Source organism: Sediminibacterium sp. C3 (assembly GCF_000508085.1).
Lineage (GTDB): Bacteria > Bacteroidota > Bacteroidia > Chitinophagales > Chitinophagaceae > Sediminibacterium.
Map to the genome: position 1 here is coordinate 2337473 of NZ_KI669560.1, position 46017 is coordinate 2383489.

The following is a 46017-nucleotide window of genomic DNA, read 5'->3' on the forward strand; positions in this document are numbered from 1 at the left end:
CTTTCATCAAACGATAATCCAACTCAATAATTCGGAAAATATGTCGCAAAAAAATGGAATATACTGCGCTATAGTCAGTCTGGGAGTGATTTTTCTGTTATTATTACAGCCAGTACAAGCACAATACAATTTTCAGGAACTGGAAAAAACCATTGAGCAATCTAAAAAAGAACTGGGCAAGGAATACAGCATACTTGTTTATAAAGACGGGAAAATTGTCTTTAGTAAATCGGCCGGAGAATTCAATCCCAAAACACAGGCTCCTATTGCCAGTGCCAGCAAATGGTTAACTGCCGCTTTAATCATGGCCCTGGTTGACGATGGTAAAATTTCGTTAGAAGATAAACTCAGTAAGCATATTCCCGACATGAATAAATACAGCAAGGGCTTTATCACCATCAGGCATTGCCTTAGCCATTTAACGGGCATAGAATCTGATCCTATCAAGCTAAGTGATATTATCAGAAGAAACCGGTACAATAGCCTTGAAGAGGAAATAACAGAATTTGTTACCAAAAGAGAAATCGTAGCCAATCCGGGACTGGAATTCCGATACAGCAATGTGGGATTGAACCTGGCGGGCCGCTATATTGAAATTGCCTTAAGAAGGGGCTTTGAACAATTGATGCAGGAAAAAATTTTACGTCCACTACAAATGCGTGGAACCAATTTTTCCAGCTTAAACGCCATCAACCCATCGGGGGGTGCTCAATCAACGGCCAATGATTATATCAACTTCTGTTCCATGTTGCTCAACAAAGGCATGTTCAATGGCAAAAGAATTTTATCAGAAGCATCCGTGCAATTTTTATTGCAGGCGCATACCACTTCTTCTATGATTAAATATGCCCCCAAAGTTGCGGAGGGTTATAATTATGCAGCGGGTTCCTGGGTCTTGCAAACCGATAGCAATGGCAACCCTTCTGTACTGGCTTCTCCCGGATTATTCGGCACCTGGCCTATGATTGACCTTTGCAGAAATTATGCAGTAGTATTTTTTGCCAAAGAATTCATGAACGAAGACCGAAGGGATGTTTACCTGAATCTGAAGAAAAAGATTGATGAACAAATCGCATCGAATTGCCAGTAAATATGTTGCCCTTAGAAGCATATACCCGGTTCATCAAATCTACAGCTGCCAGGCTGGGATTTAGTTATTGCGGTATTGCCAAAGCAGAGAAATTAAATGAAGATGCAAAAAGGCTGGAACAATGGTTGAACAAAAACCATCAGGGCAGCATGCAGTACATGGAGAATCATTTTGATAAAAGAATTGATCCAACCCTACTGGTGCCAGGTGCCCGATCGGTCATCACACTAATGAAGAATTATTTTCCCGAAGCAAAGCAGAAAAGCAATAGTCCAAAAATTGCCAGATATGCCTGGGGCAAAGATTACCATGAAGTAATCAGGGAACAGCTAAAAGAATTGCTGGTAGAAATGAATCAGGAAATAGGAGCTGTAAACGGAAGAGGCTTTGTAGATTCTGCACCCGTTTTAGAGAGAGCCTGGGCAGTAAAATCCGGATTGGGATGGGTAGGGAAAAACGGGAATTTGATTAGCAAGCAGAACGGATCGTACTTTTTTATAGCCACTTTAATTGTGGACGTACCGTTGCAATACGATGATCCCTATGTAAAAGATTTTTGCGGAACCTGTACCCAATGCATTGAAGCCTGCCCTACTGATGCCATATTACCCAATAAGGAAATCAACGGAAGCCAGTGTATCAGCTACTATACCATTGAATTAAAAGAAGCGTTGAGTCAGCATACAGCGGTGAACACCAATAACTGGTTATTTGGCTGTGATATCTGTCAGGAAGTTTGTCCCTGGAATCGTTTCAGTAAACCGAATTCGGAGCCTGCATTTGAGCCCATCCCTGCTATTCTGAATTTAACCACACAGGAGTGGGAAGAAATGTCCGAAGAAGTATTTAAGCAACTGTTTAAAGAGTCTCCGCTAAAAAGAGCCAAGTACAGCGGCATCCGAAAAAATCTTCGTTGGCTACAATCGTAAACCCGAAGAAAATTTGCGGATTTCTGCACGTTTTAAAAAAACTTTGACCAAATTGTCCCCATTTAAGGGAAAAATTATCAACAAAACCAAGAAATTCCCGCACATATTATATATTTATCTTGTTTTTGAAAACTCCAAAACGATATGCATATGAATGTCAACAATGGCAAGATCGGTGTTCTATCGAAGATGTGCTTCCTTCTCTTCGGTTTGGCACTGACAATCAGCTTGCAAGCTCAAACAACCATTAAAGGAAAAGTTACCGACAGCAAAGGGCTGCCTGTTCCAGGCGCTTCTGTCACCATCAAAAATTCAGGAGCAGGTACTGCTACTGGAACAGATGGTATGTATCAGTTAATTGCCAACCTAAAAGCAGGGAAATACGATGTTGTCATTTCTTCTGTAGGATTTAAGTCGGCAGAAAAATCTATCACCATAACCAGTACTACAGGCAGCTTTAGTTTCGACGCAAGCTTGAAAGAAGATGCAACCGGTTTGGATGAAGTAGTGGTAACCGGTACTTCACAGGGTACTACTAAAAAGCAATTGGGTAATTTCATTGGTACTGTAAAAGGAAGCCAGGTAAGCAATGCGGGTTCTCCCAATGCCATCGCTTCTTTACAAGGTAAAGTACCCGGTGCGCAGATTACGCAGAACTCAGGTGACCCTGCAGGTGGTATGAGTGTGAAACTACGTGGTGTAAGCTCTATCTCTGGTTCTTCAGATCCTTTATACATTATTGACGGAGTTATTCTGAACAATTCAAATGCAAGAGTAACCAACGCGCAAAGTGATTATGATGCTTATGGAAGCGTAGGACAGAACCGTATGGTAGATATCAATCCAAACGATATCGAAAGAATTGAAGTATTGAATGGTGCTGCAGCTGCTGCAATATATGGTAGCCGTGCAAATGCTGGGGTTATTCAAATCTTCACTAAGCGTGGATCTACAGGCGCTCCTAAAATCACTTTCAGTTCTAAAGTAAATACTAACTCATTAAGAAAACGTTTAGTATTCAACAATGCACCAACCAAATTTGGTGGACCAACAGATGGACCAGGTGCTGTTACACAAGACATTTTATTGACTGCATTAACGAATACTACACCAGTTACCCGTTACGATTACCAGGATGATATTTTCAGAACTGGATATGGTACAGATAACAACGTATCCATTACTGGTGGTCAAGACAAAATGCGTTATTTCGCTTCTTTAAACTATAACACCAATCAGGGTATTATCAGAGGAACCGATAATACTCGTTTTGGTTTTAGATTAAATTTAGATAACAAGGTAAACAACTGGTTCAGCTGGAATGCAGGCATCAACTATACCAACAATGCTACCAATGAAAAACCAGATGGAAACAGCTTCTTCTCTCCTATTAACTCTATGACCATTTTGGGTAACTTTCACAATATTGGCGCAAGAGATGCGAATGGAAATTTGCAAGCTGTGGGCGAAAGAGGACGTGTGAATCCATTAACCATCATCAACGATATCAAACAAAGAAACGTAACGAATAGAACCGTTTCCAATGTTGGTTTTAAGTTATTCCCAGTTAAAGGCTTGGTGATTGATTACACAGCAGGTTTGGATAATATTGCACAAAACGGTACAACCTATATTCCACCGTTCCCTTACAATGCAAGCCCAGCATTCTATGGTGGTGGTGCTGCTTTAGATCCAACACAAAATGGGTATGCCAGTGCGGCCAGCTTTAATTCTACTTTCTTCAATCACGATCTAAACTTTACATACACAACTCAAATCACCAGCAAACTGGCTTCTGTAACTCAGTTTGGTTATTCTGAGCAGTATGAAAAAGCGCAATATATTTTAGCACAGAGCCGTGGTTTATTGCCAGGTATTTCTACTGCAACAGGTGGTAGCACTTTATTACCCAACTCTGATGGCAGAAGCGAAAGAACCATCCGCGGTTTCTTCCTACAACAAAACTTTAAGTTCAACAATCAGTTGTTCGTAACGGTTGCAGGACGTGTAGACGGTTCTTCTGTATTTGATAAGAGCAACCGTAACTTCTTCTATCCTAAAGTAAGTGGTAACTACCTTATTTCTGAAACCGATTTCTTTAAGAAATCTTCTTTAGCCAATTCAGTAGATGTATTTAAAATCCGTGCTGCTTATGGTGAGAGTGGAAACCTTACTGGTATTGGCGCATACGATCGTTTCAATATATATAATATCTCTCCTTTCTTAGGAAGAACCAGCTTAACTTCTCCTTCAGCAACCATCAGCTCTAACTTAAAACCTGAGCGTCAGAAAGAATTAGAAATTGGTACAGATATCGCTTTATTCGGCAATAGATTACAGTTCACATTCAACTATTACAACAAGAAAGTAACGGATTTATTAGTGCCGAATATTACCAATGCACCAAGTTCTGGATTCCCTACTGCCACTAAAAATGTTGGTTCTTTAAGCAACAAAGGATTTGAAATCATGGTAACTGCAGTTCCTATAAAAAACAAAGACTTCAGCTGGGAGATCACCGGTAACTTTAACAAAAACAAAAACAGAATTGAAAACTTAGGCGTTCCTTTCATTTCATTTGCAGCCCCAACTGGAGCCGTATTTGCTTTGATTCCCGGATACGATGCGCCTGTATTCTATTCAACCTTTTTTGCTAGAAATGCAAATGGTACAGAAGTAAAGAATGCAGCAGGTATTCCTGTAACAGCAAGAGGTCCTATTGCAAATGGACAGCCATTTGGTACCCCCACATTAGATCCTGCAACTGGATTACCTTTTACTACCGGACCTAACTCTACCATCCTACGTTCTGTATTAGGATCCCCTAACCCAACTTATACCGCTACTTTAATCAACAGCTTCACATATAAAAAGTGGACCTTCGGTTTCCAATTAGACCGAGTTGCTGGTGCGGAAGTATTTAACGCAGACTTCAGAACAAGACAAGGGGTAGGTAATGGTAGCGAATTTGCACAAAGAGAACACAAGGGTGAAATACCAAGAGGATATATCAGCGGTATTTACGGTATTGAAGAGTGGAGAGTAGATGATGGATCTTTCACCAAATTACGTGAAATCTCTGTAGGGTACTCTTTTGGAAAAGTAAACAATCTCTTCAACAATTTAACCGTAACATTCACTGGTAGAAACCTAATCTCTTGGGACAACTACAGAGGATACGATCCCGAAACCAACGCTACCGGTCAGAACAGTTTGTTCAGAGGTGTAGACTTTGGAAACGTACCTATTCCAAAAACCTTCCAATTTGGCGTAGTAGCTAATTTCTAACCCAACAAAAAAGTTATTATGAAAAAAATATTATTCATCATTTTATCTGGGGTAAGTCTGGTTGCATGTAAGCAGGATTTTACCAACCCAGGAGCCATATCTGATATAGATGCATTTTCTACTCCCAGAGGTTTAGCTGGTGTAGCCGTAGGATTACAAAACGTTTACAGCAATGGTCGTTTAAGCCCATTATACAATGGCGTTACTGCTGCAGGTGCTTTAACCAATGAATTCAGATTAATGAATGCCGGGAATACCGACGAACTCCAGTTATTTACAGGCGGTGCTGTTGTAGATAACCTAAATGGTATTGTAGGCAATATGTGGACTTGGAACAACAAGATCATTTATGATGCAGATAAAGTACTGGAAGGTGCCAATAAGCTTGGAGATAAGAACTACGCTTCCGGATTAATTGCTTATGCAAGTATTTACAAAGCAATGGCCATTGGCAACCTGGCTATGTTCTTTGAACAAATCCCTGCAGCACCGGGTACACAAACCACTCCTGCTGCTTTCCAAAGCAGAGTAGATGGTTTCAGAAGAGCAGTAACTACCTTACGTGCAGCACAAACTGCTCTTGGAGCCAATGCACCGAATGCTGCTTTCTTTGCGAATGTGCCAACCAATATCACTACTGCGTATTTCAACAATACCATCAGTGCATTGATTGCCCGTTACAGTTTATTTGCCGGAGATTTCGCTGGCGCTATCACTGCAGCCAATGCGGTAGATTTAAGTTACAATGGAGCTGTGCTAGGTTTTGATGCGATTGTTACCAATCCTATCTTCACCACTGCCACTGCAACCAATAACGTATTCCAGATCCTGGATTCTACCCTTGGATTGCCTACAGCATTGGCACCAGATTTAAATGATCAGCGTATTGCATTCTATACCGCTATCAATCCAACCATTCAGCCACGTTACAGAATCAAAGGATTCTTCAGTGCTGCTACTCAGTCTGTGCCTTTGTACTTGCCTGATGAAATGCGTTTAATTAAAGCTGAATGTTATGTAAGACAGGCTGCACCGGATTTAACTGCCGCTGTTGCAGAAATCAATGCAGTAAGAACACAATTACCTGCAGCTGATGCATTTGGTGTAGGTGGTGGATTGGCAGCTTACTCCGGTACTGTTTCTGCACCTGCCTTGTTAGACGAAATTTATCGTCAGCGTTGCATTGAATTGTGCATGAGCGGTATGCGTTTAGAAGACAACAGAAGACTGGGTCGTCCTGCAGCAGAACGTAAGAGAACATTCTTCCCTTACCCAAGCAGAGAGCGCGACAACAACCCTAATACACCAACCGATCCGGCTGGATAATAAAGAGTCTCTCCCCCAAGCAGTTGGTAAAAAGCCCCGTATCGAGCAATCGAACGGGGCTTTCCATTTTATAGTTATTGCTGCTCCGCAACTTGCTTCAGCTGCTGCAAATGTTTTTCCATCTGTGTGCCCATGATTTTATCGTTCATCATCGAACCAAAACGTTCCCAGGGATACCAGCCAATCTGCTGCACAAACTGCCACTGAACAATCGCTGTATTGGCTTCCGGCTTTCCAATCATGCGCATCGTACTTACCTGTTCTACACCATCCCCTCCTTTCCATTTGGCTTCCATGGTAGAATCGGTTACGGCAGTGATGGTTACAGAAGTGTTACCAAATTGCGCACTGGTAGCAGATACTATTTTTACAGAACTATCTTTCATTCCCTCTATCCACAAAGGCCATTGATGCATATCTGCCACGATTGGCTTTACTTTTACAACACTGGCATTTACATCCACTGCTCTTGACACCAGAACGGTAGAGGGAAACAATAATCCAATAGAAGTAACAATGGTACCCAGCACTAAAAAACTAATCAAGCCCAGTTTTATCAATTTCATTTTACTCCCATTTAAAGGTTTTAAAAGCAAGGCCATACACCACTACCATCCAGATACCCAGCACTCCCAGTTCAAACAAACAGTCCGATAAGCCAGCCCCCTCAAATGCAATATTGCGCATGGCATTGTTAAAATGCGTCAGCGGCAATACCCGTGAAATGGGTTGCAACCAGGAAGGGAAATTATCGATGGAAAAAAAGTACCTGCCAGTAAAAACTGTGGCAATGTAATCAGGTTGGCAAAAGGAGGAATGGTACTTTCTGTTTTAGCCACACTACTCACAATAAATCCAAATCCCATAAATAAAAGCAGGGCAATAAAACTCAATACCATGATTTGAGCAAATGTTACCCAACCATTAACCAGTGTAAAATTAAAAACAAAATGGCCAATCAAAATAATAATGACTGCAGTAATCAATTGAAAGATAACACGACTTAATGCTTCTCCTAAAACTATATAAGGACGCTGAATGGGCGTTGCAAAAAACCGTTTCAACACCAGCTGTTGTCTTAAATTAAAAAACAAAAAAGCAACCCCGAAAACACCTGCACTCAACAAAGAGAAACCCAGCTGACCTGGTAAAATAAAATCGATGGTTCTGTATACCCTGCCCGGAATCTTTTTTACTTCCTTACTAATAGATGCAATAGTGGGAGCCGCAGGAAACTGACGTTGATTAATACCACTGATCACTGCATTGAGTATGGATTGCAGCACCTGCACATTTTGTGGATTGGCTGCTTCTGAACTGGTTAATTGAATGGTATAAGGGGGCTGTGTGGAATCAGCAGCAGCTTTTATATTCAGCAGGGCTGTTATCCTTCCCTTTTCTAAATCTTCCTGTAATGCAAGGCCCGTTTTAGGAGACACTTTAATTCCGGGAATATTTCTAAGCCCATGATACACCGGATTAAGCGAATCAGATTTTGCATCAAAAGCAATATTTACATTGATTTTGCCGCCGCTGCCAATAAAACCAAACACCAGAATAAAAATCAATGGAAAGGCAATGCTGAAAACCACGGAAGAAGGGCTTCTGAAAATCGCTCTCAAACTTCCTTTGGTAATGGCCATCATGGCCCTGAGTTGACTATACTCCTGCTTCATCCCGATTATTTAGCAGCAAAGCTATTGTATATTCACAAGAAAGGGCAATCTGGTCTGTGGCACACCTACCATCTGCTTCACTTGTTTTAATTCGCGAGTTACCTGCATTAAAGATGGATCAATCTGGTCGCTGATCAGGGATTGGGAAACAGATTTTTTATAGCCCCCCATAATTTGCTCAATCAGCGATTTCTTTTCGGGATACTCTTTCAGTTTCACATCGTTCTTTTTAATGTCTGCCATACGGGCAGCACAATCAATGGCATCCTGTAACCCGCCTATTCGATCGGTCAACCCGATTTTCAGCGCTGTGGTACCCGTCCATACCCTACCTTGCGCAATACTGTCAATCGTTGGAACCGGGCGCTTTCTTCCATTGGCAACCCTGTTTAGGAAGGTAGCATAAATGCTATCTACAGAAGCCTGCAAAAATCTTTTTTCATTTTCATTCAGGGGCTTACTGATATCTCCCATATCAGCATAAGGAGCTGTCTTTACACCGTCAAACGTAATACCCAGCTTATTCTTAAAGAAAGCCTGCATGTTCGGCACCACACTGAATACGCCAATAGAACCCGTGATGGTATTGGCATTGGCGAAAACACTATCTGCATTGCAGGCAATATAATATCCTCCGGATGCAGCCACATCACCCATACTCACAACCACCGGCTTTTCTTTTCTTATTAAGGATATTTCTCTCCAGATAACTTCACTGGCCAAAGCACTGCCCCCACCGGAATTAATTCGGAATACCAGGGCCTTGATGGATTTGTCAAAACGAATTTTTCTTAGAATATTTTTATAATTATCACTCCCGATAGATTCATTGTCGCCCTGACCGGAAACAATATCTCCATTGGCATACACCAGGGCAACTTTACCCGAACCGGAAGGTTCAAAATCGGTAGCCTGTGCATAATCAGAAAGGCTTACAAAATTGATTTTGCTCTTTAACTCCTGTTTTAATTTTTTGCTGATGGTGGCTTTAATTTCATCGTCGTATTTAAGGTCGTCTATCAATCCATATTTCTTGGCATCGGCAGGGGTCTGAATCATGCCCTTTACCGCCAGTTCTCTAAGAAAAGCGGTATCCTTTCCACGAGACATAGAAGTGGCCTGCAGCATTTGGTTGTACAATTCGCCCAACCATACACTGGTCTGTAACTTATTCGCTTCTGTCATCTGGGTTTCGCGAAGCGGTTCGGTGGCACTCTTGAATTTACCGGCATAAAAAATCTGAGGTTGAATATCCAGCTTGTCCAGCATACCTTTTAAAAAGAACAGATTAGACGAAAGACCGTTCCATTCCAAACCACCTTGCGGATTACAATAAATTTCATTGGCCGCACTGGCAACATAATATCCTTTCTGAGAAATGACTTCGCCATGTGCAATTACAAATTTGCCGCTGTTTTTAAATTCAACAACTGCCTTTCGCAATTCTTCGCTGGCGGCAAAACCATTGGCATTATTGGCACAAAGAATATACATTCCCTTAACAGCAGAATCTTTCTGGGCATGCTTCAGCATTTGTATAACCTGAAATAAAGATGGCGGTTCTTCTTCTCCTTCATTTATAATAGCCGAGAAGGGATCTTCTACAAATTGTTCCTTGTATAAAACCGATAAATCTAGCAATAAAACAGCTTTGGATCCAATCACGGGTTTATCGGAAGAAGCCGCAGCAGTGGCAATCCCAATTAAAATGAAGACGCCAATAATGGTAAATAAAATCAACGATACAAATGTGGCAAGAACAATTTTTAGAAATCCTCTCATAGAAGTTGGTTAACCTTTTAGCAAATAAAGATATTATTAAAGATATTTGATGCCCACTATACTACCAACTATGCAGAATGCCTATTTATTAATCGGCAGTAATTTAGGAAACAAAACAGAACAGCTGTCTACAGCCGTTCATTATATACAACAAGAATGCGGCCAGATTGTTAAACAGTCTGCTTTCTATGAAACCGCTCCCTGGGGCTATACCAATCAGCCTTCCTTTATTAATCAGGCTTTATGGATACAAACGGAACTGAATCCGGAAGAACTCATGCAAACCCTGCTGAAGATCGAAGCCAAAATGGGCAGAATCAGAACCGTAAAACTTGGCCCCCGCATTATAGACCTGGATATCTTGCAGATAGACCAGCTTGTAATGGAAACAGCCCTACTGCAAATTCCGCATCCGGCCATGACCGAAAGGCGCTTTGTCCTGGCTCCATTGGCTGAAATTGCTCCCGAACTATTGCATCCGGTATTGCAGAAAACAGCCACCGAATTGCTGCAAGTCTGTACCGACGACAGCGATGTGCAAAAAAAAATAGACTAAGCATACCCGCGAAAACTAAATTTGCCCTTCAGGAGCAAATTCATGAAGCATCAATTTATAACGATAGAGGGGAATATAGGAGCAGGAAAAACCACATTGACCAATATACTGGCGCAAAAACTCAATGCGCGGATTATACTAGAAGAATTTGCAGACAATCCATTTCTGTCTAAGTTTTATGACAATCCGGCTCAGTATGCATTTCCGCTGGAATTGTTCTTTATGGCCGAACGATACAAACAATTGAAGGACCTGGTGCATACCAAGGAATTGTTTCAAACAGTAACCATTTCGGACTATCTGTTTACCAAATGTCTTTTGTTTGCAAAAGTAAATTTACCCGAAGAGGAATTCCGGCTCTATCAAAAACTATTCGACATTATTCATCAGCAATTAATGTTTCCGGATGTGCTCATATATCTACATGCGCCTGTAAATAAATTGCAGCAGAATATAAAGAAGAGAAATCGTCCTTACGAACAGAGCATCCCCGACGAATACCTATTTAATATTCAGGAAACTTATACGCATTATATAAAGCAGCACAATATCAAAACCATATTTGTAGACGCCAGCAATGCAGACTTCATCAACAACGAGGCACACGTGAATATTATATTGGATGCACTGGAAAAAGATTTAGACCAGGGACAACATTATTTTACACTACCCTAGACCAACCACCAGGAGAAACCCACACTCAACCATCTCAATAAAAAATGGCCAGCACCAACACACTCAAAAATCATCCTTCTTTTGAAGTGTTGCGCATTCGCGAATTCAGGCATTTATTAGCAGGTCGCTTTTTATTCATCATGGGGCTCAGGATGCTGGGAACCGTAACAGGTTGGTGGATCTATGAATTAACCAATGATCCTTTTGCCATTGGGTTGATTGGACTTGCCGAAGTCATTCCGGCTGTATCACTGGCACTGTATGCGGGTTATGTGATTGATATCAGTGAAAAAAGAAAACTGCTGTTAAGAGGCATTGGATTTTATTTTCTTTCTGCGTTAACCCTGCTTCTGTTAAGCACCCAAATCTCCTTAACCAAACTAGGCGAAAACTGGATTGCCTTCTGCATCTATGGAGTTATTTTTTGTACCGGCATCATCCGGGCTTTTACCGGCCCCCTCTTTGGCACCATGCTGGCAGCCATTGTACCCAAACAACAGTTGCAAAGTGCCACAACCTGGAACCAGGGCATCTGGTTATCTGCTTCTGTAAGTGGACATGCTACTGCAGGATTTTTAATTGCCGGCATCGGTAATACAGGCGCACTCAGCATCATCATTGCATTTGTTGCAACCGGATTTTTATTTCTTTACCAACTAAAAGCCAAACCAGCGCTGAATAAAAAAGGAGAAAAAACAGGCTGGGAAAGTGTAAAGGAAGGACTACGATTTGTATTTAAAACCAAGGAAGTACTGGGCGCCCTATCCTTAGATTTATTTGCCGTATTCTTTGGAGGCGCAGTGGCCATGGTTCCGGTATTTGCAAGGGATATTCTGGCAGTAGGACCCATTGGATTTGGCTGGTTGAACGCAGCCACCGATATAGGCGCCATCTGTATAATCGTATGGTCTACCCTTTTTCCACTGAAAACCAATCAGGGTAAAATTTTATTGTGGGCCGTGGGTGGATTTGGGGCCTGCATCATTGTATTTGGTTTATCCAAACTATTCTGGCTGTCTTTCTTTGCCCTTTTAATGAGCGGAATTCTGGATGGAATTAGTGTAATTATTCGCGGCACCATTGTACAAATGAAAACCCCGGATCATATGCGGGGCAGAGTAATGAGTGTGAACTCGATGTTCATTAACAGCAGCAACGAACTGGGACAATTCGAAAGCGGACTGGCAGCTAAAATTATGGGGGTTATTCCGTCCGTTATTTTCGGAGGATCCATGACCATACTGGTAGTAATCGCTACCTGGTTCAAAGCCCCTGCCCTTCGCAAAATGAAATATTAATCCCTTTATTTAGCTACCACCATCAGGTTTTCCAGCACATAGTAAACAGCCGGACAAAAGCTGGAATTCTTTAAAGTAATCTGAGGTCTTTTCAACAATACATCTTCGTCTGTATAGGGAAAGCGCGCACAATCCGATGGCCGATGGTCGTAGATACTACAGAAATTATCTGACCCCAGAAAAGGACAGGGTGTAGACTTCACTACATAATCTCCTTCATTGTCCATTTGCAGGTATTGATCTATGAAAGCGGTTTCCTTCATGCCCAACACTTTGCTGATTCTTTTAATATCAGGCATTTTAAACCGAGGTGAATAATTCTTGCAGCAATTGGCGCATTCCAAACAATTTACTTTTTCAAATGCCGCTTCATGCAAATCGGGTAATACCTTCAAGACCTTGTTTTTATTGGCTTTCTTAAGGTATTGCTGGTAGTTTTTCTGGTGCTCGGCCGACTTTTTCTCCCAATTAATCAAGATATCTTCCACGGGTATGGGTTAAACATATTAAGAAATTAATCACAACGCTGTAAAAATACTCCAATCCCTCAACAAAGCAGTTAATTTCCTCTCTGAACTTTGTACCTTTGCGGCTCAAAAAAGACCCGTTTCTGTATGAATTTATTCCAGCAACAATCCACCGAATTTCAACGCAGACATATAGGACCTAATCCTGGTGATCTGAAAGCTATGTTGGCCACCATTAACGAACCGAGTATTGAGTCGTTAATCAGCAAAACCGTACCCGATAGTATCCGCATCAAGGGCGACCTGAATGTACCGCCTGCCATTGGCGAATTTGAGTACCTGAGCGAGTTGAAGAAAGTGGCTGCTAAAAATAAATTGTACAAAAACTTTATTGGACAAGGCTATTATGGCACCATTACCCCAAGTGTGATCCTGCGTAATATTTTTGAAAATCCGGGATGGTACACACAGTACACCCCGTACCAGGCAGAGATTTCTCAGGGCCGTTTGGAAAGCTTATTGAATTACCAGACCATGGTATCCGATTTAACCGGACTACCCATGGCCAACGCCTCTCTGTTAGACGAAGCCACAGCGGCTGCAGAAGCCATGGCGATGTTGTTCCACCTGGCCAATAAAACAGACAATATCACCAAACCGAAATTGTTTGTAGACAACAATGTATTCCCACAAACCAAGCAGGTATTAATTACCCGCGCAGAACCCATCAATGTTGAATTGGTATTTGGCGACTACAAAGCCACAACCATCGATGAAAGCTATTTCGGTGCGCTTTTACAATACCCTGCAGACAATGGTTCTGTAGAAGACTACAAAGGATTCATTGACGGCGTTCACGCAGCCAATGCCTATGTAATCATGGCCACGGATTTGCTTGCATTAACGGTATTAACTTCTCCCGGTGAATTAGGCGCCGATGTTGCCGTAGGTTCAGCACAACGTTTTGGTGTACCCATGGGATACGGCGGACCGCACGCTGCCTTTTTTGCTACCAGCGACGATTTTAAAAGAGGCATGCCAGGCAGATTGATTGGAGTAAGTATAGATGCACAGGGTAACCGTGCATTAAGGATGGCATTGCAAACCAGAGAGCAGCATATCAAACGCGAAAAAGCAACATCTAATATTTGTACCGCTCAGGCATTGCTGGCCAATATGGCTGCCATGTATGCAGTGTACCATGGTCCTCAGGGATTAAAGAACATTGCAGGCAGAGTACATGCATTGGCACAAACAGTGTCCAAAGCCTTGACTGAATTGGGTCTGCAACAAAACAACGCTAACTTTTTTGACACTTTACATATCAGTGGCGCTGATGCAACTGCAGTAAAAGCAGCAGCAGAAAAAGCAGCAATCAACCTGCGTTATTTTGCCAACGGTACCATTGGTATCAGTGTTGATGAAACCACAACCCTTGCAGATGTACAGGCATTGGTAAAAGTATTTGAAGGAGTAACAGGGAAATCTGCAGGTACTATTGCACCAGTAGAAAGCGGAACAGCAATACCTGCTTCATTACAAAGAACCAGCGCTTACTTAACGCACCCTGTATTCAATACCCATCACAGCGAAAGCCAGATGATGCGTTACATCAAGTCTTTGGAAAACAAAGATCTTTCTTTGAATACCAGCATGATCAGCTTAGGATCCTGCACCATGAAACTGAATGCAGCAACGGAAATGATTCCGGTAAGCTGGCCTGAATTCGGTGGATTGCATCCTTTTGTACCGGTAAACCAAACCGAAGGATACCAGCAGATTCTAAAAGAGCTAAATGATTACTTGTGTGCAGTTACCGGCTTCACCGCTTGTAGCTTACAACCCAACAGTGGTGCACAGGGCGAGTATGCAGGTTTGTTAACCATCAGAGAATACCATAAGAGCAGAAACGAAGCACATAGAAATATTGTATTAATTCCAATTAGTGCACACGGTACCAACCCTGCCAGTGCTGTAATGGCGGGCTTTAAAGTGGTGGTAGTAAAATGTGACGAAGCCGGAAACATTGATGTAGCCGACTTAAAAGCAAAAGCAGAACAGCACAAGGATAATTTAGGTGGCTTGATGGTAACTTATCCATCTACCCACGGTGTGTTCGAAGAAACCATCAAGGAAATTTGTGCCATCATTCACGAGAACGGTGGATTGGTTTATATGGACGGAGCCAATATGAATGCACAGGTTGGCTTAACCAGTCCGGGCATGATAGGCGCGGATGTATGTCACCTGAACTTACACAAGACCTTTGCTATCCCACACGGTGGTGGCGGCCCTGGCATGGGACCTATCTGTGTAAACGATAAACTGGCTCCCTTCTTACCAGGTCATTTAACCGGTTATGCAAAATCAGGTTTGGAAGTAAGTGCCGCCCCATTTGGTTCAGCCAGCATATTACTAATCAGCTATGCATACATTAAAATGCTGGGAGCAGATGGTATCAGAATGAGTACAGAGTACGCCATCCTGAATGCCAACTACATGAAGGCTAGATTAGAGAAGCATTACCCCATTCTATACACCGGTAAAAACGGAACCTGTGCACACGAATTCATTGTAGACCTGAGACCCTTTAAACAGTCTGCAGGAGTAGAAGCAGAAGACGTAGCCAAGCGTTTGATTGACTATGGTTTCCACGCACCAACTATGAGTTTCCCTGTAGCAGGAACCATCATGATTGAACCAACAGAAAGTGAAGACAAGGCAGAACTGGATCGCTTCTGTGATGCATTGATTGCCATTCACGGTGAAATCAAAGACATCGAATCTGGTAAAGCAGATAAGGCCAACAATCCATTGAAGAATGCACCGCATACACAAGCTGTGGTATGTGCAGACGAATGGACCCGTCCTTACACCAGACAGGAAGCAGCTTTCCCATTGTATTATGTAACCCTGAACAAATTCTGGCCAAGTGTAGCAAGGGTAAACAATACACACGGAGACAGAAACTTAATCTGTACCTGTGAACCGGTTTCAAGTTATGCAGAGGAAAACGCTTAATACAAACGCAACCCCTTATTAAAACTAAGGTGGCAACAAATTAAATAGACAGAGCGCTCCGGTTTTTATCGGGGCGCTTTTTTTTGAGCAGATGGATCAACTCATTTTTATCCTTCAGCGATTTTTCCAACAATGAAATTCGCTCCTGCAAAAGCTGCACCACTTCCATCTCCGGATCGCCTTCGGCAAGATAAGGCAGGGATTGCCGCAGCATTCTTCCTTTACCTGTTAGCAACCAGTGAATGTTCAACTCGGGAAAACAGGCCTGAATTTTCAACAATACTTCTGAACCCATCGTACCCTTCCCTTTCTTCTGCTTGCCGAGATACCCATTGCTGAGGTCGCAGGCATGTTCAAAAGCATAGGCACTGATGTTCTGGTGTTCCAGGTATTGATAGAGCCGATCCAATAAACGCATAAGCTATTTTTAGTAGCAAAATAGCCGACAAAAAAAATTCAAAAGTGTAGGTATTTACGCAGGAAATGAAGTGAAATAACGGAATGAAGCAGGAATGGGCATACCAACTACTTGTGATTTTTTAATAAGAAGGATTTGGTAAAAATGTGAAATTGCCGATCAACCTTAATTTTAAGTAAACAAACACAACCAAATGATTGACAGGCAATTAAATTGGATTATTGGATATTAAAAACGAAGCCAAGCAAAGGATGCCTTCTGAAAAGGGTATAGATTAGAATGCTGAAAATTCAGAAAATAGATAGAACTTAGAAGTTGAATTGTTTTAAGATTACGTTCCACCCCCCTACTATCCGTACTTAAAACGAAGCGAATTGCATTTTATTTTCTGAACTTAAAAAAAAAGATATGTCTCGTTTATTAACAGGCATTGTTTTGGTGGGATTAGGGCTGTTCACCAGCTGTGCCGGCGGAAAAAGCAGCAGCAGCTCTAAAGGCTATTTAAAGAGCAGCACTCCACAGAACAACCCTGCCACAAACAATTCATATGCTCCGCCCAGCAATGCAGCGTCTATTGACAAAAGTCAATATGTGCCTTTCTCACGCGAATTGCAAATGAAGCTCATGGCCTACAATGTAGACGTGAAGCGAGTTCAATTTTACATTGACCAGAAATTGATTCTTACCCGCGCACTGGACAGTGCCAAGGCAGAAGTAGCTTCCGGAAGTGTACGATTCATCAATGGCAAGCTCATCAACGAAATCATCATCCCTGCTTATACCCCCGGCATCATTGAATCAGCCGATTTAAACGGACTACGCGTAAGCTTTGAGAACGGTAACAGCTTTTTATTTGTTCCGGCAGAAGGCGAAGACAAGTTTGTGGTAGCAGGTAACAACTGGGACAACGGAACCGTAGAAATTCCCTATGATAAAAATATTTACAGAGCCGCTGCCGGTGTAACCAATGGCAGTGTAGCCGATGTGAAGCTGGTGGTTAAACTCACCGATGTTACCAAGAGTGACAAGAAAACCCGTACCCTTCAAGGCAGAAAGTTGGGTTTATAAGACTTTCAACAAATTTAATCCTTGCCTTACATCAAGCACCCTTCGGGGTGCTTGTTTGTTTATAGTAATCCCCAAAGGTTGGGGATCAGGATTGATTAAGGCTTTTTAAAATCGAACAAGGTAGCGGTAAAAATAGCCCGCTCTCTTTTCTTGAAGATTACGTCCCAGTTGCCTTTGTAGCGAAGGGTTTTGGGTACAATGATATTATTGCCCAGGTTCACCATTTCCACTTCCATGCTCACATCAAAATCGTAAACACCGGCTTTGTAACTAAGCGAATAATTACGGCCCATTACATTCATGGTTTTCATATTGAACCAGGTAACCATCTGGTCAACCACAATTCGATCGTTCTTGAAAAAACCCAAATCGTCTTTGGGCATGATGGAGAAAACATAGCAAAGTTCTCCCTTGTATTCTTCAATGTCTAAGCGGTATTGATAATACTTGTGTGCAGATTCATCATAGAGATCCAGCTTGTCTCCAATAAAAGGGATTCCGGAAATTTTCTTACCCGGATTAAAGAACAACATTTTTAATTGCTCTTTGTGCTTTTCAATGCCTCTCTTTCCGCCTTTGCCTTTACGCTGCCCGCCTACCACATTGGTTTCACCGCAAATGGTTCCCTTGGTAAAAAACAAACTGGCATAGAGTTCAGGGGTGGTATAATTGTAGTCTCCGGAACCATCGTAAAAATCACCGGTAACGGTTTCCTCCAACACATCCATGGTGCGACACTTGCCATCGTGGTTCTGACGGGTTTTGCTTTGCATGGAAGCCACCACTTTTCCTTTTTTATCCGTCATCTGGATATTGTTGTAACTGCTAAAACCCAGGATGCGTAAGGTTTTGAAAGCTTTGTAGAAACTGGTATCGGCCTTAATGCGTTCGAGCAACATTTTATAGTCAAGGTTATTGCGCACTACTACTTCCGAAAGCGTAAACCGCTTCTCGTCGATGATCATGGTGCTGTCCTGCGCCTGTATCCGCTTAAAAGACAATAGACAAAACAGAAGCGTCACAACAGCGCAACGACGACGCACAAGCCCCCAATTCATTAAGGATGCATGCCTCATTTGGCAAAACTCATTTTGTAATCCACTTTAATTTTTCCCTTACTGATATCGTTCAGCTTACTCTGCAACATTTTCTTACGCAAAGGCTTCAGGTAATCAATGAAGAGTTTTCCTTCAATATGATCGTATTCGTGCAGAATAACACGGGCTGTAATGCCGGAGAAAGTAGAACGAAACTGCTTGAAGTTTTCGTCGTAATAAGTCATGGTAACCGATTCACCGCGCATGATGTCTTCGCGGATTTTAGGAATGCTTAAGCAACCTTCGTTGTAGGCCCACTCTTCGCCATGAATCGCTTCCACCTGTGCATTAATAAATACTTTCTTGATACCGGGCGCATCATTGTATCTTCCTTTTTCGTCTTCTTCCAGGTTTTCGAAAATCTGTTCAGAGTCAACCACAAACAAACGAATATCGCGGTTGATCTGAGGCGCGGCCAGTCCCACCCCTTTACTGGAATACATGGTTTCCCACATGTCTTCAATTAATTTAGACAATTCAGGATAATCAGCAGAAATGGGTTGAGCTATTTTTCGCAACACCGGCGCACCATACGCTACAATAGGAAGAATCATAGAAAAAATTAAATTAGATAGCTGCAAAAGTACCCCTAAAGCCCGAACCCACAAAGCATCAGCAGGTCATTAACGGTTTTGCAGGTATTCCTGCAACAAAATAGTAGCGGCAATCTGATCAATATTGCCTTTTTCGCGACGGTCTTTTTTCTTCATACCCATGTCTATCATGGCTCTCACGGCCATTTTGGAGCTGTAGCGCTCATCTACAGTCTGCACCGGAATGGATGGAAAAGTTTTTGTAAAAGTTTGATCGCCTGCTGCACCAGCGGAGTGGCATGCGTAGGACTATCGTCTAAATTCAGGGGCTCTCCTATCAGGATCAATTCAACCGGTTCGGTGGCGATATAGTTTTTTAAAAAAGGAATCAGTTCCTTGGTAGGAATCGTGGTTAAAGCCGTGGCAATAATCTGCAAAGGATCGGTCACCGCAAGTCCGGTTCGCTTTCCGCCATAATCAATACAAAGAATTCTTGCCATCAACAATTTATTATAAATGGATTACAATCGCCGACAATACTGGACCATCAACATAGGGTCAACTCCTACCAGCCATATTGCAGGAACAGCGCTGAGATTACGAAGATAGCAAATACCACAGAAGCAATTCCGTTGGCCGTCATGAAAGCCAGGTTCACTTTGCTCAGGTCATTGGGTTTTACCAGGCTTTGCTGATAAATCAGCATGCCCACAAAAACCCCGTAACCCACAAAATACAACCAGTGAAACCCACCATACACTCCCGCAATACTAACGCACAAAGCACTGGCCACATGGAATAAACGAGACACCCTCAACGCATTGGCTTTCCCCAATGCAGCAGGAATGGAATTCAGTTGATTCGCTTTATCAAAGTCTGCATCCTGTAATGCATAAATAATATCGAATCCACTCACCCAGAAAATCACGGCAAAAGAAAAAAGCAGCGGCAACAAAGCAAAGCTGCCCGTAACCGCGAGGTAGGCCCCAATGGGAGCCAGTGATAATCCCACCCCTAACACCAGATGACACAAAGCCGTGAAACGTTTGGTATAACTATAAAACAACACCACAAACAAAGCCACAAAAGAGAGATAAAAACAAAGCGGATTAATGAACCAGGTAGCGAGTACAAAGACAATGCTATTCCCGATGACAAAACGCAAAGCCGATTCCGCTGACAATATACCTGCAGGAATTTCACGAATGGCCGTACGCGGATTCAATGCATCAAAATGACGATCGAGATAGCGGTTAAATGCCATGGCCGCATTGCGGGCCGTAACCATACAAACCAATACCAATGCAAATTTCTGCAACAAAATAGGCGACAACAAACCAGACATGGTGCCAGGCATAATAACACATCCACCTGAAGCAGAAGCCTGCGGTATGGCCAGAAAAAAACCAATGAATGCAAAAGGCATGGCAAAAATGGTATGCGAAAATTTAACGAGGCTGAGGTAATTCTTTATCGGCTTCAATACACAGTATTTAATACATCATCAAAATAGGGCACCACAAAATTAGGGTTGATGGAAAATGGTTTTCTCTGTCAAGGCCCATAATATAATGCCCGCAGCCACTGAAATGTTCAGCGAATGCTTGGAACCCAGTTGCGGAATTTCAATACAACCATCACAGATGTCGAGCACTTCATCGGAAACCCCTTCTACTTCATTGCCCATTACAATGGCTATCTTTTCGTTACCCGGATTAAACTCGTGCAGGAACACTGCCCCTTCGGCCTGTTCAATGGCATATACTTTATAGCCATTGTTCTGAAGGGATTGAACCGCTTCCACCGTGGTTTCGGCGTATTCCCAGGTAACGGTTTCTGTAGCCCCCAGGGCCGTTTTATGAATATCCCTGTGCGGCGGACGAGGCGTATAGCCGCAAAGCACCATTTTCTCAATTAAGAAAGCATCGGCCGAACGAAAGACCGAGCCCACATTGTGCATGCTGCGAATATTATCGAGCACCACTACCAACGGCGTTTTATCGGCTTGCTTAAAATCTTCTACCGATTTACGCCCTAATTCCTGCATAGACCATTTGCGCATCCGGCAAAGGTACTACTCATCCACTCATAAAATCCTTGCCCGTTTGTTGCAGAAAAAAACTACATTAACAGACTCGAATTAAACAAAATCATATGAGAAAATTTGTAAAGCATTCCCTGCTTGTGGCAATGGCCGCCCCTATTATGGCCATGGCCCAGACCGAGCCTGTGGATCAGGCGGTCATCAATCGCATTCGCAAAGAAGGATTAGAGAATTCTAAAGTAATGGACATTGTCTTTAACCTGACCGATATGAGTGGCCCGCGACTGGCCAATTCCCCCGGTTATAATCGCGCAGCCAACTATGCCATCAATGCCCTAAAGGGATGGGGCGTAGAAAAAGCAGAACTGGATGCCTGGGGAGAATTTGGTAAGGGCTGGGAATTAGAGAAATCCTATATGGCCATGACTGCTCCCTATTATAAACCCATCATGATTTATCCGAAGACCTGGACAGCAGGAAATAAAAAATTGCAGTCTGCAGAAGTATTGGTGATCAGCGCCAAAGACAGTACAGAATTACAGAAATATGCAGGCCAGCTAAAAGGTAAAGTAATCATGCTGGATCAGCTAACCCATTACAAGCACAGTTTTAAAGCCGATGCAGTAAGATATACCGATGAAGAATTAGCGAAGATGGAAGCTGCAACCCTTGCACCTGCAAGACCCGTTGACACAGCGGCACAAAGAAGACAAATGCAGGCCATGGCCGCACAACGCGGTGGTGGTGCAGCCCGTATGATGGCTATTTTAAAAGAGATGGCAAAGGCTGAAGGTGCAGTAGCATTACTTAGCAGTGGAGGCACCAGAAGCCATGACGGCACCGTGTTTGCACAAGGTGGTGGCGCATACCAGGGCACGGCTCCTGAAAACTTCTTAGACATTGCGCTTGGCCTGGAAGACTTCAACAGTTTATTGCGTATTGCCAAAACAGGCACACCGGTAAAACTGGATGTAGAAGTAAAAACAAAATTCCATACCAAGGATTTACAGGGATACAATGTAATTGGAGAAATTCCCGGAACCGACCCTGTGTTGAAAAATGAAATCGTAATGATTGGTGCACACCTGGATTCCTGGCAGGCAGGAACTGGAGCAACCGATAACGCATCCGGTTCAGCGGTAATGATGGAAGTAATGCGCATTTTAAAAGCCCTGAATATTTCTACCAAGCGTACCATTCGCATTGGCTTATGGAGTGCAGAAGAGCAGGGTCTTTGGGGTTCCAGAGGCTATGTAAAAAAGACTTTTGCCGATCCGGCCGATATGAAGCTTTTACCAGAGCACGAGAAGTTTTCAGCCTATTACAATATTGACAATGGAACTGGAAAAATCAGAGGCATTTATTTACAGGGCAACGAAGCTTGCCGCGATATTTTCAAAGCCTGGTTAACGCCTTTTAAAGATTTGGGCGCAGGAACCGTAACCATCAACAATACAGGCGGAACTGATCACCAGTCATTTGATGGCGTAGGCTTACCCGGATTCCAGTTTATTCAGGATCCGATTGAATACGACACCCGCACCCACCATAGCAATATGGATGTGTACGACCATTTGATTGAAGACGACTTGAAGCAAATGGCCACCATCGTTGCCAGCTTTGTGTACCACACCGCACAGCGTGATGCCAAACTGCCCAGAAAACCATTGCCAGCAGCCAGACCTGCTGTTAGAAGATAGGGCAAAAAATATACTACGGGTATCATTATATTTGTTGCCATGGCAAAAGCAGGCAACGATACCCCATTGATGCAGCAGCATCGGGCTATTAAGCAAAAATATCCCGATGCTGTTTTGTTATTCAGGGTAGGTGATTTTTATGAAACTTTTGGAGAAGACGCCATTGTAGCGTCGAAAGTGCTGGGCATTACCTTGACCCGCAGAAACAATGGGGCTGCGGCATCCAGCGAACTGGCCGGATTTCCGCACCACTCACTGGAAACCTATTTACACAAACTGGTAAAAGCCGGTCACCGCGTTGCCGTATGCGATCAGCTGGAAGATCCCAAGACCGTAAAGGGAATTGTAAAAAGAGGCGTTACCGAAATGGTAACACCAGGCGTAGCCACCAGTGATAAATTACTGGAGAACAACAGCAATAATTTCTTAGCCGCTGTGCACTATGCTGACAAAAAAACGGGCATTGCTTTATTGGATATTTCGACCGGAGAATTTTTCGGCGCAGCAGGTAACGAAGAATACATTGACAAGCTTTTACAGAGTCTGCAACCCGCAGAAGTAATATTCGACAGGGCTTATTTAAAGAAATTCAAGGAACAATACGGCACCCGTTTTTATACCTACACATTAGAGCGATGGATATTTGAGCAGGGCTTTGCAGAAGCCTCTTTGCTCAAACATTTCAATACCCATTCCCTGAAGGGATTTGGGATGGAAGACATGCCGGAAGCGATCATTGCAGCCAGTGCCATCCTCCATTATTTAAAAGACACCGAACATCCGAACCTGCAACATATTACCCGATTGCAGCGCATAGAAAGAGAAGACTTTTTATGGATGGATCGCTTCACCATACGCAACTTAGAACTCTTACCTACCCACGCGGAAGGGCATCATTCTTTGTTACAGGTTTTGGATCATACGGTAAGCCCCATGGGCGCACGCTTGCTCAAACGATGGATGGTCTTCCCTTTAAAACAGGAAGCCGCTATACAGGAGAGACTGAACGGTGTGGAATGGTTGATCTTAAACCCTGAAACCAGGCAGCCACTGTTAGGGGCCATGAAAGCCTGCGGCGATATTGAGAGACTGGTGAGTAAAATCGCCCTGCAAAAAATAGGCCCAAGAGAAGTCGTACAGTTATCGAGGGGATTGGCACAGACTGAAATGATACAGTCGCTATTGGCCAGTTGCAACAACCCTTATTTGCAAAGACTCGCGCAGCAGATTGATCCCTGCAAAAAAATGCAGGAAAGAATAGAAAGAGAAATTCAGGAGAACCCTGCTGTGTTGATTACCAAGGGTGGCGTAATTGCAGCAGGTGTAAATGCCGAACTGGATGAGCTGAGAAATATCGCCAATGGCGGAAAAGAATTCCTCGTAAATATTCAAGAAAGAGAAGCAGAGAGAACAGGCATCAGTTCTTTAAAAATCAGCTTCAACAATGTGTTTGGGTATTATTTAGAAGTAACCAATGCACACAAGAACAAAGTGCCTGCAGACTGGATTCGCAAACAGACACTGACCAATGCAGAGCGTTACATCACTCCGGAACTGAAAACCTATGAAGAAAAAATCATGGGAGCTGAAGACCGGATACTGGCGATAGAACAGGCATTGTACAACCAGTTGATACAAGACTTACAGGCATATATTGCACCGATACAAACCAATGGCAATATTGTAGCTATATTGGATTGCCTGGCCTGCTTTGCAGAAAACGCCTTGCTTTTCAATTACCGCAAACCCCATGTACATGCAGGTTTGGAGCTGAACATCAAGGAAGGCAGACATCCGGTGATTGAACAAAAACTACCGGCCGATCAACCCTATATTGCCAATGATATTGTACTGGACAACCAGGGACAACAGATCATTATTTTAACAGGCCCCAACATGAGTGGTAAGAGTGCTTTGTTAAGACAGACGGCCATTATTACCCTCATGGCGCACATGGGATCCTTTGTGCCGGCAACAGAAGCCTTAATCCCATTAACAGATAAAATCTTTACCCGTGTAGGTGCATCCGATAATTTAAGCGGAGGCGAATCCACTTTCATGGTAGAAATGAATGAGACCGCGAGCATCATCAATAATATGAGTGAGCGCAGTTTGATATTGTTGGATGAAATTGGAAGAGGCACAGCTACTTACGATGGTATTTCCATTGCCTGGAGTATGGTGGAATTCATACACAACAGCGATACCGCACCCAAGACCTTGTTCGCGACCCACTACCATGAACTAAACGAACTGGAAGAACATTTACCCCGTGTAAAGAACTACCATATCACCCACAAGGAGCTAAACAATAAAATCATCTTCCTGCGCAAAATGGCAGCAGGCGGCAGCACGCATAGCTTTGGTATACAGGTAGCCAAAATGGCGGGCATGCCGGCACCATTGATTAAGCGGGCCAATGCCATTATGGAGCAACTGGAGAAAGCCCATGTGCGCGAAGAAGCAGGTAACAACGTTGTGAAAGAAGCAGTGCAAAACGCATCGGTGCCCAAAGTGCAGCTCAGCATCTTTGATGCACACACAGAAACTTTTGAAAGCATCCGCGAGAAACTCAATGCCATCGATATTAACCAGCTAACACCGGTGGAAGCACTAATGAAACTCAATGAGATCAAGGCTTTGCTGAAATAGATTGGTTTAATCCAGCGCAGCGTAGTCTTTCAAATATTCGAAGGGTGGGGTTAATTTACCATCCTGCAGAATGGTCGCATTTTCAATGGTAGCAGAACCGCCATTGCGCACGTCTTCCAGAATGTATTTGATTAGCTGCTCTCCGAAATAACGGCTGGCATCGCGGGGCAATTCATTGGGCAGATTCCCAACGGCCATGATATCGATAGAACCAGGAATATACGGCGCCGTTTGTTCGCCCGTCTGCAGGTTCACCCCATACACCGGATCATCAATAGTTGCATCGCCTAAATTACAAGGCACAGAACCGTGTTTGTCATCGGTAATATCGGCAATGGTAGTGATGCGGAAACTGGGATCTTTTAAGTGCTCCATCTCAAACAAACGAGGCACATTATTACCCCAGTAAATACCGTTCATGAGCAGATCTGTATGCGCGCAATAAGGCAGGAATAAGCATTCGTATTGTTCCGGATGGTCATGGAACTCATCGCGGTTATAGGTCTTGGTTTCCTTGTGACGATATAAATTATTTCCCTTTAAATGCACATACACCGGATAATCGAATTCCTTGCTCAGGTACTCTTCCGGCTCTACTTCCTGCACATCCATCAGGTTCATGATTTCGAGAATACCATGGGCTACTCTCCCGCTACCCGTAACGGCAATTTTAATGGGCGGCAGTTTCAAACCAAAATAGGTATGAATTAAGGCACGATAGTCTTTGATCTTGTGCACGCGCTCCAGTTGAAAAGCCCCGGTACGATTGCCATAGGCCATTATGCCATTGTGCGCCCCAACAATCCCGGCAAAAAAGCCAAAGCCGATAATGCGCTGGCCGTCCTTGTGTTCCAGGCACTCATAATCGATCAGGGTAATATTTTTCTGCACCATGGCCTGCATTAAGCCACGGTTATAAGGCTGCATTTTTTTGGTATGCGAAAAGAACATATACCGCTTGTTGGGAATCAGCTGGCTCACGGGCACTTCCTTAATCCCCAGGAGCAGATTGCACTCCGACAAATCATGGGTTAACTCCACCCCCGCACGGGCATATTCCTCATCAGTATAACAACGATTGGGAGAATGCTCCACTTTAATTTTTACATTCTCTACGTTCTTCACCAACCATTTACACTGAGAAGGCGTAAGGGCAACGCGGGTATCAGAAGGTTGCTTCCCTTCTTTGATAAGACCAATGACCAACATTCGTTAAAAATTTCAACGAATGTACAACAGCCCGCCGAGCCTGCACATGATATTTATCATTTTAGAAAGCAGTAAATTTGCGCATGAATTATTTTGAATTATTCGGGATTGAGCCCGGATTTACCATAGACGCAGCGGCACTAAAGAAAAAATTCTACGAACTCAGCAGGGCCTACCACCCCGACTTTTACGGGGGCGGCACAGCTATGGAACAGGAAGAAGCCCTGGAAAAATCCGCCACGGTAAACGAAGCCTATAAAACCTTACAGAACCCCGATCTGATCATCAAATACATATTGGGATTAAAGGGATTGATACAGGAAGAAGAAAAATACAATCTCCCCCCCGACTTTCTGATGGAAGTAATGGATTTGAACGAACAGGTAATGGAACTGGACAAAACCGACACCGCCGCAGTCGCCACCCTATTAACCGCGGCCAAAAACCTACAAAATGAAATACATGAAGCTGTTGCACCCACTCTGGCGCATTATTCGCACGATACTGCTACCGAAAAAGAGCTGCTGCAAATAAAAGACTACTACTATAAGAAAAAATACCTCGACCGAATCATTTCCGGTTTGCAATAGATAATTTTTGGAAATTAAACCATCATAGTCTAATATTGCACTCCGATTTGAGGCCCAGATGGCGGAACTGGTAGACGCGCTAGACTCAAAATCTGGTTATCGCAAGGTAGTGCAGGTTCGATTCCTGTTCTGGGCACAAAGACCCTGGTACGTAGTACCGGGGTTTTCTATTTGAGGGCGTCAAAAGCTTGCTTTTGTAAGACCGAAAATGGGAAACCCCGAGCAACGCCGCAGGCGGTGCGGGTCTTTGGGTACGCCCCCCTCTTGGGAAGTCGGCGCAACGAAGTGGAGCCGACAATCCTGTTCCCATCCGTCCAATTTTACTGCACTTTTTCGTCAGTATTAAATTTATTATCTATATTTAATAGACCCAATTGTTACTCCCCTCCCAAAGAATTAATTGCTGTTAGTAATACTGACCTTGGATAGGTATATCTGGGAGTCAGGAAGCTTTGCTTTGAAAAAATTGAAACAAGAAGAAATATAAAATGTATATGTGTATTTGCGTTACAACAATTTTAGAAGTATTATACTAACCAACGCATTGATAGCAAAATGAGATTATTCTAAAAAATAAGAGTAACATAAATTAACGAGTTGAGGCGAAATTCGTCAGCTGATTAAAATTGTAACGAATAATAGTTGCTTTTTTATTGGTTAATTTTTAAAGAATGATTTTAGAAGACCTATACTAGCAAGCCTTTAGGCGAAGGCGCCTCAAGCTTGCTTGTGAAAAGCCGAAGGCAAAGGGCTTGCATGAAGCTACAGAATATATTTTTTCAAATCGCTGATGTTGACTGTCGGAAAATACGTAACGTAAATGTTTTATCACCCAATGCTATTCAATGTAACCTATCTACTAAAGCAACAACATAAATTTCTTTTATGTCATTGCTTTAGTAGTACTAGCAGATATAGAATAGTAATTCAGCTGACGAACTCCGGTCGTCAGTTTAGATGGATTAAATTTAAAGACCTGTACGACCTTCGCCCAACATTGCATTGATACTATCGGCGAAGCCTAAAGTAAACAATTAACTAACTTTAGCCGACAGGATCAATGCTCCATCGTTGTGCGTCAGTGTAAAAAGCCCGACCCACAAATGGCACATTTGGTTTTTTCCAACGCACGAGCCAACGCTCAAAAACCAAAAGAGCCATTTTTTGCTAACGCACGGACAGACAAGAGAACATAAAAAATTAAATTTGACAACAGAAAATATAATAGATGCCGACAGACTTTTCAGAAATATTAGTAGTGGGAGTTTCTTCAAGAGCCTTGTTTGACTTGGAGAAAGAAAATGAAGTATTCGACAAAGAAGGAATAGAAGGATTTAGAAAATTCCAACTTGAACACGAAAACGAACTTCTAATCCCTGGGACAGCTTTTCCCTTAATTCAAAGTTTGTTGCAACTTAACAACCAAGCAAGTAAGCAAATTATTGAAGTGGTAGTAATGTCAAGGAATAGCCCAGAGACAGGGGTGAGAGTATTGAAATCGATTAGACAATACAAACTTCCAATTACAAGGACAGCATTTTCAGGTGGTGAAGATTTAGCCCCTTTTATTGATGCTTATGATGTAGACTTGTTCCTATCACGTGATGAAAAAGACGTTCAATGGGTAATTGACAATACAAATTGCGCAGCAGCATTAATATACAACCCACCAAAAGACTTTAATCCCGATAAGAACAGAGTGAAGTTTGCTTTTGACGCTGATGCAGTTGTTTTCTCAGGAGAATCAGAACAAATCTATAAAGAGCAAGGCATTGAAGCATTTCACAAACACGAAGAAGAAAACGAAGATGTACCATTGAAAGATGGTCCATTCGCAGAACTTTTGAGAAAACTCTCAAAAATTCAAGAGCATTTACCAATGACTATTGAATTAACTCCTTTGCGTATTGCCATTGTAACAGCCAGAAATGCTCCAAGTCATATGCGAGTGATTAAAACGCTCAGACAATGGGGCGTTTATGTAGATGAAGCTTACTTTATGGGTGGTCTTTCAAAGGACAAAGTTTTGAAAGCCTTTGGTGCTCATATATTCTTTGACGACCAAGAAACCCATTTAGACAGTTCAAGCCTATTCGTTCCTTCTGGAAAGGTACTTTACAAAACGGATTCTCCATTGAAGAAATACGAAAAAAGGAAAGAAGCCAATGGATGAAATAGTAAAGCAAACAGACAAGCAAGTAAAATCCAAAAAACGGGTTACTGACCACGGAGAAGTGTTTACCAACGAACGTGAAGTAAACGCTATGCTCGATTTAGTAAAGCACGAAACGGAACGCATTGACTCACGTTTCTTAGAACCCGCTTGCGGTAATGGGAACTTTTTGGCGGAAGTGCTTCGCAGAAAATTGAATATCGTTGACCAACGATACAGCAAAAGCCAAATTGAATGGGAAAGATATGCAGTGATTGCTGTCTCAAGCATTTACGGAGTGGACATTTTGGAAGACAATGCACAAGAATGCAGAGAACGCCTATTCAAAATCTTTGAAGAGCGTTACACTAACCTATTCAAAGACAAATGCAAAGTCGAGTGTAGACAAAGCATAAAGTTTCTCTTTGGCAGGAACATACTTTGGGGTGATGCTTTGGACTTTACCAACCCCGAAACCAAACAACCCATTATTTTTTCAGAATGGAGTGCCGTAAACGGCTCAATGTTGAAACGAAGGGATTATATGTTTAAATTTTTAGTGGAAAAAACACACCAGTTCTCAATGTTCAATGACGAAGGCAATGCAGCCGCCATTGACGAGCCTGTAAAAGATTATACACTGATTCATTTCTTAAAATTGGGCGAAGATGATACAAACGAACTATAACCCCGATGTACTCTCTTGCCTTGCCAATTTGAGCAATGACGAAGTATTTACACCACCAAGTTTGGTAAATGATATTTTGGACTTGCTTCCGACTGAATTATGGAGCAACCCAAACGCCAAGTTTTTAGACCCTGTTTCTAAAAGTGGCGTGTTTTTACGGGAAATGGCAAAGCGACTGATGAAGGGTTTGGAAACTCAAATACCCGATAAGCAAGAACGCATTAACCACATTTTTAGCAAACAACTCTATGGCATAGCCATTACTGAATTGACCAGTTTACTGAGCCGCAGAAGCGTATATTGTTCCAAAACAGCTAATGGAAAATACTCCATTTGCGAAACCTTTAATGATGAGCAAGGCAACATCTATTATGAACGTATGCAACATACCTGGCAAAACGGCAAGTGCACCTATTGCGGCGCAAGCCAAGAAGTGTACGACCGAGAAGATGCTTTGGAAACCTACGCTTACAATTTTATTCACACAGACAATCCTGAAAAAATATTCAATATGAAATTTGACGTTATCGTTGGGAACCCCCCTTATCAGTTAAATGATGGTGGTGGCACAGGTTCAAGTGCAAAACCGATCTACAACTTGTTTATTGAGCAGGCAAAGAAACTGAATCCTAAATACCTGTCGATGATTATTCCAGCAAGATGGTATTCAGGTGGTAAGGGATTAGATGACTTTAGAAGTGAAATGCTTATAGATAAGCGAATAAGAAAGTTGGTCGATTATGCTGATTCACGTGATTGTTTCCCTGGGGTTGATATTGCGGGCGGTATTTGTTATTTCCTTTGGGATAGGGACAACAAAGGAATTTGTGAAGTTAAGACAATCAGAAAAAATGAAATAATAAAGTCTGAACGTTACTTAGATGAATTTGAAACTTTTGTAAGAGATAATCTAGCAATTAATATTATTCATAAGGTTAAAGAGAAAAGTCAAAATTTCTTAGATAATGTTGTATCAAGCAGAATGCCATTTGGTTTAGTTTCTAGTGTTAGGCCTGAAAAAATTGGAGATCTTGATTTGATAACAAGTGCTGGAAATGGCAAAATTTCCTCAAGTAAAGTAACTAGTGGAAAAGATTTAATCGGCAAATGGAAAGTAATGCTATCTAAAGCTTCAAATGACCACGGTGGACAACCAGATAAAGAAGGTAAAAGACGAATTTTTTCAAGAGTTGAAATAATGCCTCCCCAAACAGTTTGCACGGAATCCTATTTAGTTGTTGGTAAGTACGAAAGTCGATCAGAAGCAGAAAATATGGCAAACTTCTTAAAAACTAAGTTTTGTAGGTTTTTAGTTTCGACAATACTTTTAACCCAAAACATCACAAAAGGCAAATTCATTTTCGTGCCAGATTTGCCAATGTCGGAAAGTTGGGACGATGAAAAACTTTACAGAAAATTCAATTTAAATCGTGAAGAAACTGAATTCATTGAACAGCTTATTCGACCGATGGAAGTTGAAGCATAATCCGTAAATCACTTTAAATTTAAAAATATGTACAAAGCAACATTTGGAACAAAACAACAAGTAGCTTTTAATTCTGAAGGAGAGTATTATGAATTTCTTGGTTACTTATCAAAAAATGATGGTTCAACAAGAATCGTATGGGAAGAAAATAATGAGCAAGGTGCTTGGGCGGAAGAAGGTCGAATTCTTTTCTATACCCCGCAGCCAAACCAATTGAGAGTTCAATTATTACATACAGCTGGAAATCCATCAATAGAATCACGTGTAAATTGTAATGAATTTGTTGAAAACATTAGAGCACATCATAATTTCGTTTTAGGTGGCAATCAAAATCTAGCTTCGATAAGGGCAACAGTCCCACAACAGTTTCTAACAGACTTCGACAATGGTCGTTTGCTATAATGTTATGTCTCAAAAAAAAGATTTTTTTCCTCCTCGACCATCCACCAATCCAACCATTTATGCTTATGAGTTGGTAGATGTAGCTACGCATAAAGGTTTGCTCAAAGTCGGCTATACCGACCGTGATGCACAAACACGTATCAAAGAGCAGTTAGGCACGGCAGCCATTCAATATAAAATCGTATTTGAAGAATCGGCAATGAAGCGTGATGGCAGTTCATTTACAGACCACGAAGTACACCGATTGTTGAGAGAATGGAAAGTAGTAAACGAAAGCGGAGAATGGTTTAAATGCACATTAAATGATTTACGCAGAGCCATTCACCAAATCAAAACAGGCGAAAAAACAGAAGAAAACCGAGTGCTTACTTTCGGTATGCGACCCGAACAGGAAGAAGCAGTAAATAAATCCATTACCTATTTTAAAAGTTTCAAAAAAGAAAACCCTGATAAAACGCCTCACTTTCTTTGGAACGCCAAAATGCGTTTCGGAAAAACCTTTGCCAGTTACCAATTGGCTAAAAAAATGGGTTGGACAAAAATTCTGGTGCTGACGTTCAAGCCAGCCGTACAAAGTGCTTGGGATGAAGATTTAATGACCCACGTAGATTTTGAAGGTTGGCAGTTCATTTCCAGAAATGGTTTATCCTTTGAAGAAGCAAACCCCAAAAAACCAATTGTTTGTTTTGGTTCGTTTCAGGACTACTTAGGTAAGAACACCAGCACAGGCGGTATCAAAACCAAGAACGAATGGGTACACGCCACCAATTGGGATTGTGTAATTTTTGACGAGTACCACTACGGAGCTTGGCGAGAAAACGCCAAAGAACTTTTTGAAGCGGAAGGCAAAAAAGAATTGGAATTTGGCGAAGGTGAAGGCATCGAATACTTTGATGAAGAAGCAATGCCTATCACCACAAATCACTATTTGTATTTGTCAGGCACACCTTTCCGTGCCATTGCATCAGGTGAATTTATTGAAGAACAGATTTTCAACTGGACGTATTCAGACGAGCAAAGAGCCAAAGCAGATTGGGACGAAAGCAAAGGAAAGAATCCTTATGCTTCCTTGCCCCGAATGGTAATGATGACCTACCAATTGCCCGATTCAATTAGCCAAATTGCTATGCAAGGCGAGTTTGACGGTTTTGATTTAAACATATTCTTTTCAGCCGAAGGCGAAGGGCGAGAAGCCCGTTTTAAATACGAAGATGAAGTACAAAAATGGTTGGATTTAATTCGGGGTTCGTTTAGCGAAACCACCGTTGACAACCTGAAAATGGGTGCAAAAAAACCACCACTTCCATTTTCACACGCTCCATTGCTGAATGTCTTGAATCATACTTTTTGGTTTTTGCCTACGGTTGCCGCTTGTCACGCAATGGCAAATCTCTTAAAGCAGAGGCAAAACAAATTTTACCACGATTACACCGTAGTAGTTGCCGCAGGCACACAAGCAGGTATTGGGGTTCACGCTTTACCACCTGTTTTAGATGCTATGACCGATAATCCTTTGGAATCTAAAACCATTACTTTGTCTTGTGGTAAGCTCACAACAGGGGTATCGGTAAAGCCTTGGACAGGAATTTTTATGTTGCGTAATTCTTCCAGTCCTGAAACCTATTTTCAAGCAGCATTCCGAGTACAAACCCCTTGGGTGATTAAAAATCCTGATAGCAAATCGCCCAATAAAGAAGAAATTCTGAAAGAAGAATGCTATGTGTTTGACTTTGCCCCAAATAGAGCCTTACGCCAAATTGCTGATTACGCTTGCCGACTAAACGTAAACGAGTCAAACCCCGAAAAGAACGTTGAAGATTTCATCAATTTCCTTCCCGTTTTGGCTTATGACGGAAGTTCGATGAAACAAGTAGATGCAGCAGGAATATTAGACATTGCAATGAGTGGCACAACTGCAACTTTATTGGCTAGACGATGGGAAAGTGCTTTGCTCGTAAATGTGGACAATAACACGCTTGCGAGACTAATGGCAAACGAAGAAGCGATGAAAGCCTTGATGAACATTGAAGGATTCAGAAACCTAAATCAAGACATTGAAACCATCATCAATAAGTCAGAGAGCGTAAAGAAAGCGAAGAAAGAAGCCAACGACCGTGAACTGTCCAAGAAAGAAAAAAAGGAACTTTCAGACGAAGAAAAAGAATACAAGAGCCTGAGAAAGCAAATACAAGAAAAGCTCATCAAGTTTGCGACACGTGTTCCCGTGTTTATGTACCTAACAGACTACCGAGAAAGAAGTTTGAAAGACGTAATCACGCAATTGGAACCAGGTCTTTTCAAAAAGGTAACTGGTCTATCCGTCAAAGACTTTGAATTATTGGTAAGTCTTGGAGTATTCAACTCTGCCTTGATGAATGATGCAGTTTATAAATTCAAACGATATGAAGACGCAAGTTTGGAATATATCGGCATCAACAAACACGAAGGACAAGACATTGGGCTTTACGACACTGTTTTAAGCAGAAAAGACTATGAAGAATCATTTGTAAACGAACCTGAATAGACAATATGCCACCGCTCAACAGCCACACACATTGCCAAGTCGCACTAGCCGACTCCCAAGTCAAAACTTGGCAAAAAGTGAGTCTGTTCCAACCCACAACCGACAGTCAATCAGGACGAAAGAAAAACACCGTACGCACAACAGGCGTATGGCGGCAATGGCGGGTGATGTGGTTAATTGAACATTCTGCCTCGCATCAAATTTTGTGCTGGGTTGACAGTTTAGAGCTCCGAAATCCGCCACTGCGCCAAGCGCCAAACCGTTAGGCGTGATTTAAACTTCCCATATCGTGTATACATATAAAATTCAAAAACTTACTCTCAAAGACGGATTTGAAATAACACCTGGACAATTGACAGTATTTGTAGGACCTAACAATTCTGGAAAAAGTCGATTATTAAAGGACATTCTCCAACTAAGCACATCAAACCAACATCATACAACGATTTTGGGGAGTTTAGAATTTACTTTGCCAGATGATTTAGATGCACTTCTAAAATCATACCATATCAACGTAGTTCTAGAGGGTGGAGATTTCTATTTAAGAACATTAGATTCATCTTTGCTTAAAAGCTATAATCTTCATGTAGGAGGTGTTAATTGGTCAGAAAATATTAAATCTTGGCTCAAAAGAGAGAGCTACTCTGACCCAGAATATCGCAAGATGGTTCAAGTCAACTTTGCCAATTACTTTGGTAACTTTCTAAATACACTTCTTCTAACCGAAGATAGGCTGAAACTTATAAAGGAGTCAAGCAGTGGAAAAGTAAACCTATACGTGGAAAACTTGTTACAAGCATTTTATAGAGAAGGAATAGAAGCAGAAAATAAACTAAGAAAACTTATTAAATCTGCATTTGGAATTGATGTTAGACTTGATATTTCTTCGTTGACTACAATGAGTATTCGGGTGGGAAAAGAACTTGATAATATTTCTCGTGACCCTATGCAGTCTAGAGAAGAGTTCGAGAAGCTAGAGAGGCTAGACGAACAAGGCGATGGCATAAAGAGTTTTATCTCAACTTATTTATCAATTTTACTTGGCAGCAAACCAGTTCTATTACTTGATGAACCAGAAGCATTTTTGCATCCGCCGCAAACCTTACGATTGGGTGAAATAATTGCCGAACAAGCCTCAGAGGGTAGGCAAATCTTCATTGCTACTCACAGCACTGATTTATTACGGGGAATATTAAACATAAGACAAGATGTCACACTTTTAAGGTTGAATCGAGAGAACGATAATAGTACATACAACCTATTAGACCCTAATGAACTTAAATCAATTTCTAGCGATCCCCTTTTAAGCTCCTCCAGAATATTGGATGGAATATTTTACAAGGGTGTTGTTGTAGTTGAAGCAGATAGTGATGCAACCTTTTACCAAAGAATTGCGCGGCAGATACGTAATTACGATGATATTCATTATGCTCATGCGCACAATAAACAGACAGTCTCAAAAGTTGCTTTGCCATATAAGAACTTAGGTGTGAAATTCTGTGTCATAGTTGATTTTGATATTTTACGAGAGAAAGATGAGTTTGATAAAATAATAAAAAGCCTTTCCTTCCCTCATGAAGAAATTCAGCATCTACATGAACTACGTAAATTGATAGTAGAAGAGATTGATGCCGTTAATCCAAATGAACTACTCGAAAACCTAAATAATGAATTAGAGGAGTTGTTATTGGAAAACAAGAAAAATGATGAAGAGGTATCTTTAAAATTACTAAAAGCTAGAAGAAAGCTAAAAAAGATTAGAGAGGAAAATTCTGATTGGTACAAATTCAAGCAAGCCGGATATCTTGCATTAACCGAGCCAAATCAAAAAGTGTTTGTTGAGCTGTCTACTATTTGCTCAAAGAGGGGAATGTTTATAATGCCGTATGGAGAACTCGAATCTTGGCTTGTTGAACATGGTGTTGAAAGAACTTCAAATAAATCAAGATGGATAGTTACAGCGTTGGAGAAGATACCAAGTTTGCAGCCCGATGAAACGAAAGAGCCATGGTTATTCATGAAAAAATACATGAATACCTCTATGAAACAAACCATGCCTAACATGGTATTTCTGCAATAGCGGTCTAGGATCAAGTGTTGAATACATGAACACCATTCAACTTCATCAAAAAATTAAGCTGACGTAACACAGACTTCCGCTACTGCAGAAATACCCGTTCCGTTATCGGTCAGCTTAAAAGACGATACTAAAATAAATAAACTCAGACAATGGAATTTGGAATTTTAAAAACAGTACCAGCTAGACAAAAATGGACGAACGAAGCCAGAGACTTTACTCCTTGGCTTGCAAACAATATTTCAGAGCTTAATAAAGCACTTGGACTTGAATTAGAAGTTGAAAACACAGAAGTTGCAGTTGGGCCATATTCTGCTGACATATTAGCTAAGGACACAGGTACAGGACAATATGTGGTTATTGAAAACCAATTAGAAAAAACGAACCACGATCATTTAGGCAAAGCGATAACTTATGCCTCGGTTCTTGACGCTTCAACAATTATTTGGATAGCGACAGACTTTACTGAAGAACATAAAAAAGCACTTGATTGGTTAAATGACCATACCTCAGACCAAATTTCAATCTTTGGTGTTCAAGTTGAACTTTGGCAAATTGACAACAGTAATGCTGCATTACGTTTTAATATTGTTAGCAAACCCAACCAAGCCGTTAGACAAGCAGCAAGGTCAAAAGCAAATGACGAACTATCCGACAACAGAAAATTTCAATTTGAATTTTGGAATAAGTTCAAGGACAAACTTGCTAAGACAAAGAAAATACCTTCTTTACAGACACCTCGACCACAGTATTGGTTTGATGTTAGTTTAGGAAAAAGCAACATTCATATTTCCAATACTTGTAACACTGACGTAAACACTGTGGGAGTTAGAGTTTACATAGGAAATAAAATTGCCGACACTATGCTTCCATTTTTAGAAAGTAAAAAGACAGAAATTGAAACGGCAATCGGACAACCTTTGCAATGGAATCCCAACCCGGAAAATAGAGACAAAGTGATTGTATTGCTAAACTCGACTGACTTTAACAACCCTAAAAAAGTTGATGAATCCTTAGATTGGCTTGTTGAAAATACAATTAAGTTTCGTGAGACATTTTCAAAACTAGTAACACAAATAAAATTATGACAACCGAACAGAAAAAAAAAGCCGAACCGATAACAGGCGTTTGGCTTAATAGCGTGTGAAGTGGTTAATTTAACATTCTACCCCGCATCAACTTTTGTGGCACATTGACAGTTTTGTGCTCCGAAAACCCGCCCGAACGCAAAGCATAAAAACGTTAATACCACTAGTAGATTTCAAAATAAGCAGAACAATTGATAAAGTTTAAAAAAATAAAACCAGGACTCTCAAAAAATTAAAAGCGAACAGTATTACATCCGAAAAATAAAACAAACACTCCTTCCCCACCCAATGACCTACCACCAACTAAAATCCTTCCTTGAGCAAAAAATGCGTATGTCGCATATTTACCAACCGGTGATGATCAAGAAGCTATTAGAGTCAGGTGGCCAAGCTACTGATATAGATATTGCCAATTCACTATTAAAATACGACCCAAGTCAAATAGAATACTACCAAAGCATTACCAACAATATGGTTGGTAAAGTTTTACGTAATCACAACATAGTAGAAAAGCAAAAAAAACTATATAAGCTAGTAGATTTCAATAGCATTACTGAACCACAAATAAAGGAACTCATCAAGCTCTGTGAAAGTAAAGTAGATGCATATATCCAAAAGCGAGGAGATGCCATTTGGAGCCATCGAACTTCCAACAGAGCACCAGTATCAGGAAGTATCCGTTACCAAGTACTAAAAAGAGCAAGCTTCCGTTGTGAGCTCTGCGGAATCTCAGCTGAAGAAAAAGCATTAGAAGTTGATCATATTACCCCAAAAAATCTGGGTGGGGAAGATTCAATAAACAATTACCAGGCGCTTTGCTATTCATGCAATGCTTCCAAAAAGGATAAGAACAATACAGACTTCAGAGGGCAGCACGACAAATTTAAATGTAGAAATATTGGCATAAATTCGGGGAGTGATGCGGGACAAACCATTTTCCATACTCATATTCATTTAATCCCAAGAAGGAAAAACGATGTCTCCCAACCTATTGGCGGAGTCAGAAATATTATACCAGGAAAAGGCGCATATTAGAGTACCCAATATCCAATCTCATGATCCAAGGCATTTACGAAGAATTAGTCACACAATTAGTCACTCAGAAATTAGAAAATATTGATAAAGACAAATTCTATATTAATAAATCTCCTATAGATAAAGAAGAAGCATCATCAATCTTATCCAAGCATTTAGCTCAGACAATTAAAAATGCCCTGAACTATGTAAAGTCAGACAACCAAATAGAAACCCAGATACAAATTGCCAATAAAATTATCCTTTTACTAAAAGAAGAACTACATAAAGAAGAATTTAATAATGATTTGATTGAAGTAGAAGGGAAAATACTAAAAGCCGTATTCTCAACCACCGATGAGCACTTTTCAGATCTAGATCTTCGTTTGAAGGAAATTACGCCTTACACTCGATTAACACATAGCGAACTATTTACCGGCGGCAATACAGGTTTATCCCTAGAAAGTGAACTAAAAAAAGAAATATTATCATCAAATCAAATTGACCTTCTAGTATCTTTTATAAAGTTTAAAGGAATCATCATTTTAGAAAAAGAATTAGTTGAGTTCACAAAACGGGGAGGCAAGTTAAGAGTAATTACCACGACTTATATGGGGGCATCTGATTATAAGGCTATTCAATTAATCTCCAAACTACCGAATACACAAATAAAAATATCCTACAATTCAGGCAATGAAAGACTTCATGCAAAAGCCTACTTATTCAAAAGGGATACAGGATACCACACAGGCTACATAGGGTCCTCTAATTTTTCAAGATCAGCTTTAACCGATGGCTTAGAATGGAATTTAAAAATTACTACTAAAGAGGTTCATCACATTATTGAAAAATTCCAGAAAACCTTTGATTCCTATTGGGCAAGTGACGACTTTGAATTGTTCAATGACGAAGTTCACAAAGAGAAGCTAATACAATCGTTAAATCAAGGGCAAACAGGGAATAATACAAACAAAAACATCACCTATTTTGAAGTTAAACCCTACCCTTTCCAACTAGAGATATTAGAAAAGCTAGAAGTGGAACGAAAAGTACATAATAGAAACAGAAATCTTGTAGTCGCCGCCACCGGAACTGGAAAAACTGTGATTTCTGCATTTGATTATAAAAAGTTCAAAAATGAAACGCCATCTGCTAAACTCTTATTTTTAGCACATCGGAAAGAAATTCTAGAGCAATCTTTATATGTTTTTAGGGGAATCTTAAGAGATAATAATTTTGGCGAACTTTGGGTAGATGGACTCATACCTAACAATTATGAATTTGTTTTCGCCTCTGTACAAACCATAAAAAACAGATTAAACGACATCACACTTTCCCCGGAATATTATGATTATATAGTTATAGATGAGTGCCACCACCTAACAGCCAATAGCTATAGAGGGATATTGAACTATTTCAAGCCTAAAGTCTTATTAGGACTGACTGCTACACCTGAAAGAATGGATGGTGGTGATATCCAGGAAGACTTTCACAATAGAATTGCTGCTGAAATTCGACTACCTGAAGCACTAAATAGAAAGCTATTATGCCCATTTCAATATTTCGGGATCACAGATAGTATAGACTTATCTACAGTTGGCTGGGAAAAAGGTCGATACGTAGCAAGCGAATTAACCTCTGTTTATACTGCCAATAATAGACGAACAAGAGAAATAATTGACGCATTAGAAAAATACACCAAAGACAAAACAGAGGTAAGAGCAATAGGCTTTTGCGCTACGATTGAGCACGCTAAGTTTATGACAGAGAAATTTACTTTGGCCGAACTCAAGGCAGATTATTTAACAAGTGCAAATGACCAAAACAGAGATCTGATAAGAACCCGATTATTAAAAAAAGAAATTAACTATTTATTTGTAGTAGACATATTTAATGAAGGAGTGGATATTCCAGAAATAGATACAGTATTATTTTTGAGACCCACAGAGAGCTTAACAATTTTCTTGCAGCAACTTGGAAGAGGTTTGAGACTTGCAGAGAATAAAGAATGCTTAACTGTTTTAGACTTTGTAGGGAACTCAAGACCAGAATACAATTTTGAAAATAAATTCAGGGCATTAATAGGCAAAACCTCAACTACGGTTAAAAAAGAAATAGAAGACAATTTCCCTCATCTTCCTCTTGGATGTTCAATCATATTAGAAAAAAAGGCCAAAGAGTACATTTTAGATAATATTAGAGCATCTACATCACATAACCGAAATCAACTCATCCAAAAGATTCAAAACTTTCAACACCAGACTACCCTTCAGCTAAGCTTAAAGAACTTTACCGAATTCTATAATATCCCTTTACAATTTATTTATAAAAGAGCGGGATGGAAACGACTGTGTCACGATGCAGGCAAATTGGATCAATTTGATGAAACCAATGAAACAAAAATCCATAAGGCAATTGCCAATAAATGGCTATCATGTAGTTCAACCAGCTATTTTCAGTTTATTTTAAAACTGGCAAAACAAGGTTTTAATATATCCATAGCAGATTTTAATGAAATAGAGCAACAAATGTTGTTAATGCTTCATTACGATATCTGGCAAAACGCAGGTGGGTTTGATTCGTTAGAATTGAGCATACAAGAAATAGGCAAGAATAAAGTATTAACAGAAGAGATAATAGAAGTACTTGAAATATTAATAGATAATATCAATTTCAAAGAAATAGATTTCAATTTACCATACAAGCAACCTTTAAAAATACATGCACGATATACCAGGGATCAGATATTAGCAGCATTTGGACTGAGTACATTTGAATCAAAATCCTCCAGCAGAGAAGGAGTTGCAGTAAATACTAAATTAAAAACCGAATTACTATTTATTAATCTAATTAAATCTGAAGAAAATTTCTCCCCCACCACTATGTATGATGATTATGCTATTAATGAAACGCTATTTCATTGGCAAAGTCAAAATACTGCAGGTCCAGAAACACCCAAAGGGATTTCCTATATAAATCATCAAAAAGATGAAAAAATAATATTGCTCTTTATTCGTGAGAAAAACGAAGATGAATATGGAAATACCATGGGATATGTCTTTGTAGGCGAAGGACAAATTAGAGAACACTATGGAGCAAAGCCAATGAATATAAAATGGGAACTAAATGAACCACTACCTCACTATTTATGGAAAGAAGCCGCGAAACTTCGGGTTGGTTAAATATATTAGTTCTTCGACAAACCCATAAGTCCCAATCCCCCCAACCCTACCCCTCAAACCAAACCACCCAATATAAATAGGTTATAAACAGATAAGCTTACTTGCACATAAAACAATAAACAACCGTAATGAAAGACATAAAAATCGATGAATTACACAAAATGTCATCTAAAATTGACTCCACCCAAGAAGACACCTATTTAAAAACCTATCCAATATTCATTCAATACTTTAAAGATCAAAATGAATTAACCGAGAACAATATAATAATTGGCATCAGCCTGGTATACTCCTGGATGCCCACCATATTAAAAAATCTAAACCTAGACAGCATCAAAGAAGCAACTGAGATTTTAAACAAAGCAAGATCTCACAAACGTATCAACCAGAATGAACTAGAAACACTCATTAATACCTTCAATAACTCCTTAGTAGGTACATCCAAATTGCTACACTTCATCAATCCTAACATGTATGCAATCTGGGATAGTAAAGTATACAGCGTTTTATATCCGAATGACTCTAACTATAGCACAGCAAAGAACACGTACTTATACCTAAAATACCTTGAATGGATTGATGGCATCAAACAAGAATCCACTTTTGATGAGTTTTATCAAAAAATGAAAACCCTACTCGGAAACGACATAACCGAATTTCGCGCCGTAGAATACGCTCTATTCAAAAAAGCAAATTAAACATAACAAACCCACCACCCATGCTCAACCTAAAAATCGTCATCAAAAAGAATGGTTCGACAAAATTCTAGCCGGAACCAAACCGATAGAATACAGAGACGTCTCTCCTTTCTGGACATCTCGCCTATTCGATGCCGAAGGCAATAGAAGAAAATATGACCGAATAGAATTCATCAACGGCTACAATAAAGACGCAAGAAGACTAATAACCGGATTTGAAGGTTTCACTACAAGAAACAACACCTACTGCATAAAAATTGGCAAAATCTATAATCGACAAATTCGTCCTTGAGCCAGCTTTAATCCCCCCCAAACCAGACACCACTAACCATTACACTACTTAGCCAAAATACCCCGCATTCTAACGCCTATGCACCCCAACCACTACCATGAAACCATCAAAGAAGCACTGAATACTTTAATAGGAGTAAATGACTCCATTTACAACTCAATCGTCAATATATCCATGCAGTGGGAATTAAAAGAATTCAATGACGCTGTGCCAATTGGAGAAACCCACCAGCTGGATTTCGAAATATTCAAACACAGCAGCGATACAAATATTCAGCTACTAATCCAGCTCATTGGAAAAGAGGAAGAGACTTTTGACAACCTGGCCAATATCAACGGGATTGAGATAGAAGAGGGTGAGTAGTATGGGAGCAGTTGTAATCCCCCACAAAACATCTTTAAAAATTTAGAAAATCCTCTAATAACGATTCCAAAAGAATCAAATACTTTTCAAAAAAAATATAAATGGATCAAAAAAAAGCACCTGCAACAGGAACGATTACAATTTCATTTAGTTTCTTGAGAATTGCCTTTTTGTTACTCACTGTACTTATTGTCAGTTTGTTTTTAATTGACTATTACTCAAAAATCGAAATAAAATTATCTGAATATCTTTCAATAGCATCATTTGGCTGTGTAACTATTGGACTTCTGTATAATGCAATTTCCTTACAGTATAATTTCCAGATCAATAAACTTAAATTTGAAAAGGAAACAGAAGCGCAACGAAATGACAAAATTAAATTTACATATGAAGTCACATCAACTTGGTGGAAGTCTGACATGTCTTCAAATTCTGAAACAGCAAAAAGGTTTATAACACCCTATAAAGGAACTTTGAATCAATCCTCTAAATTAATTGAATTCAAAATGAACAATCAGGGAATAGTGGCGGTAATTCTAAGATTTACATAAACTTTGTAAGATTATGCAAAAAATGGGAACAGGATTAAATAATATTTTAAATTTGTTGTACCTTAAATAAAACTTTAAAGAATGAAAACCATAGCACCAAGAGATTTTGAAGGTCTTTAATAATTTATCAAAAGCCACTTTTTAAGTGGCTTTTTTCATACAATATACTTTCCCATATTTTTAAGCGACAAATTCGTCCTTAAGCCAGCCCCAATCCCCCCAAACCAGACAACACTAACCATTACACTACTTGGCCAAAGAAATCCCCCGCATTCTCAAAGCATATGCACCCCAACCCCTACAAGGAAAACATCAAAGAAGAACTGAATACTTTAATAGGAGTTAATGAATCCATTTACAACTCAATCGTCAATATATCCATGCAGGGGGAATTAAAAGAATTCAATGACGCTGTGCCAATTGGAGAAACCCACCAGCTGGATTTCGAAATATTCAAAAACAGCAGCGATACAAATATATAGTTTGGGAGCGGTTGTAATCTCCCTTAGGTATTTATACCTAATCTTACACAAGTAGAAAGCACCATTGAACTATTTATTAAACGGTACTCAATTAAAACTCAAATTAAATTTGTAAATTCGGAATATGGAAGCATTAACAATAGAAATACTTAACCCCAAAGCTTTGAAGCTTATAAAAGGGATGCAGGAGTTAAATCTAATTAAAGTAAATGAAGACCCAGCGACAAACCTGAAAGCTTATCTTAAAAAGATGAGAAAAAATGCAAATTCTGCACCAAGTTTAAACGAAATAACTCAAATGGTGGAAGAAGTGAGAGCAAAGCGCTATGGCAAAAAATAGGACTATTAAAATCATTATTGATACCAATCTATGGATCAGCTTTATTATTTCAAACAAAATAACTCTCTTAGACGAATTACTATTTTCAAAAAAATAAAAATTCTTTTTAGTACAGAGCTTCTAGATGAAATTGCAGGAACTATATCTAAACCAAAATTAAAAAAATATTTTACCGGAAATTCTCTTGAAGAGATGTTAACAACACTAGAACCATTTATAGAACTAATTGAAGTCAAACATAATTTAAATCTGTGCAGAGATCCCAAAGACAACTTTTTATTGAATCTAGCAAAATCAGGAAAAGCAGATTATTTGTTGACAGGGGATAATGACCTTTTGGCAATTGAGAGAATAGGAAAATGTCAAATCATTAAAATTAATTCGTTTTTAGAATTACAATAATTGTTTATTGCTTTTATAAAAAAACAGCTTTAATCCCCCCTTAACCCTTTAAAACCCAACCACTACCAGGAAAACATCAAAGAAGCACTGAATACTTTAATAGGAGTTAATGAATCCATTTACAACTCAATCGTCAATATATCCATGCAGGGGGAATTAAAAGAATTCAATGACGCTGTGCCAATTGGAGAATCCCACCAGCTGGATTTCGAAATTTTCAAAAACAGCAGCGATACCAATATGTAGTTTGGGAGGCGTTTGTAATCCCCCCTACCCGTTAAGTACAAACACCTAATCAATTCCACCAAGTAAATCCTAGCTTCAAACCTGAAAAAATAATTTTACGAAAACTTCACTTTTTGTGAACTTTTATTACATTTACACCAGAGTCTATGAGAGTTAGGCTTATAAAAAGAAAAACACTTGAAAATTTCAGCTCCCAATACGCTAGTAGCAGAAATTTGGATATTACGCCCCAAAGTTTACCACTTATTTCACTCGATAGTTTACCAGCGTTTCACTCCAAAGTTTACCACTTGGAATGAGGGTTAGGATTTTTATTTCACTCCAAAGTTTACCACTTAGGTTAAGCCTCGGGTGACAATACGGCACAAAGTTTACCACTTAAGGTAGTTGTTGATACCATTTATTAACGTCCTTGCTTTATAAAAGGAAGCATGGCTAATCAAGTGATATCAATGCAACAGATTCGAGCAATTATCCAGTATTTAGAAAGGGGTTTTTCACTAAGGGCCATATCCTCTCAATTAGGTATTTGCAGACCTACTATTACCTTGTATGCAACGAGACTTAAAAAGTCGGCAATGCCTTATGAAGCCTTGCGTCAATTAGGCGAT

At 40.5% G+C, this 46017-nt stretch carries 36 protein-coding genes, 1 tRNA gene and 2 pseudogenes; 28 read left to right on the top strand and 11 right to left on the bottom strand.

The window, feature by feature from the left end:
• Positions 1-40: 40 nt before the first annotated feature.
• The 4 genes from F777_RS0110845 to F777_RS0110865 all read left to right on the top strand — a co-directional run bounded on the left by F777_RS0110845 (position 41) and on the right by F777_RS0110865 (position 6633).
• Positions 41-1090, top strand: a complete 1050-nt coding sequence (locus tag F777_RS0110845; protein ID WP_026752064.1) for a serine hydrolase domain-containing protein — start codon at positions 41-43, stop codon at positions 1088-1090.
• On the top strand, positions 1081-2019 hold the full coding sequence (queG, locus tag F777_RS0110850) for a tRNA epoxyqueuosine(34) reductase QueG (protein WP_235785934.1): 939 nt from the start codon (positions 1081-1083) through the stop codon (positions 2017-2019). The genes F777_RS0110845 and queG overlap by 10 nt, the downstream gene beginning before the upstream one ends.
• Before the next feature lie 150 nt (positions 2020-2169).
• Positions 2170-5307, top strand: a complete 3138-nt coding sequence (locus F777_RS0110860; RefSeq protein WP_235785935.1) for a SusC/RagA family TonB-linked outer membrane protein — start codon at positions 2170-2172, stop codon at positions 5305-5307.
• Positions 5308-5325: 18 nt separating this feature from the next.
• On the top strand, positions 5326-6633 hold the full coding sequence (locus F777_RS0110865; protein WP_026752067.1) for a RagB/SusD family nutrient uptake outer membrane protein: 1308 nt from the start codon (positions 5326-5328) through the stop codon (positions 6631-6633).
• Between the two features lie 74 nt (positions 6634-6707).
• On the opposite strand, the gene F777_RS0110870 is transcribed toward F777_RS0110865, so the two are convergent.
• The 3 genes and pseudogenes from F777_RS0110870 to sppA all read right to left on the bottom strand — a co-directional run bounded on the left by F777_RS0110870 (position 6708) and on the right by sppA (position 10091).
• Positions 6708-7199, bottom strand: coding sequence for an SRPBCC family protein (locus tag F777_RS0110870; RefSeq protein ID WP_026752068.1), 492 nt, complete (start codon positions 7197-7199; stop codon positions 6708-6710).
• A 1-nt stretch (position 7200) separates the two neighbouring features.
• A pseudogene (locus tag F777_RS16515) lies at positions 7201-8309 on the bottom strand (ABC transporter permease).
• Between the two features lie 21 nt (positions 8310-8330).
• The gene (gene sppA, locus F777_RS0110880) at positions 8331-10091 is read right to left on the bottom strand and encodes a signal peptide peptidase SppA (protein ID WP_026752069.1); all 1761 of its coding nucleotides are present in this window, start codon (positions 10089-10091) and stop codon (positions 8331-8333) included.
• Between the two features lie 49 nt (positions 10092-10140).
• Here sppA and folK point away from each other — a divergent pair, with 49 nt between their 5' ends.
• From folK to F777_RS0110895, 3 genes are read left to right on the top strand one after another with little or no spacing between them, the layout of a single operon-like run.
• Positions 10141-10647, top strand: coding sequence for a 2-amino-4-hydroxy-6-hydroxymethyldihydropteridine diphosphokinase (gene folK / locus F777_RS0110885; RefSeq protein WP_235785938.1), 507 nt, complete (start codon positions 10141-10143; stop codon positions 10645-10647).
• A 42-nt stretch (positions 10648-10689) separates the two neighbouring features.
• Entirely contained in the window at positions 10690-11322 is a 633-nt protein-coding gene (locus F777_RS0110890; protein WP_026752071.1) for a deoxynucleoside kinase, read from the top strand.
• Between the two features lie 44 nt (positions 11323-11366).
• A complete protein-coding gene (locus tag F777_RS0110895; protein ID WP_051408565.1) occupies positions 11367-12620 on the top strand; it encodes an MFS transporter in 1254 nt (417 codons plus the stop codon).
• A 5-nt stretch (positions 12621-12625) separates the two neighbouring features.
• Here the strand turns inward: F777_RS0110895 and F777_RS0110900 are convergent, their stop codons facing one another.
• Positions 12626-13108, bottom strand: a complete 483-nt coding sequence (locus F777_RS0110900; RefSeq protein WP_026752073.1) for a YkgJ family cysteine cluster protein — start codon at positions 13106-13108, stop codon at positions 12626-12628.
• A 126-nt stretch (positions 13109-13234) separates the two neighbouring features.
• Between F777_RS0110900 and gcvP the strand changes: the two genes are divergently transcribed.
• On the top strand, positions 13235-16108 hold the full coding sequence (gene gcvP, locus F777_RS0110905; RefSeq protein WP_026752074.1) for an aminomethyl-transferring glycine dehydrogenase: 2874 nt from the start codon (positions 13235-13237) through the stop codon (positions 16106-16108).
• Between the two features lie 40 nt (positions 16109-16148).
• On the opposite strand, the gene F777_RS17360 is transcribed toward gcvP, so the two are convergent.
• Positions 16149-16526, bottom strand: coding sequence for a hypothetical protein (locus F777_RS17360; RefSeq protein WP_026752075.1), 378 nt, complete (start codon positions 16524-16526; stop codon positions 16149-16151).
• A gap of 408 nt (positions 16527-16934) precedes the next feature.
• Between F777_RS17360 and F777_RS0110915 the strand changes: the two genes are divergently transcribed.
• Positions 16935-17594: a hypothetical protein gene (locus tag F777_RS0110915; protein ID WP_026752076.1), complete on the top strand. Its 660-nt coding sequence runs from the start codon at positions 16935-16937 to the stop codon at positions 17592-17594.
• A gap of 95 nt (positions 17595-17689) precedes the next feature.
• Here the strand turns inward: F777_RS0110915 and F777_RS0110920 are convergent, their stop codons facing one another.
• The 5 genes and pseudogenes from F777_RS0110920 to F777_RS0110940 form a co-directional block, all read right to left on the bottom strand.
• The gene (locus tag F777_RS0110920) at positions 17690-18670 is read right to left on the bottom strand and encodes a hypothetical protein (protein ID WP_235785939.1); all 981 of its coding nucleotides are present in this window, start codon (positions 18668-18670) and stop codon (positions 17690-17692) included.
• Complete coding sequence (def, locus tag F777_RS0110925; RefSeq protein ID WP_026752078.1) at positions 18667-19245, bottom strand: peptide deformylase; 579 nt, start codon at positions 19243-19245, stop codon at positions 18667-18669. Before def ends, F777_RS0110920 begins: the two co-directional genes overlap by 4 nt.
• A gap of 69 nt (positions 19246-19314) precedes the next feature.
• Positions 19315-19724: pseudogene (gene ruvX, locus F777_RS16525) on the bottom strand (Holliday junction resolvase RuvX).
• Positions 19725-19789: 65 nt separating this feature from the next.
• Entirely contained in the window at positions 19790-20650 is an 861-nt protein-coding gene (locus F777_RS0110935) for a 4-hydroxybenzoate octaprenyltransferase (protein WP_235785942.1), read from the bottom strand.
• 99 nt (positions 20651-20749) lie between these two features.
• Positions 20750-21286, bottom strand: a complete 537-nt coding sequence (locus tag F777_RS0110940; protein WP_026752080.1) for an RNA methyltransferase — start codon at positions 21284-21286, stop codon at positions 20750-20752.
• A gap of 92 nt (positions 21287-21378) precedes the next feature.
• Between F777_RS0110940 and F777_RS0110945 the strand changes: the two genes are divergently transcribed.
• Positions 21379-22968, top strand: coding sequence for a M28 family metallopeptidase (locus F777_RS0110945; protein WP_026752081.1), 1590 nt, complete (start codon positions 21379-21381; stop codon positions 22966-22968).
• A 39-nt stretch (positions 22969-23007) separates the two neighbouring features.
• Positions 23008-25620 carry a DNA mismatch repair protein MutS gene (gene mutS, locus F777_RS0110950; RefSeq protein ID WP_026752082.1) on the top strand — a complete coding sequence of 871 codons (2613 nt, stop codon included), beginning with the start codon at positions 23008-23010 and terminating at the stop codon, positions 25618-25620.
• 6 nt (positions 25621-25626) lie between these two features.
• On the opposite strand, the gene F777_RS0110955 is transcribed toward mutS, so the two are convergent.
• Positions 25627-26829, bottom strand: coding sequence for an NAD(P)-dependent oxidoreductase (locus tag F777_RS0110955; protein WP_026752083.1), 1203 nt, complete (start codon positions 26827-26829; stop codon positions 25627-25629).
• Between the two features lie 83 nt (positions 26830-26912).
• On the opposite strand from F777_RS0110955, the gene hscB reads away from it, so the two are divergent.
• The 17 genes from hscB (at position 26913) to F777_RS16545 (ending at position 45160) form a co-directional block, all read left to right on the top strand.
• Positions 26913-27419 carry a Fe-S protein assembly co-chaperone HscB gene (hscB, locus tag F777_RS0110960; protein WP_026752084.1) on the top strand — a complete coding sequence of 169 codons (507 nt, stop codon included), beginning with the start codon at positions 26913-26915 and terminating at the stop codon, positions 27417-27419.
• A 52-nt stretch (positions 27420-27471) separates the two neighbouring features.
• Positions 27472-27555: transfer RNA gene (locus F777_RS0110965), tRNA-Leu, on the top strand.
• A 1092-nt stretch (positions 27556-28647) separates the two neighbouring features.
• Positions 28648-29592, top strand: coding sequence for a 5'-nucleotidase (locus F777_RS0110970; protein ID WP_026752085.1), 945 nt, complete (start codon positions 28648-28650; stop codon positions 29590-29592).
• Complete coding sequence (locus F777_RS0110975) at positions 29585-30259, top strand: hypothetical protein (RefSeq protein WP_026752086.1); 675 nt, start codon at positions 29585-29587, stop codon at positions 30257-30259. Before F777_RS0110970 ends, F777_RS0110975 begins: the two co-directional genes overlap by 8 nt.
• On the top strand, positions 30240-31745 hold the full coding sequence (locus F777_RS0110980) for an Eco57I restriction-modification methylase domain-containing protein (RefSeq protein ID WP_026752087.1): 1506 nt from the start codon (positions 30240-30242) through the stop codon (positions 31743-31745). The genes F777_RS0110975 and F777_RS0110980 overlap by 20 nt, the downstream gene beginning before the upstream one ends.
• Positions 31746-31772: 27 nt before the next feature.
• Positions 31773-32147, top strand: a complete 375-nt coding sequence (locus tag F777_RS16530; protein WP_051408567.1) for a hypothetical protein — start codon at positions 31773-31775, stop codon at positions 32145-32147.
• Between the two features lie 4 nt (positions 32148-32151).
• On the top strand, positions 32152-34671 hold the full coding sequence (locus F777_RS0110990; RefSeq protein WP_026752088.1) for a GIY-YIG nuclease family protein: 2520 nt from the start codon (positions 32152-32154) through the stop codon (positions 34669-34671).
• A 289-nt stretch (positions 34672-34960) separates the two neighbouring features.
• Positions 34961-36751, top strand: a complete 1791-nt coding sequence (locus tag F777_RS0110995; RefSeq protein WP_026752089.1) for an ATP-dependent nuclease — start codon at positions 34961-34963, stop codon at positions 36749-36751.
• A 149-nt stretch (positions 36752-36900) separates the two neighbouring features.
• Positions 36901-37836 (top strand): DUF4268 domain-containing protein, encoded by a 936-nt coding sequence (locus F777_RS0111000; protein ID WP_037369392.1) that lies wholly within the window; start codon positions 36901-36903, stop codon positions 37834-37836.
• 333 nt (positions 37837-38169) lie between these two features.
• On the top strand, positions 38170-38871 hold the full coding sequence (locus tag F777_RS0111005; RefSeq protein ID WP_201767605.1) for an HNH endonuclease signature motif containing protein: 702 nt from the start codon (positions 38170-38172) through the stop codon (positions 38869-38871).
• Positions 38872-38891: 20 nt separating this feature from the next.
• Positions 38892-42032 carry a DUF3427 domain-containing protein gene (locus tag F777_RS0111010; protein WP_026752092.1) on the top strand — a complete coding sequence of 1047 codons (3141 nt, stop codon included), beginning with the start codon at positions 38892-38894 and terminating at the stop codon, positions 42030-42032.
• A 128-nt stretch (positions 42033-42160) separates the two neighbouring features.
• Entirely contained in the window at positions 42161-42730 is a 570-nt protein-coding gene (locus F777_RS0111015; protein WP_026752093.1) for a hypothetical protein, read from the top strand.
• A gap of 370 nt (positions 42731-43100) precedes the next feature.
• A complete protein-coding gene (locus F777_RS16535; RefSeq protein ID WP_037369394.1) occupies positions 43101-43385 on the top strand; it encodes a hypothetical protein in 285 nt (94 codons plus the stop codon).
• Positions 43386-43486: 101 nt separating this feature from the next.
• Entirely contained in the window at positions 43487-43936 is a 450-nt protein-coding gene (locus F777_RS0111025; protein WP_026752094.1) for a hypothetical protein, read from the top strand.
• A 284-nt stretch (positions 43937-44220) separates the two neighbouring features.
• Positions 44221-44418 (top strand): hypothetical protein, encoded by a 198-nt coding sequence (locus F777_RS16540; protein WP_037370181.1) that lies wholly within the window; start codon positions 44221-44223, stop codon positions 44416-44418.
• A 124-nt stretch (positions 44419-44542) separates the two neighbouring features.
• Positions 44543-44758 carry a hypothetical protein gene (locus F777_RS0111035; protein ID WP_026752095.1) on the top strand — a complete coding sequence of 72 codons (216 nt, stop codon included), beginning with the start codon at positions 44543-44545 and terminating at the stop codon, positions 44756-44758.
• 30 nt (positions 44759-44788) lie between these two features.
• Positions 44789-45160 carry a putative toxin-antitoxin system toxin component, PIN family gene (locus F777_RS16545; RefSeq protein WP_051408569.1) on the top strand — a complete coding sequence of 124 codons (372 nt, stop codon included), beginning with the start codon at positions 44789-44791 and terminating at the stop codon, positions 45158-45160.
• Positions 45161-46017: the final 857 nt, after the last annotated feature.

Coding starts and splice junctions, on each gene's coding strand:
- F777_RS0110845 (WP_026752064.1), top strand. CDS start 41: ATGTCGCAAAAAAATGGAATATACTGCGCTATAGTCAGTCTGGGAGTG.
- F777_RS0110860 (WP_235785935.1), top strand. CDS start 2,170: ATGAATGTCAACAATGGCAAGATCGGTGTTCTATCGAAGATGTGCTTC.
- F777_RS0110865 (WP_026752067.1), top strand. CDS start 5,326: ATGAAAAAAATATTATTCATCATTTTATCTGGGGTAAGTCTGGTTGCA.
- F777_RS0110870 (WP_026752068.1), bottom strand. CDS start 7,199: ATGAAATTGATAAAACTGGGCTTGATTAGTTTTTTAGTGCTGGGTACC.
- sppA (WP_026752069.1), bottom strand. CDS start 10,091: ATGAGAGGATTTCTAAAAATTGTTCTTGCCACATTTGTATCGTTGATT.
- folK (WP_235785938.1), top strand. CDS start 10,141: ATGCCCACTATACTACCAACTATGCAGAATGCCTATTTATTAATCGGC.
- F777_RS0110890 (WP_026752071.1), top strand. CDS start 10,690: ATGAAGCATCAATTTATAACGATAGAGGGGAATATAGGAGCAGGAAAA.
- F777_RS0110895 (WP_051408565.1), top strand. CDS start 11,367: ATGGCCAGCACCAACACACTCAAAAATCATCCTTCTTTTGAAGTGTTG.
- gcvP (WP_026752074.1), top strand. CDS start 13,235: ATGAATTTATTCCAGCAACAATCCACCGAATTTCAACGCAGACATATA.
- F777_RS17360 (WP_026752075.1), bottom strand. CDS start 16,526: ATGCGTTTATTGGATCGGCTCTATCAATACCTGGAACACCAGAACATC.
- F777_RS0110915 (WP_026752076.1), top strand. CDS start 16,935: ATGTCTCGTTTATTAACAGGCATTGTTTTGGTGGGATTAGGGCTGTTC.
- F777_RS0110920 (WP_235785939.1), bottom strand. CDS start 18,670: ATGAGGCATGCATCCTTAATGAATTGGGGGCTTGTGCGTCGTCGTTGC.
- def (WP_026752078.1), bottom strand. CDS start 19,245: ATGATTCTTCCTATTGTAGCGTATGGTGCGCCGGTGTTGCGAAAAATA.
- F777_RS0110935 (WP_235785942.1), bottom strand. CDS start 20,650: ATGCCTTTTGCATTCATTGGTTTTTTTCTGGCCATACCGCAGGCTTCT.
- F777_RS0110940 (WP_026752080.1), bottom strand. CDS start 21,286: ATGCGCAAATGGTCTATGCAGGAATTAGGGCGTAAATCGGTAGAAGAT.
- F777_RS0110945 (WP_026752081.1), top strand. CDS start 21,379: ATGAGAAAATTTGTAAAGCATTCCCTGCTTGTGGCAATGGCCGCCCCT.
- mutS (WP_026752082.1), top strand. CDS start 23,008: ATGGCAAAAGCAGGCAACGATACCCCATTGATGCAGCAGCATCGGGCT.
- F777_RS0110955 (WP_026752083.1), bottom strand. CDS start 26,829: ATGTTGGTCATTGGTCTTATCAAAGAAGGGAAGCAACCTTCTGATACC.
- hscB (WP_026752084.1), top strand. CDS start 26,913: ATGAATTATTTTGAATTATTCGGGATTGAGCCCGGATTTACCATAGAC.
- F777_RS0110970 (WP_026752085.1), top strand. CDS start 28,648: ATGCCGACAGACTTTTCAGAAATATTAGTAGTGGGAGTTTCTTCAAGA.
- F777_RS0110975 (WP_026752086.1), top strand. CDS start 29,585: ATGGATGAAATAGTAAAGCAAACAGACAAGCAAGTAAAATCCAAAAAA.
- F777_RS0110980 (WP_026752087.1), top strand. CDS start 30,240: ATGATACAAACGAACTATAACCCCGATGTACTCTCTTGCCTTGCCAAT.
- F777_RS16530 (WP_051408567.1), top strand. CDS start 31,773: ATGTACAAAGCAACATTTGGAACAAAACAACAAGTAGCTTTTAATTCT.
- F777_RS0110990 (WP_026752088.1), top strand. CDS start 32,152: ATGTCTCAAAAAAAAGATTTTTTTCCTCCTCGACCATCCACCAATCCA.
- F777_RS0111000 (WP_037369392.1), top strand. CDS start 36,901: ATGGAATTTGGAATTTTAAAAACAGTACCAGCTAGACAAAAATGGACG.
- F777_RS0111005 (WP_201767605.1), top strand. CDS start 38,170: ATGTCGCATATTTACCAACCGGTGATGATCAAGAAGCTATTAGAGTCA.
- F777_RS0111010 (WP_026752092.1), top strand. CDS start 38,892: ATGATCCAAGGCATTTACGAAGAATTAGTCACACAATTAGTCACTCAG.
- F777_RS0111015 (WP_026752093.1), top strand. CDS start 42,161: ATGAAAGACATAAAAATCGATGAATTACACAAAATGTCATCTAAAATT.
- F777_RS16535 (WP_037369394.1), top strand. CDS start 43,101: ATGCACCCCAACCACTACCATGAAACCATCAAAGAAGCACTGAATACT.
- F777_RS0111025 (WP_026752094.1), top strand. CDS start 43,487: ATGGATCAAAAAAAAGCACCTGCAACAGGAACGATTACAATTTCATTT.
- F777_RS16540 (WP_037370181.1), top strand. CDS start 44,221: ATGCACCCCAACCCCTACAAGGAAAACATCAAAGAAGAACTGAATACT.
- F777_RS0111035 (WP_026752095.1), top strand. CDS start 44,543: ATGGAAGCATTAACAATAGAAATACTTAACCCCAAAGCTTTGAAGCTT.
- F777_RS16545 (WP_051408569.1), top strand. CDS start 44,789: ATGGATCAGCTTTATTATTTCAAACAAAATAACTCTCTTAGACGAATT.